Below are 41,766 nucleotides of genomic sequence, written 5' to 3'. Positions count from 1 at the left end.
CGCAGCCTCGCTTGGCCTGACTCCGCTGGCGGTGTTCCGGCGCGTCACCCTGCCGCAACTCAAGCTGGCCATCTGGGGCGGCGGCCTGCTGATCAGCCTTGCGCCGCATGGACCCGGCACTGGAAGACAGCGCAGCCTCGCTTGGCCTGACTCCGCTGGCGGTGTTCCGGCGCGTCACCCTGCCGCAACTCAAGCTGGCCATCTGGGGCGGCGGCCTGCTGATCAGCCTGCACCTGCTGGCCGAATACGGCCTGTACGCCATGTTGCGCTTTGACACCTTCACCACCGCCATCTTCGATCAGTTCCAGTCCAGCTTTAACGGCCCGGCAGCCAATATGCTGGCCGGTGTACTGGCTCTGTGCTGTCTGGGCTTGCTGTGGCTGGAGGCGGGGACACGCGGCAATGCACGCTACGCCCGGCTGGGTTCGGGCTCGGCGCGACAGATCGCCCCGGTTCGTCTGGGTGCATGGACACTGCCGGCCTTGCTGCTGTGCCTGCTATCCGCCGCACTGAGCCTGGGGGTGCCGCTGATCACACTGGGTCACTGGCTATGGAAAGGTGGCATTGAAGCCTGGCAAAACGACAGCCTGTGGCCTGCACTGCAAGAGACGGTGCTGCTGGGTGCGCTTGGTGCCGTACTGACCGTGGTGGCCGCCGTGCCGCTGGCCTGGTTGTCGGTGCGTGCTGTCAGTCGCTTGCAAAGGCTGCAGGAGGGCTGCAACTACATCACCAGCGCCCTGCCCGGCATCGTCACCGCGCTGGCTCTGGTCACCATCACCATCCATTACGCCCGGCCGCTCTACCAGACCATCTTCACCATCCTGCTGGCTTATCTGCTGATGTTTCTGCCCCGCGCGCTGGTCAGCCTGCGGGCCGGCATTGCCCAGGCACCGGCCGAGCTGGAACAGGCAGCGGGCAGTCTGGGCAGCACACCGGGGCAGGCCTTGCGCCGGGTCACCTTGCGTCTGGCTGCGCCGGGTGCGGCGGCAGGCCTTGCCATGGTGTTCCTCGCCATCAGCAACGAGCTGACTGCCACCTTGCTGCTGGCACCCAATGGCACGCGTACGCTGGCCACGGGTTTCTGGGCGATGACCAGTGAAATCGACTACATCATGGCTGCACCTTATGCCTTGCTGATGGTGCTGCTATCGCTGCCACTCACCTGGCTTTTGCATGACCATTCCAAACGGAGTGCCGGACGATGACTTCCCTGCACCTGCAACACCTGAGCAAACACTACGGCGCCACCCAGGCGGTACAGGATGTATCCCTGAGCTGCACGGCAGCCAGTCGCGTCGCCATTGTCGGCCCGTCCGGCTCGGGCAAGACCACCTTGCTGCGCATGCTTGCCGGTTTCGAACACCCGGACCAGGGCAGCATCACCCTGGACGGGCAAACACTGGCAGCCGATGGCCGGGCCCTGCCCGCCCATTTGCGCGGCATCGGTTATGTGGCCCAGGATGGCGCGCTGTTTCCCCACCTGACGGTGGCAGACAATATCGGTTTCGGCCTGACACTCAAAGGCGAAGCACGCAATCGGCGCATTGCCGAGCTGCTGGACATGGTGGCGCTGGACCAGGCCATGCTGCAACGCTGGCCGCATCAGCTATCCGGTGGCCAGCAGCAGCGTATTGCGCTGGCGCGGGCACTGGCCCAGCAACCACGGCTGATGCTGCTGGACGAACCGTTCTCGGCGCTGGACACCGGATTGCGCGCCGCCATGCGCAAGATGGTGGCACAACTGCTGGGTGATGCCGGCATCACGCCATTCTGGTCACCCACGATCAGGCCGAGGCCTTGTCCTTTGCCGACCAGCTGGCGGTAATGCGTCAGGGAAGGCTGATTCAGTCCGGCAGCCCGCAACAGCTGTACAGCCAGCCTGCCGATGAAGCGACGGCGCTGTTTCTGGGCGAGGCGGTCATTTTGCCGGCGCAGATTCACCAGGGCAAGGCCGAGTGTGGACTGGGCGCGATTGCAGTAAATGACAGCCAGTTCAGCGGCCAGGGGCGCATCATGCTGCGGCCGGAACAGCTGGAACTGCAGCTGGCGGGCAGTCAGCAATCCCAGGCACAGGCACGCGTGCTGGAGTGTGATTTCGGTGGCCATGACAGCCTGATCGACCTGCAATTGCCGCACGACAATACCGTGCTGCAATTGCGCACCAGCAGCTGGAATCTGCCCTCTCCGGGCAGCATGGTGGGGATTGCCGTGCAGGGCCGGGCACATTTGCTGCCAGCCTGAGTGCAAAGACCCTGAAGGTGCGACTCAATCGTCGCCGTGGGTCTGGTCCCAGAAACGACGGGTGGCAAATTCATCCGTCGTTTTTTGTTCGCGGCGGGCCTGTACCAGCTGCTCGCGCTCCAGTTCCCGTTCCAGCAGTTTTTCGTAGGCCTTGAGCTTTTTGTGCTCGTTGCGCCAGGCCTGTCGCTCCATGATGAAGCGCTGCTTGGCGAATTCGGTATCGCCCTGCTGGATGCGCACGGCTTCGTCCAGCCGGCCCAGGAATTTCTGAAAGTCCTGCCACTGGGCAATGCTCATGCCCTTCATGCCACCGGTGGTCAGCCGCTCGCGGTATTCATTGCGGAAATTTTCCAGCTGTTCCTGCCGGTTCATCGCGTCCAGCACCTTGGCCTGCGCCTGACGCATGCGCTCGGCTGCCGCAGCCTGTTTGTCCTCGGCCAGCTTGATCAGGAAGGTGTATTTGCTCTGTGCCATGGCCTAAGCGCCTTACGCCAGCACGCTTTCCAGTTGCAACTGCTGGTGGTGTAGTCCTGGGATTCATGCATGGGCTGGGTGAGGAAGCTGGTCATCTGCAACTGGCGACGCATGGCCTCGTCCAGTACCGGATCAGAGCCCGGCACATAAGCCCCCACGCTGATCAGGTCGCGATTGCGCTGGTAGCGTGAGTACAGCTGTTTGAAGTAGCGTGCCTGATCCATCTGCTTGGGCGGCACCACATCCACCATCACCCGGCTGATGGACTGTTCGATGTCGATGGCTGGGTAGTGCCCTGCTTCGGCCAGCTCGCGCGACAGCACGAAGTGACCATCCAGAATGGCCCGTGCCGAGTCGGCAATCGGGTCTTGCTGGTCATCGCCTTCGGACAGCACGGTATAAAAGCCGGTAATCGAACCGCCGCCATTTGCCGCATTACCGGCCCGTTCAATCAACTGTGGCAGACGGGCAAACACCGAGGGCGGATAACCCTTGGTTACCGGCGGCTCACCAATGGCCAGCGCGATTTCACGCTGCGCCATGGCGTAACGGGTGACCGAATCCATCAGCAACAGCACGTCCTTGCCCTGGGCGCGGAAATACTCGGCCAAGGCCGTGGCATAAGCTGCGCCGTGCAGGCGCATCAGCGGCGGCATGTCGGCAGGAGCTGCCACCACCACGGCGCGGGCGATGCCCTCCTCGCCCAGAATGTTCTCGATGAAGTCCTTGACCTCGCGACCCCGCTCGCCAATCAGCCCCACCACCACCACATCGGCGCGGGTGAAGCGGGCCATCATGCCCAGCAGTACCGACTTGCCGACACCGGACCCGGCAAACAGGCCGAGACGCTGGCCGCGCCCTACCGTCAAGAGGCCGTTGATGGCACGCACGCCCACATCCAGCACCTGCTTTACCGGCGAGCGGTCCAGCGGGTTCATTGGCTGGCTGTGCAGCGGGAAATAGGCTTCTGGATGAATGGGGCCCTTGCCATCCAGCGGACGGCCCAGTGAATCGAGAATGCGGCCCAGCAGGCTTTCACCGACCGGCACCTGACGACCGGCCGGGCCGTTGACCCGGGCGGAAACCACTCTTTGCCCGTAGCTGGGCGGATGACACGGCGTCATCGGCCGCACCGGCGTACCGGGCAGCAAACCGTGCACATTGGCCAGCGGCATCAGGAATACCCGGTCACCGGAAAAACCCACTACTTCGGCTTCCACCACATGGTTGTCCGCCAGTTCAACCTGACAGGCGCTACCAACCGGCAGCTTGATGCCGGTGGCTTCCATCACCATGCCGGTGACGCGCAGCAAACGCCCGCACGGCTGCCATAGCGGCGCTTCTTGTGCAGCCTGCATGCAGTCATTCAGAAAGGAACGCTGGCGGTCAATCAGGGTAGTCATTGTGTTCGGCATCCAGACCCATGGCGCTGCGCAGTGCAGCCAGACGCGAAGCCAGACGCAGGTCCAGCTGCAAGGCCGCGGTATCGATGATGCAGCCGCCGCGCTGGATATGCGGGTCTTCAATCCACTGCCACTGGGTTTCCGGGGTTTCCTGTTGCAGGAACTGCCGCACGGCTTCCAGGTCGGCCGGGTTCACCCGCAGCCGGGCCTGGCTCATGGTGGCAGGCAGCTCGCCCAGTACCTGACGCAGCTGGGCGATGATCGCAGTATCACTTTGTGCCAGATGCTCACCGGCAAGGCGCTCGGCCAGCTGCATGGCCAGTGACAGCAAGGTGCCGGACAGCTCCTCTTCCACCCGGTTGATTTCACGGGCAAAACTGGCAGCCAGATCCTGCATCGGCGTCCACAGCTGGGCAAATTGCGCCGCAGCCTGATCATGCCCCTGCTGCAAGCCCATGGACAAACCTTCTGCATGGCCCGCTTGCGCCCCTTCGTCGTAACCGGTCTGCCACGCTTCCTGGTGAATGGCTTCCAGCTCGGAGGCCGTGGGATAGCCGGAAGCAGCCGGCTCTTCGGCTTCGGGGGCATTTTCGCCCGGGGAAGATGGCTCCTCCTCCCCTTCTGCCCGCTGGGCATCGGCTACCGTGGGTGCCTGCTCCAGATGGCGGCGCAAGGCTTCCAGCCCGGCCAGCTGGGTCGGGCTGAAACCGTCGTCGCCCTGGGTCAGCTCGGTTGGCGTCCAGCTTTGCCAGCCTTGCAGTTGCTCACCCGGAATGATGGGATTATTCGACAAGGCCTTCGTCACCACCCTTGCTGCCTAGCACGATCTGACCATCGTCGGCCAGCTTGCGGACAACCTTGAGGATTTCCTTCTGTTCGGCTTCCACCTCGGACAATTTGACCGGTCCCTTGGATTCCAGATCGTCACGCAGCATTTCGGCCGCACGCTGCGACATATTGCGGAAGATCTTGTCCTTGAGTTCGGCACTGGTGCCCTTGAGCGCCACCACCAGCGAATCGGACTGCACTTCGCGCAGGATGGTCTGGATGGAGCGGTCGTCGATGTCGAGAATGTTCTCGAACACGAACATCTTGTCCTGGATGCGTTGCGCCAGTTCCGGGTCGTACTCGCGGATGTAGTTGAGCGCCGAACCTTCCACATTGGAACCCATGAAGTTGAGGATTTCCGCCGTGAGGCTGATGCCGCCGGAGGCGCTCTTCTTGATGCGGTCCGAGCCGGACAACAGCTGGGTCAGCACGTCGTTCAGTTCGCGCAGCGCCTGCGGCTGCACGCCTTCCAGCGTGGCGGTACGGATCAGTACCTCGTTGCGCAGCCGCTCCGGGAAGAAGGACAGGATGGAGCTGGACAGGTCCGGCTCCAGATGCACCAGGATGGTGGCAATGATCTGCGGGTGCTCGTGGCGGATCAGATCGGCCGCCGAGGACGGGTCCATCCACTTCAGGCTTTCGATACCGCTGTGATCGTTGCCCTGCATGATCTTGTCCAGCAGGTTGGCCGCCTTGTCCGGGCCCAGCGCTTCGATCAGCACATTGCGCAGGTATTCGTCCGACGCGCCGATGCTGGCGCGCGCCGCACACTCTTCGCGGAACTTGCCGACAATGTCATCGATCTGGTCGTAGCTCAGATTATTGATGGCCGCCATGGCCAGCGAAATCTTCTGCACTTCCTTGGGGCCCAGATACTTGAACACTTCAACCGCTTCGGCCTGCCCCAGGCTGAACAGCAGAACCGCACTGCGGTGCACACCGTTATCACTCATCGGAGCTTATCCATTCCTTGATGATCTGGGCTGCCATGCGCGGGTCAGATTTCACCAGCTCACGCGCGGCTTCCAGATTCTGGTTGTACTGACGCATCTGGGCATCCTTCGGATTTTCCGGCGTGCCATCCGGGTTGGTGGCCACGGCACCCTTGCCGCCGGCAGCCGCACCCTCGGCACCACCCTCATCGTCACCGGCAACGGCCAGCAAGCGACCACCGGCATCTGCCAGCGGCTTGCCATCCGGGCCTTTCTTGACGGCATCCTGTGGCTTGACCAGGTCCTTGACGATAGGCCGCACCACACCAAACAGCAAATACAGCACGGCAATGGTAAGCAAGGCGTACTTGATCAGGCTGGAGGCATTGTTGGTGAGGTAGTCGGTCACCTTCTCCTGCATGGTCACCGGCACCGCCGCATCGGCAAAGGCGGCATTCACCACGTTCAGCGTGTCACCACGCTGACTGTTGTAGCCCATGGTTTCCTTGACCAGATTGTTGATCTGCTGGATTTCCTGGGCGGTCAGCGGCGTCGGTTTCATCTCGCCGTTCTTGTCCGGCATCTTGCGGTAGTTCACCACCACGGCGGCAGACAGACGCTTCACCACGCCTTGCGGCATCTTGGTGTGCTGAATGGTCTTGTCCACCTCGTAATTGGTGGTGATGTCGCGCTCCAGCGCACCGGACTGGCCCATGGCCTGACCGGACAAGGTGGCCGTACCCGGCGCAGCACCCGGCGGCAAGGTAATCGGAGCGGAAGCACCAGATGGAGGCTGATTGGACAGGGCTCCGGGGACACCACCGGCATTGGCAGCGCCACTACCCAGCCGCTCCACGATTTGCTGGCTGCGGGTGGCGGACGGATTGGGTGACGAGTTGGGACGATAGCTCTCCGAAGTCTGCTCCACTTCGGAGAAATCCACATTGGCCGTTACCTGGGCATGAATGTTTCCCTGGCCGAATATGGGTTCCAGAATGCTTTCGATACGCTTGACGTAGCCATCCTCCACCTGGCGCACATAGCCAAGCTGGGTCTGGTCCATGCCGGCCGTATCCTTGTCGGACAGCTTGGACAGCATGTTGCCGTCCTGATCCACCACCGTGACATTCTTCACCGGCAGATTGGGCACGGCACTGGACACCAGATGCACGATGCCGGCCACCTGGCCCTGATCCAGCGTGCGGCCGCGGAACAGGTTCAGCATCACCGAGGCGGTTGGCTGTTGCTGGTCGCGCACAAATACGCTTTGCTTGGGAATGGCAATGTGGATGCGGGCCGATTCCACCGAACCGATGGCCTCGATGGTGCGGGCCAGCTCGCCCTCAATGGCGCGCTGGTAATTGACTTGTTCGGCAAACTGGCTGATGCCGAACTTCTGGTTGTCCATCAGTTCGAAGCCGACGCCCCCAGCCTTGGGCAGGCCCTGGGCAGCCAGACGCAAACGGGCGTCATATACCTTGTCAGCCGGTACGGATACGGTCCCGCCATCGCCCAGCTGATAAGGAATGTTCATTTGCTGCAGGGCAGCCGTGACCTGACCGCCGTCGCGGTCGGCAATATTGGAAAACAGGATTTTATAGCTGGGCTGCCGGTTCAGGACAACTGCACCGACAATGACAGAGAAAATGGCGGCCAGGGCCACCAGGAAGAGGATCTTTTTATTGTTGGGAAGCGACTTGAAGCGGTCGGTTGCTTCATTGAGCCGGGTTCGCCAAACAGGAGTCGGGTTTTGTTCTGCCAGATCAGCCATACAGTGGTTTTAGTTTCAGGCACAGCCACTGCCGGCAACCACAGCATGGGGTGACGGCCAGGCTATACCTGGGTATTCATGATTTCCTGATAGGCGGACACCAGCTTGTTGCGCGCCTGGACCATGGTCTGGAACGACAGGCTGGCTTTCTGCAAGGAGACCATCACGTCCTGCAGGTTAACCCCCTCATCTCCCAACTCGAACTGCTTCTGCATTTCCTGCGAAGTTTGCTGAGCAGAATTCACCTGCTCAATGGTGGATTTGAGAACATCGGCAAAGTCAACTTGCGACGTTTCCTGCGTCTGCGCGGCCGGCTTGCCACCGGCCAGGGCCGATGCGGCCCGCAGTTCGCTCAACATCTGGTCTACATTATTGATCGACATGGCTACTCCGTACTGCGTACGTCCAGGTCATCCGGATCCTCATCCTGGCCATCTTCTTCGCGGTAGCGCTGCAATTTGTAGCGCAAGGTGCGTTCACTGATGCCCAGTTTTTCAGCAGCGAGCTTCTTGATGCCTCCCACTGCTGCCAGTGTATCCAGAATATGACGTTTTTCCAGCGTTTTCATGTCGGACTCTGCCGTCACGATAGGCTGGACTGTGGTTTCTGTCCGGGTAAGCGGTGTCGAACCGGAAACATCATCCAGCAACAGGTCGGCGGCAATAATTGCCGGCCCGGCGGCAAGAATCACCGCCCGCTGCATGACATTTTCCAATTCGCGGATGTTACCTTCCCAACTATAGGCCGTCAATTGACGTTCCGCCTCTTCGGAGAGGCTTAATCCGGAACGTCCGGCCGCTTCAGCGTATTTGTTAAGCACAAGCCGTGCCAGCGGCAAGATGTCCTCACGCCGCTCGGCGAGCGCCGGAATGCGCAGCGGGAAAACATTCAGCCGGAAATACAGGTCTTCGCGGAAACGACCGGCCTCCACCTCACCGGCAACATCACGGTTGGAAGTAGCCAGCACGCGGATGTCCAGCTTGATGGTACGGGTGCTGCCCACCCGCTCCACTTCGCGCTCCTGCAGCACCCGCAACAGTTTGGCTTGCAGCGACAAGGGCATTTCGGTGACTTCATCCAGCAGGATGGTACCGCCCTGCGCCTGTTCGAACTTGCCCGGCAAGGCTTGTGCCGCGCCGGTAAATGCGCCTTTTTCGTGGCCGAACAGCGTGGATTCCAGCAAATTGTCCGGAATGGCGGCACAGTTCACCGCCACGAAGGGGCCATCGTGGCGCCTGGAATGCCGGTGAATATAACGCGCAAGCACTTCCTTGCCCGCGCCGCTGGGGCCGGTGATCATCACGCTGGCATCGCTGCCGGCCACACGGCTGGCCAGTGCCAGCAGCTGGCGCATTTGCGGCGATTCGGCCACAGCTTCGTCGCGCTCGCCCTCCGGCAGTTTGAGGATGTGCTTTTCCACTTCGGCAATCAGGCTGGCCGGCTCGAATGGCTTGAGCAGATAGTGGGTGGCGCCGGCACGCAACAAGGCAATGGCGCGTTCGATGATGCCGTAGGCAGTCATCAGGATGAAGGGCACGCCGGGATAACGGATTTTTACTTCTTCAAACAGCGTGTAGCCGTCCATTGGCGCCATCTGCGCATCGGAAATGATCAGGCCGACCGGTGCTTTTTTCAGTTGCTGCAAGGCAGCGCTGCCATCACCGGCTTCCAGCGTGGGATAACCGGCCAGGCTGAGGGTATCGACAATCGCTTCACGCAGATCGGCGTCGTCTTCGACAACGAGAATGGGCAACTTCATCATGTTTGCTTGTATGTGCTTATGCAGTTGGCTGACGTTGGGCCACCAGCGCCACCAGGCGGCTGGCAATCGATGTCAGGGGCTGGATTTCGTGCTGGCCTTTCAGGGCGATGGCTTCCTTGGGCATGCCGAACACCACGCAGCTGGCTTCGTCCTGGGCAATGTTGTAGGCCCCGGCCTCCTTGAGTTCCAGCATGCCTTGCGCGCCATCCCGCCCCATGCCGGTGAGGATGACGCCGATACAGTTCTTGCCCACCAGATTGGCCGCCGAACGGAACAGCACATCGACAGAGGGACGGTGCCGGTTGACCGGCGGCCCGTGATGCAGCGAGGTGGAGTAGCCGATGGTGGGAGCAGACTTGACCAGCAGGTGGGAGTGGCCGGGGGCAATGTATACCGTGCCGGCCTGCAGCCGCTCGCCATCTTCGGCTTCTTTCACATGCAGCTGGCACAACGAGTCCAGCCGTGCGGCAAAGGACTTGGTGAACAGCTCCGGCATGTGCTGGGTGACGAGAATGGGCGGCATGTTGGCCGGCAGGGCCGTGAGCAGGACGCGCAATGCTTCGGTGCCCCCGGTGGAGGAGCCCACCACGATGACGGTCTGGCGCGCCAGCGGGGTTCGCCCCGGTTGACGCGGCAGAATGACGTCCGCGCTGTGACTGGGCACCACTTCCATTGGTGCGATTGGTTCCCGAGAAAACTGTCCCATTTATTTCCTTGCAATGATTCCAGCCGTATCGGCCTTGCTGTGGGAGCCTAGCTTAAGCCCAGCCCGGCATTATGCCAATACAATCACCTGGCGGGCGGAAGGATTCCGTCCTGTTGCAACTGGCGTATCCAGCCATCGCTGGCGGCTTCGATCAGGTCCAGCACCCGGTCAAAGCCCTGCTCTCCACCATAGTAGGGATCGGGCACTTCCTGTGCGGATTTCCCGCCCAGCGGGGCCAGGATGTAATCCAGTTTCGCCTCTGCCGTGGCCGGGCAGATGGCGCGCAGTGCGCTCATGTTCTGGCGGTCGGCGGCCAGAATCAGGTCATAGCGGCTGAAGTCGGCTACGGTGACCTGCCGGGCGCGCTGGCTGCTCAGGTCGTAACCGCGCCGACGGGCGGCCTGACAGCTGCGCGGATCGGGCGCTTCGCCCACGTGATAGGCATGCGTACCGGCGGAATCCACCAGCACCCGCTCGGCCAGTCCGGCTTGCTGCAATCTGGCACGCAACACGCCTTCCGCCGTAGGTGAACGGCAGATATTGCCCATGCAGACCATCAGAATCGCGTATGGCTTGTCCATGACTTCCCGTTCTTGCTTGTCGGCCTCCACCACAAAAGCGGAAGGCGCTGTTGTTTCAACATAAACCAATCAGCAGGCGCTGGCATCCCGGCTGTCTTGCTGACTGCGTCCGGTGACCCAGGCTTGCCGGGCGGCCTGATCCAGAAAGCTCCATACCAGCACACGGCTGCGCTTTTGTCCTTGCGCCATGGCAACAAGCTGGCTTTGTTTCACTCCGGCATGACGCAAGGCGGCTTGCAAGGCGGGCAGGCTGTCGGCACTGGAAACCAGGCTGGTAAACCACAGGCATTGACGGGCAAAACGGCGGCTGTCCTCAATCATCCTGCTGACAAAAGCAACTTCACCGCCCGGATAGCACAGCTCACGGTCACGCCCGCCAAAATTCAGCGCTGGTGCACGCGCACTGGCCAGTTGCTTGTCCTTGCCCAGGTTGCGCCATTTGCGCTCGCTGCCTGCTGCGGCGGCAGCACGGCTGGCATGAAACGGCGGGTTGCACAGGGTGAGGTCAAAGCGCTCGCCCTTTTGCCAGATGCCGCTGAACATGGCGTCGTCCCGCGTCTGGTGGCGCAAGGCAATATGGGCGGCAAAGGACGGATTGGCCTCTAAGATGGCCTGGGCATTGTCCAGCGCCGGGAGGTCGATATCGCTACCCACGCAATCCCAGCCGTATTCGGCATGGGCGAGCAAGGGATAGACCAGGTTGGCACCGGTGCCGATATCCAGCAGGCGGATCTGGCTGCCACGTGGCACCGTACCACCCGGCCCGGCCAACAGGTCGGCCAGGGCATGAATGTAATCGGCACGCCCCGGAATGGGTGGGCACAGATAGCCTGACGGAATATCCCACTGCTGCACGCCATACTGCTGGGCCAGCAAGGCCCGGTTGAGCAGCTTCACCGCCTGCGGGTTGGCAAAATCAATGCTGGGCAGGCCGTACGGATTGGCCTTGACATGTGGTTTGAGCGCCGGGCAGGCCGCAATCAGCGCCGCAAAATCATACTGTCCCTGATGGCGATTACGCGGATGCAGCCCGGCAGGGGCGGGTTTGTGCCGGGCAGGCGGCTTGGCGGTCATGCGGCTTCCTTGACGACGGGGAGATCGGCGAAAAGGCGGCATTGTGCCAGCATTCCGGGCGGCTGTCCGGCGCAGTCGCTATGGCACATGGTCGTAACGCGCTTCGATCTCGCGGTATGCGCCAGACTTGCGCAGCATTTCCAGGCCCCGGTCGAAATTGTCACGCTGCCATTTATAACGGAAGGCCATCTGGTAAGGTGTGGCCGGAAACAGCGGATAGACGGTCAAGGCTTGTCTGGCTGACTGTTCCGGCAGTAACTGGCGGTGGAAATACTGGATGATGCGCCAATCGCCGACAATGACATCCACCCGGCCAGCGTACAGCAGCAGGTTGCGGATTTGCTGGTCACCCTCTTCGCGATAACGCGGGTTGCCATTGGCCATGGCTTCAAATTGCGGCCCCAGCAACTGGCGGGAGCGCTGGAATGAGCTGACGGAGTAGCGTGACAGGTCGGCAATATCGTTCAGCACCAGTTTGCGCTGCGCCAGCGCGACCGCCACATTGTGGTATTCCATATAGGGCTGGGAGAAATAAGCCTTGAGCCTGCTGTAGGGATTGGTGGTGGCAATACCGTCCAGACGCCCTTGCTGCAACATGCCTTGCAAGCGCTCCATCGGGGCAAAGAAAGGCTGTACTTCCATACCAGCCCGGCGTGCTGCGGCCACCACGATGTCAAACTCCAGTCCGCGCCGCTCGGCCTCGAACACATAGGGAGGCTTGTTGCTGCCAAAGCCGATCTGCAACACCACGGCGCGACCGCTCCCCGCGCTCACGCCTTGCGGCAACACGCTGCACAACAATGTACACAAGCCAAACACGGCATTTCGTCTTGTTATCATTCTTGCCCTTGCTCAATGCTTCAGATAGCCGGACCCTGATCCATGTGCTGCCAGGCCGCCTGCTGCTGCCACTGCCGCATCCAGTCCGGCAGTGCTTGTGCCGGCATCGGCCGCGCAATGCCATAACCCTGCACCAGGCTGCAGCCCAATTTGCGCAGGGCCATGCCATGCGCCATGGTTTCCACGCCTTCGGCTATCACCTGGCGCTTGAACACGGCAGCCAGTTGAATCACCCCGGCCACGATGCCCAGGTCGTCGGCATCATCCAGCATACCCATGACAAAGCTCTGGTCGATTTTCAGGGTATCCAGCGGCAGCTTGCGCAGATAGGTCAGCGAGGAATAGCCGGTGCCAAAATCGTCCAGTGCAAAATGCACACCCAGAGTGCGGCATTGCTGCATGACCCACAATGCCTGGTCCATGTCATCCAGCGCAGCTGACTCCAGCACCTCCAGTTCCAGCAAGGACGGATCCAGCGCCGGATGGCTGCGCAATACCTGCTGCAAGTCCGGGCAGAAATCCGGGTGCAGCAGATAGTTGGCGCTGACATTCAGGCTGACCGCCAGTGGCATGCCCTGCTGCTGCCAGCTGGCAGCCTGGGCCGCGCCCTGCTCCAGCACCCAGCGGCCAAAGGTGATTTCCAGCGCACTGCCCTGCAACACCGGCAGGAAGTCTGCCGGGGCCAGCAGGCCCCGCTCCGGATGCTGCCAGCGGATGAGTGCCTCCAGACCGATCAGCCGACCGTCTTGCAGATCCACCTTCGGCTGGTAGTAAAGCAGGAATTGCCGTTGCTGCAAAGCCTGCCCCAAGGCCTCCAGCATGCGGCGATGCAGCTGTGCCTTGCGGTCGCCTTCCGGGTCGAACAGCTGGTAGCGGTTCTTGCCTGCTTCCTTGGCCTGATACATGGCCTGATCGGCATGTCGCAACAGGGTGTCGGCATCGGCATCGTCCTGCGGAAACAGGGTGACACCCACGCTGGCACTGGTGCGGATGATGGCGCTGGCCAGCGCTACGTCCTCTGCCACTGCTGCCAGAATGCGATCCAGAATGGGCATGCATTCCTCGTTGTCGGTCAGGTCACAGAGCAAGAGTACAAACTCGTCGCCACCCAGCCGGGCCAGGGTATCGCCAGCACGCAGCACCGACTTGAGCCGCTCGGTCACGGCAATCAGCAGTTGGTCGCCCGCTTCGTGGCCATGCAGGTCGTTGACGGTCTTGAAGCCGTCCAGATCGAGAAAACACACCGCACAGCACTGTCCGGTGCGACGGCTGCGGGTGAGTGCCTGCTCCATGCGGTCTGACAGTAGCCGGCGGTTGGGCACGCCGGTGAGCGGGTCGAAGTTGGCAATGCGATCCAGTTCGGCCTCATGCGCCTTGAGCTGGGTGATGTCGGAAAAAATGCCGATATAGTGCTGGATCTGGCCGGCCTGATCACGCACCACCGAAATGGACAGCAACTCGGCATACAGTTCGCCATTCTTGCGCCGGTTCCATATTTCGCCGCGCCAGAAATCATGCTGGCGCACCATGGCCCACATGTCCTGATAAAAGGCCGGTCCGTGCTGACCGGATGACAGCAGCGCGGGTGAGCTGCCGATGGCTTCGTGTTCGGCATACCCGGTGATGCGGGTAAAGGCGGAATTGACCTTGGTGATGCGCCCTGCCGGCGACACCACCATGATGCCTTCGTAGCTGCTGTCGAACACCACGGCGGCTTCTTTTTGCGCCTGGGCATGAATCTTGTGTTCGGTGATGTCGGTATGGGTGCCGGACATCATCAATGGCCGGCCTTCGGCATCGCGCTCCACCACCCGGCCGCGTGACAGCACCCAGCGCCAGCCACCGCTCAGGCTGTGGCAGCGCATTTCCATTTCATATGTCGGGCTGAGACCATCCAGATGGCGCTGCATGCTGCTTTCCACCTGCGGCAAATCCTCCGGGTGGATGTGGGACAACCACTGCTGCCGGCTGACCGGGCCGCTGTCTGCCGTGTAGCCCAGCATGGCTTTCCAGCGGTGGCTGACCTGGAAATCGTCGGTTTGCACGTTCCAGTCCCAATAGCCCTGGTCGGAGCCTTCAATCACCCGCGCCAGTTGCTGCTCGCGAGACAACAGCCTTTGCTCGGCCGCTTTCTTTTCCGTCAGGTCGCGGCCAAAGGCCATGTAACGGCCATCCTGCATGCGCACGGTGGTCAGCTCGGTCACCACTACGCCGCCATCGGCACGGTTCAGCTCCCATTCGGAGCGGATGAAGCGCTGGTCCTGCAAGGCCAGCAGATGTGCGGGCAGCGTGGCCTGGCTGGAAGGTGCCAGCAAATCGACAATGTGCATTTGCAGTATCTGCGACTGGCTGTGGCCGGTCATGCGGCAGGCAGAAGGATTGGCAAACAGGTAATGGCCGTTTTCATCGGCAATCCAGATGGCATCGCCTGCTTCATTCAGCACCAGATGCAGGTCTTCATCCAGCCGCCGCCGTTCGGTAATGTCGGACAGCGTGCCCACCAGCCGCCACACCTCGCCGCTGGGGCTGCGCTCCACCGCCCTGCCCCGCACGCGTACCCAGAGCAACTCGCCGCTACGGGTCATCAGGCGGATGTCAAACTCCATCTGGCTGGTTTCGCCGCGCAGGTGGGCGTTGAGGGCCTGCTGCCAGACTTCCAGGTCATCGCTGAACAACAGCTTGCGAAAGAAAGACACGTCATGGGTATCGTCTTCCGGCGCATAGCCGGTGAGCGAGAAATAGCGGGCCGAACGATAGACATAACCGGTGCGCAGGTCCCAGTCCCAGAAACCGTCGCTGGTGGCCTCCACCACTTGTTGCAGGCGGCGTTCGCTGCTGCGGATCTGCATGGTCAGGCGCATGCGCTCACTGATGTCCTGCACCGTGCCGTGCAAACGCACCACGCGGCCATCTTCATCGCACACCGCCTCGCCGCGGGCGGTGATCCAGCGGTGCTCGCCATCCGGGCGAATCACCTCGGCATCACACTGGTAGGCATGGCCGTCATGCAGGCACTGTTCCACCAGCGCCGACAGGCTGACCCAGCTCTCCGGGGTAAAGTAGCTGGCCACTTCCGGATACACCGCCGGCGGCAAGTCCGTCGAGCGGCCATAGATGTGGTAGATCTCACTGGACCAGCTGTGCTTGTCCTGCAGCACATCCCAGCTCCAGTTGCCGATACCGGCCTGCCGCTGCGCTGCCCGCAGCTCCGCCTCGCTGTCGCGCAGGCGCTGCTCGGCCTGCTTGTGCCGCGAGATATCACGCGAAATGCCGAACAGGCCCACCACCTGGCCGTCCAGATCGAACACCGGCCCTTTGCTGACCTGGAATACCATGTCCTCACCACTTTGCAGCCGCACATGTTCCTCATGCGCATGCAATGTGCCTGCCTGCATGATGGCGCTGTCACTGCGCATCAGGCTGTCGGCCGATTCGGCATCGAACAAGGCGCGGTCATCCTGCCCGATGATTTCCGCCGCCGTGTGACCGACAAAACGGCAAGCCGCTTCATTCACCAGCAGGTAACGGCCCTGCCTGTCCTTGACGAACACAGCATCGGAAGTGCCGCTGACCACGGCATCCAGCAGGTTGCGATGGGTTTCGTTGCGCTGTGCCAGTCGTCGCAGCATGCCGCTGAACAGGCTGACCGTGATGCCGCACAGGCCGAGAAAACCCCATTGCAAGGTATAAACCGGCGTACTTTCCGGGCTGTGGAAGTGTGGCGTGGCCATCAGGTCTGTACCCAGCATGACCAGCAAGGTAGCCAGCAAGCCCGGCCCCATGCCTCCCAACATGGCAGTCACCAATACCGGGAACATCAGCATGATGAACAAGGGACGTTGATCAATACTGATGGGCACCAGCTGGCGCAGGCCCAATGCCGCCAGCACGGCAACAATGGCAAACACATAGCCCAGCCAGGCAGGGATGCGTTCCTTGCTCATGCGCTCCGACCAGCTTTCTAGCAGGCCGGCAGCGGCATTGTGTTCGGCCGGTGGTACGGCACGCAAAGAGAAATACAGCAGCGCTGCCGTCATCAGCACGAAGACGGCACCTTTCCAGGTGGAGAGCTCCAGCATGGTGGCAGGGTCGGCCAGCAAGGAAAGCAGGCTGTCGGACAGCAATATCCACAGCATGGCCAGCACGCAATAGGCACAGACCACCAGCCGGATGAAACGGGTTCTTGCGGGAGCAACCATGCTGCGATGACCCTAATTCATGCTGTCAGGACAGCAAATACTGTTTTGTTGATATGCCTTGTTGACTGAGCATGATACACAGCCCGGTGCAGTCGAACATAAATGCAGTCACACCACATTGCCATACACCATCGGTAGTAGGGCAGCAGCGTGACCAGACAAGGCTTGATCATGATCAGCGCAGGCGGAAGCGGCTGACAATGCCATGTATCTGTTCGACTTGCCCATCCAGCTTGGCCAGCGCATGGGCCGTGGCATCGGCCTCGCTGCGGGTTTCCGAGGCACCACCGGCAATACCGCTTACATCATCCGCCAGTTCGGCGCAGCTTTGTTGTTGTTCGGCCACGTTCTGGCTGACCCCGCCCACCAGTTGCACCACCTCTGTCGCCTGCTGGCTGATGGTTTGTACCGACTCACCAGCCAGGTTGATGTTGTCCACACTGGTGGCCACGCTGTCTTCCACTTGCTGCATGTCCGCCACGGCAAGCTGCACCTGACTGCCAATGGATTTGACGATGGTCTCGATTTCGCCAGTGGAACGGCTGGTGGAATCCGCCAGCTTGCGCACTTCGTCAGCCACCACGGCAAAACCGCGCCCTGCTTCACCGGCACGCGCAGCCTCGATGGCGGCATTGAGTGCCAGCAGATTGGTTTGCGCGGCCAGGGATTCGATGACGGCGACAATCCTGGTAATGGCGGCGCTGGAGTCCTGCAACTGATGCAGGCAGCTGGCGGTTTGTCCCACCGCAGCAGACACCGAGCGGATGTCATTCAGCGCGGTATGAATGATGGCCTTGTTCTGGTGTGCACGCTCGGCCGAATCGCTACACAGCGTGGCGGCCTTGTCCACCTTGCGCAGGATGTCCAGCATGCCGCCGTTCAATTGCTGCAAGGACTGGTCAATATGCTGCGACGCCCGCTCGCCCGTTTCGGCCACCGTGCTCAAATGCTGTGAGGTGACGCCCATATTGCGGTTGGCTTCCACCACGGCCTGCAGGCAGGTTTCCACTTGCAACATGCCGTCCTGCAGGGCTTGCAACAGGCGATTGAGGGCCTCGCCTGCCCTGGCCGCCTGCTTGCTGCACAAGCCTTCCACCCGCCGGGTGAGGTCGAAGTTCTCCGCCACGGCAATCATGGTGGATTCGATGCGGCGCAGGTCGTAAATCTGCTTGAAGGTTTGATACTGGCGGTACACCACGAACAGCCCGAACAGGAACAGCAGGCCCAGCACCAGTCGCACCACCAGCATGGTATTGCGCTGACTGGCATACAAGGGAGCCAGCTGCCGTTCCAGCTGTGCCGGAGTCAGGTAGTAGTACAGCGTCCACGGCTTGTCGCTATGGATTTTCACGGGCAGGCTGAGCCAGGCACCACCCAGCGCAGCCGCCTGTTGCTTGCCACTGAGCAAGTCGGGCAGCACGGTATTGCGGCGGTCGAAAATACGGATGCCGCGCTCGGCATTCACCAGCGCAAAATTACCGGCCTCCTCCGGCATTTTCAGCCCGGTTTTGGCCGCTTCTTCCTTGTCTTTGGGGGTAAGAACCAGGAAAGGCATGTTGAGCAACGCTGCCTCGAATACATTGGCGCGCACGATGGACGACACCACCCCGATGAACTGGTGCTGCATATCGTAGACCGGCACGGAATACAGGAAGCCGGAAGCGTCGTACACATTGCACTGCGATTTGGAGTAGTACTGGGTATTGTCGCAGGTGCGCATCAGCGGCGAAGTGACCGCCGGGATGTCATCCAGCACCTTGAAATCAAAGCGTGGATGCGCTGCCTTGAGCTCGGCCAACTGGGTGGGGAAATAGCTGTATTCCTCGTCTTCCAGTTGCTCGGGGACGTCCGGGTCCTTGCTTTTGGCCTCGTCCTCGTCTTTTTTCCCGCCTTCCGGCTCCAGTCGCACGGTATCAAACATGAAAAAAGGCACCTGGCCTTTTTTGAAGTCCAGCCCGTCCATGACTGCATAAACTTCTGACACCCGGGTACGGCTGACCAGATTGTTGAACACCTGCTGCACGGTCAGGAAGGCATCGGCGGTAAAGCGGTGATTGGCCACCACATCTTCTTTTTCATCCGCCCGGTTACCCCCGCGGATTTGCCGCACGCTGGGCATCAGGCTGATGGTGCGGGTGTTTTCATACATGGTGTTGAACATGTCCTGCACCAGCTTTTGCTTGTGTTCCAGCTGCGGCATGGCTTCTTGCTGGATCACCTGCTCGCGCGCAGTAGCCAGACGCCCGGCCGACCAGCGCTGCATGGCCCACTCGCTGGCAATCAGCACAATGGCAAAACCAAGCAGCAGATAGCACAAGCGGGCAAACAGGAAAACCTTCCACGGCGACCGGCTTCTGTTCGTCATTTTTGTTCAACTTTAAATTAATGAATGAAGATTACCCGCTCCCAATATCAGGGTTATAGAAAGAAAACAGGCTTTGCGGTAGCTGATTTGATCAGGCTGAGCCGACCTGAGCGATGCACACCCTGTGCACGGAACAATACAGGCAGCAAAACTCATTCAGCATTAAACTGGAAAAGACACCGGTTATTCAGCCACTTAGGATTTAAATCATAGCTTTATCACGATTTAGACCAACAGCAAGCAGGCTACCGTGCAAGGCTGGCCGAAGCCCTCCACATCCCGGAGCCTGCTGCCGGTTTCAGCCGCGGCGGAGTGCCAGAACGGGCAGCTCCGGCAGGCCATGTTTGTGCCGGGCTTTGCGGCATTGGGCATCGCCCGCCTGCACCTCGTGACATGGCGAGGGGCGCTGGGCATACAGGCTGCAGGACACGGACTGCCCTACTTCGCCCTGCAAAGCCATACAGCGTGGTGCAGGCTGATTGGTGCCGCGCAAACAGGCATGCCAGGGGCTGGCTTGCTCCAGCGCGGTATCGGGCAGGCCAAGGCTGACCGCCTCGGACCAGTAGAAGGAAACACGAAAACTGGCGCAACAGGCGCCGCAATCCAGACAGGGATTGAATGTGACAGTGGCAGGAGCGTTCATCATTGAGCGTGTCAGACAAAGTGATGGACCAGGTGCAGGCCGGTAGCGGCCATGACTGTGTGACTGCACCACAGCCAGCGTGCATGCTGGCGCTACGGATGCCGCCGGGCAGCACTATACCTGCCTGTCATCACTCGGAAAAGTCTGACCTATATTGCATCGCAGCAAGGCGTCATCGCACCTGATATGCACATGCTCAAGCTGTCGCCGATAGCATCAAGTCGGCATGGGCAGGGCCATGTTCTGCCGAATCACTTTTCACCGGGGCAGGTCTGCGCCTGATTGTTCAAACCCTGCTTTTCCACCCGGAAGCGGGCGATGGTGCGTCCATCCTGCTGCTGCAAGGTGACGACATACAGGCTGTCGAAATCGCTGTAATGCCAATCCGGCACCTGGGCCGGGTCTGCGCCGTAACGTGCCAGCAGTTGCGCCGCCATTCTGGCCACCAGCCTGTGCTCCCAGGATACGAACACCGTGGCGTCCCGGTTGGCCGGGCTGGTGATGGCTGCCTCCAGCGCGTCCAGTTCATCCAGGCCAAAGTCGGTGTTCACCGGCAAGCCCAGACGGATGGCGGTGGGCTCGATGGTGGCCAGCGGACGGATGTAGTTGTACGGCACGCCGCCGTCTTTCTTGCGGATGCCGGGATTGGGGGCGAACAAGGCGGCCGGTCGGTCAAAGCGGGCGGCCAGTACCGCAGGCAGTGCCAATGCCCGGTTCAGCCCCTGGCAACTGAGCTGCCCGAGACCAGCGGCCGGCTTCTCCGCATGGCGGAACAGCACAATGGTTTCATCGGCCAGACTGGAGCCTGCCAGCAACAGGCCGGCACAGAAGGTCAGGGAAGTCAGTGTGGTTTTCATCAGGATGATCCGGTAAGGCCTGCTGGCAGCAAATGCTGGCAGGCTAGCAGAAAAGCAGCCGTGCTGACCAATCACGTCGGCCTGGGCTCAGGCCACCACTCCGCCCACATGCTGGCTGGCCAGCGTCTGCAATTGCGGCCCCAGTTGCAAGGCCAGCTGCCACAAGCGCTCTGCCACCGGCGACAGCGAACGCTGGCGTCGCGGATCAGCATGATGCTGCGGCGCTGTTCCGGCAGCAGCGGTCGCACGGTCAGGCTGGCTCCGGCAGGCAGCGGAAGTGCCAGACCCGGCGACACGCTGATGCCGATGCCGGCCTGCACCATCTGGAAAACCGAGCTGGAGTGCCCCAGTTGCTGGGCGACCGGGCAGTGCACCCCCTGGCTGGCCAGAATGCGGTCTATCACCGCCCTGCTGCCGGAACTGTAATCCAGCAACACCAGCGGCAGCCCGTCCAGTGCCTGCCACGGCACGGCATCCATGGCGGCCAGCGGATGGTCGTCGCGGCAGATCAGCCAGAAACCGTCATCCAGCAAAGGCTGGCATTCCAGATCATCCACCACACCCGGCTCCACCACGATGCCGAAATCCACCTCGCCGCTGCGCACGCTTTCCACATTCAGGCGCTGTACCTGGTCGTGCAGCACCGGGCGGATGTGTGGAAACTGGCGGGCACATTGCGCCAGCAAGCTGGGCAGCAAGCTGGCGGACAAGGTGGGGCTGCTGGCGATATGCACGGTGCCGTGCGCCTGCTCGCCTTCCTTGCGCGCCTCTTCCAGCAACAGCTGCAATTCATCCAGCAAGCGGGATAGCTGGCCGGCAAAGCGCAGGCCGGCGGCGGTGAGCTCCACCTCGCGCGTGGTGCGGTCCAGCAGGCGCATGCCCAGTTCTGCTTCCAGCTCGCGAATGCAACGGCTGACTGCGGGCTGGGTCAGGCCGATTTCGTCCCCTGCCCGGCTGAAACTGCGCAAGCGTGCCACTGCCCGGAACACCTGTAACTGGCGCAAACTGACATTCATGATTTTTTCTTATCTATTGATCTGATAAATCAATTTGTAGTCTGAATGCTTTCGCGGTTCAATAGCAAGCTGATTTCCCGCCGCAATAGGGCACTCTCATGCTGAAAATGATTGATTCCTTCACCCTGGCGCTGATTGCCACGGTCACCCTGGCCAGCCTGCTGCCCTGTCAGGGCGAGGTGGCTCAGGCCATGAACCTGATCACCACCTTGGCCATCGGCCTGCTGTTTTTCCTGCACGGGGCCAAGCTGTCGCGCGAGGCCGTGATTGCCGGTGCCACCCACTGGAAGCTGCACCTGACGGTAATGGCCTGCACCTTTGTGCTGTTCCCGGTACTGGGGCTGGCGCTCAAGCCGCTGCTGGGCCCGCTGGTGACGCCAGAGCTGTATCTGGGCGTGCTCTACCTGTGCATGCTGCCGTCCACCGTGCAATCGTCGATTGCCTTTACCTCGATGGCGCAGGGCAATATCCCGGCGGCCATTTGCAGCGCCACCGCGTCCAATATCTTCGGCATTTTCATCACGCCTTTGCTGGTGGGCATGCTGGTGATCAGCCATCACGGCAGCGACCAGGGCATGGGTTCCATCACCGACATCGTGTTGCAGCTGCTGCTGCCCTTTATTGCCGGCCAGATTGCCCGCCGCTGGATTGGCGGCTGGGTGGACAAGCACAAGCCGCTGCTGCGCTATGTGGACCAGGGCTCCATCCTGCTGGTGGTGTACACCGCCTTCAGTGCGGCGGTGATTACCGGCCTGTGGCAGCAAACCCCGCCGCAATCCTTGCTGGGCCTGCTGGTCGTGTGTGGCCTGCTGCTGGCCATCCTGCTGGGGCTGACCGCCTACTCCAGCCGCAAGCTGGGTTTTGACCGTGCCGACCAGATCACCATCGTGTTCTGCGGCTCGAAAAAAAGTCTGGCCAGCGGTGTGCCGATGGCCAAGGTGCTGTTTGCCGGCCACCCCATCGGCTCCATCGTGCTGCCCTTGATGCTGTTTCACCAGATCCAGCTGATGACCTGTGCGGTACTGGCGCAACGCTATCGCAAGCAGCAACTGGCAACTGAGGCTGGCTAAAACCGGATAGTCAAAACAAAGCCCCGTCAGCATTACACTGGCGGGGCTTTGCGTTTGCCTGGGTGCGGCACTTACAGATCGCTGATGAACATCCTTTCCTTCAGCGCCTTCAACTCGTCGCGCAGGCGGGCGGCTTTTTCGAACTCCAGATTGCGCGCCGCTTCCATCATTTCCTTCTCCAGACGCTTGATTTCCCTGGCCAGCGTCTTTTCGTCCATCATCGCCACTTGCGCTTCATCCACCAGTTTCTTGCGCTGGTCCTCCACGCTGTACACGCCGTCGATGATGTCCTTGATCTTCTTGTTGATACCCTGCGGCACGATGCCATGCTCGGCATTGAAGGCCAGTTGCTTGGCGCGGCGCCGTTCGGTTTCATCCATCGCGCGACGCATGGAATCGGTAATGCGGTCGGCGTACAGCAGCGCCTTGCCGTTGAGGTTACGCGCGGCGCGGCCTATGGTCTGGATCAGGGAGCGGTCCGAGCGCAGGAAGCCTTCCTTGTCGGCATCCAGAATGGCCACCAGGCTGACTTCGGGGATATCCAGCCCCTCGCGCAGCAGGTTGATGCCGATCAGCACGTCGAACATGCCCAGGCGCAGGTCGCGGATGATTTCCACCCGCTCCACGGTGTCGATATCACTATGCAGGTAACGTACCTTCACGCCGTGCTCGGTGTAATAGTCCGCCAGCTGTTCGGCCATGCGCTTGGTGAGCGTGGTTACCAGCACCCGTTCGCCCAGGTCCATGCGCAGGCGGATTTCCGACAGCAAATCGTCCACCTGGGTGGCTACCGGACGGATTTCAATCACCGGGTCCACCAGACCGGTAGGACGCACCACCTGCTCCACCACCTGCCCGGCATGTTCTTTTTCGTAGGCAGCCGGTGTAGCAGATACAAACACCGTCTGCGGCATCAGCTTTTCGAATTCGTGGAATTTCAGCGGCCGGTTGTCCACGGCGGACGGCAGGCGGAAACCGTAATCCACCAGATTGCTCTTGCGCGCGGCATCGCCCTTGTACATCGCCCCCACCTGCGGCACGGTGACATGGGATTCGTCGATGAACATCAGCGCATTCTTGGGCAGGTAGTCAATCAGCGTCGGTGGCGCATCGCCCGGCGCCCGGCCGGAAAAGTGGCGCGAGTAGTTTTCAATGCCCTTGCAAAAGCCCATCTCGTACAGCATTTCCAGGTCGAAGCGGGTGCGCTGCTCGATGCGCTGCGCCTCCACCAGCTTGCCTTCCTTCTGGTACCACTCGATACGCTCGGCCAGTTCCAGCTTGATTTTCTCGCAGGCCTTGAGCACGGTGTCGCGCGGCGTCACATAGTGGCTGGACGGGAACACGGTATAGCGGCCAACCCGCTGTTTGGTGACGCCTGTCAACGGATCGAACAGGGTAAGCGTTTCCACCTCATCGTCAAACAGGCTGACGCGCAAGGCGGTATCGCTGCTTTCTGCCGGAAAAATGTCGATTACATCGCCACGCACCCGGAAAGTACCACGGCCGAAATCCACATCGTTGCGATCGTACTGCATGGTGGTGAGGCGGCTGATGATGCTGCGCTGCGGTGTGGTTTCCCCTTCCTTCAGATGCAGGATCATCTGGTGGTAGTCGGATGGATCGCCAATACCGTAAATGGCCGACACGGTAGCCACGATGATGCAGTCCGGCCGCTCCAGAATGGATTTGGTGGCGGACAGGCGCATCTGTTCGATGTGTTCATTGATGCTGGAGTCTTTTTCAATGAACAGGTCGCGGCTGGGAACGTAAGCCTCCGGCTGGTAGTAGTCGTAGTAGGAAACAAAATACTCGACTGCATTTTCCGGGAAAAACTCGCGCATTTCGCTGTACAGCTGCGCGGCCAGCGTCTTGTTGTGCGCCATGATGATGGCCGGCCTGCCGGTGTGGGCAATGACATTGGCCATGGTGAAGGTTTTGCCCGAACCGGTGACCCCCAGCAGGGTTTGATAGGACAAGCCGTCTTCCAGGCCCTCCACCAGCTGGGCAATGGCGGTGGGCTGGTCGCCAGCAGGCGGGAAGGGCTGGTGCAAACGGAAGGGACTATCCGGAAAGGTAAGCAGCATGGTCTTTTCGCGCGATTCAAGTGTGACGATTTTACGCCGATAACAGGATGAACTCACTCCCGGCGCATCATTGATTTTTATCTGTGAAATTGCCTGCCACAGAGGCAAAACATTGTTTAAAATGTAGGCAACCCGATCACGAGCCGAGATGAAGAATCCTTGCCCATCAACATGGTGGTGACAGGCGTTTCTGCAAGGCTGTATCTCCACCGACAAGACACGGGAGTGTATCTCTTATGCTGAGAAAATTTGCCGCCCTGCTGGTTTCCGCCGCCCTGGCGATGCCGGCAGTGGCCGCGCCACCTGCTGGCGTCATGGTTGCCAGCCAGATGGCCAACCACGCCGTTCCGCGCCTGAATTCGCATTCGGTGCTGGTTCTTAACGGCAGCACGGGTGAACCGCTGTACGAAAAGAACATCCACCAGCGCATGCCCATTGCCTCCATCACCAAGCTGATGACGGCCATGGTGCTGCTGGATTCCGGGGTTTCGCTGGATCAGGAAGTATCGGTTTCCGATGCGGAAATCGACCGCCTGAAGAACACCACCTCGCGTCTGGCCGTGGGCACCACCCTGCCGCGCAAGGAAATGTTGCTGCTGGCGCTGATGTCCTCGGAAAACCGTGCAGCCGCCACACTGGCACGCACCGCCCTGCCCGGCGGCACCGCGGCCTTTGTCGAGCGCATGAACAAGAAAGCACGCAGCCTGGGCATGAACGAAACGGTGTTCTACGACCCGACCGGCCTGGATCTGCGCAACACGTCCACCGCGAATGACCTGGCGCGCATGGTAAAAGCGGCGCATAACTACCCGCTGATCCGCGCCTTTACCACCACGCCAGAGCACCAGATCGTGTCGGTACACAACCGCGTGCTGCAGTATCGCAACAGCAATGCACTGGTACGTGAAGGCAACTGGGACATCAGCGTCCAGAAAACCGGTTACATCCAGGAAGCCGGCCGCTGCATGGTGATGCAGACTACCGTGGGTTCGCAGCCGCTGATCATCGTGCTGCTGGCTGCAGGCGGCAACTCTGCCCGCGTCAATGATGCGCGCAACATCAAGACCTGGCTGGAGTCGCATCCGGGCAACTGGCTGGCAGGTTGAACCCTGCAGATACAGACACAGGGCCGGGCAACCGGCCTTTTTTCATCATGACAAGGCAGACGGGCTCGCAAGCCCGCATCAGGAGTCACCGTTGACCATTACCATCCGCCCCGCCACCCATGACGATGCCGCACTGATTCTGGCTTATATCCGCGAACTGGCCATTTATGAAAAGGCCGAACACGAAGTGGTGGCCAGTGTGGCCGATATCGAACAGTCCCTGTTCGGCCCGGACAGCACTGCCCATGGCCTGATCTGCCTGCAAGACGAGCAGCCGGTGGGCTATGCGGTGTATTTCTTCAATTATTCCACCTGGCAGGGCAAGTCCGGCCTTTATCTGGAAGACCTGTACATCACCCCGGCGGCGCGTGGCAGTGGTGCCGGCAAAAAGCTGTTGCGTCACCTGGCGCAGCTGGCCGTAGCCCGCGGTTGTGGCCGCTTCGAATGGAGCGTGCTGGACTGGAACCAGCCAGCCATCGATTTTTACGAATCCTTTGGTGCCGCCGCCCAGTCCGAATGGGTGAAATACCGGCTGGCTGGCGACGCGCTGCTGCAGTTTGCCGAGCAGGCCTGAAGAAACCTGCTCCAGCAAAAAGCCCCGCACTTGCGGGGCTTTTTTACAGCGTTTTAACGCCGGGTCATGAAGCGGACGTAATCGCCCTCTTCCACCTTGAGTCTGGCGCTTTGCACCTGGGCAATGGAAAAATTCGGCTGCACCTGGGTCAGGGTAATGGTGCCGGACAGATCCTCCGGCACACCCAGTTCCCGCACGCCGCCGCCACTGCGCACGATCTGCGCCGAACGCGGTTTGTACAGCAGCATCTGGTCGCCAACTTTCATGCCATCAAGGCCACCGGCATTGATGAACACCTGACGGCCGTCTTCCACTTTCACCACCTTGGCCGACAAGGGAATACAGCTGAGCACGTCGCCCAGTTGACGGGTGGCCTGATCCAGCAGCGCATTCACCACACTGCCATAGTCGCCGTCCCAGAATGCGGCAGTGGCAAAATCCACCGGCAGCTGTGCCACCACCTTGCCACGGGCAACCTGGCTGATGCGCTGGTCGGCCAGCACCGCACCGGTCAGGGCATCGTACACCCAGACTTCCAGATCGAACTGCCGTGCCGAGGGCTCATATTTGAACGCCTGCCCGAACATCCCGGCCAGCGGCCCGGTGTAATACGCGCCTTGCTGGCTGGTATTGTTGGACTCGAACATGGTGTGACGCACGCTCTTGGCCACCACGCCGGTGGACAGCACCCGACCGGCCACCACGAACTGCACGTCCTCACGCCGCCCCAGCTCGCGCACGGTTTCCCAGCCGGCCACCGGCTCGTCTGCCGCCATATTGCTCAGCACGGTCAGATGCCCGGCATTGCGCACGTCAAACTGGTTTTGCTGGCGCAGGCGGCGCGCCAGGTCGGCCGGCAGCGCAGTGGCGAGATTGCGCAGGTCGTTGGCTTCGGACGGGTTCACCACATAAAAGTAGGTGGTCAGCAATTTGCGCCGCAGGGTGCGGCCAGCGGGCATGCCGCAGTTGGCGTTCTGCGTCGGGGTTGGTGCACTGGCTACCGGGCCGGCGACACTGGCTTGCGGGTCTATGCTCAGCCGCACGTGATACATGCCGTTCTTGGTGTATTCCAGCAGGATTTTCACCTTGCCTTGCAAGGCTGGTGCGGACAGCACACTGCTTTCGCTGAGCGTGCCGGACTGCATCAGTTGCAGCGATTGCAGCTCGGCACCATTGCTGATTGCCGCCTGCTGCAGGGCATCACGGATGGCCATTTCGCGCGCGGCCGGGCTGCCGGCTTCCATGTCGGCAACCCCTTCCGCCTCGATGGGCGCAGCCAGCAGCGGGGCAGAGAATGCAAAAGCCGCCACAAGGGCGGCCATCAAGCGGTAAACACGCCGTGTCATCATCAGTGGGCTACGTAGTAATTGCTTTCGTAACGGGTGGCACCGCAATTGCCTTCGGCGCACTCCAGACCGGCCACGCCATTTTGCTGGGCAGCCTTCATCACACTACCAGTTTTTTCCAGCGCGTTCTTGTATTGCTTGTAGAAATCCTGATCCAGCGTGATTTCTGCCACGGCTTCGCTGGTGCCATCCGGTTGCATGGTGGTGGAAACCAGATGCACGCCGCGCAGATAGGCATCCACATAGGTGCGGAAGCCGTCGCTGGTGGCCACCATATTGGCGACCGAGCTGTTACCCACCAGTTTCAGGCCTTGCACCTGTTCGGCAATGGAGCGGAAGGCATCCAGCCGGGCGGCTCGCATGGACAGCAACTTGCGCTGGGACGGTGTCAGGGAAGAGGAATACGGTGCAGCCCCGCTACCCGTGGCACGGATCACGATGGGCGCATTGGGGTTGACCTCTTTCACCACCACACGGGGTGCTTCCGGCTCGATACCGGCACCGGCGTAGCCCACACCGGTAAACGCGGTATTGCTGGCAGCAGGTTCGGGCGCAGCGCGCGGTGCTTCGGCAACAGGCTGGCTGGCCGAGGCACAGGCAGTCAGACCCAGCAACAGGGATACGGCGGCCAAATGACGAGTGCAGGTGTTCATGACGGTGACCATTTCTACTTGTTCTTGGGACAAAGGCAGGCGCACGCGGGCGTAGCGTCAGCATTATATCGACAGCAACAAGGTTAACTTTAGTTAATTTTCGTCAGGATGCAGCCACTGCCTGTTGCACACGCTGCCATTGCCGGGCCGAGGAGAAACCGGCGGCCAGCGCGGCCTTTTCCTTGGACAGCCCACTGGCCCGCCATTGCCCGGCCAGCGCGGCGCGCAAGCCCAGGTGGTAATCGTGCACCGACACCCCGGCATGCTCGCGGAACAGGCGGGACAGATGGCGCACGCTGACATGCACCTGATCGGCCAGGGTGGCCAGGCTCCAGTCCTGTTGCGGGCTGGCGGCTATCAGGTCCTGCACCTTGTGCACAGCCGGATGCAGGTGATTGCGGTGCGCCAGCCACGGTGAAAGCTGGGCATCCTGACCGGCACGGCGGAAATACACCACCATCTCGCGTGCCACCTCGCGCGCCGTGGCGGCACCGGCCAGCTGGCTGATCAGCTGCAAGGCCAGATCAATACCAGCCGTGATGCCCGCACTGGTCCACACGCTGCCATCCTGCACGAAAACGCGGTTCTCCAGCACCTGGGAACTGTTGTCGGTCTGGCGCAGCCGTTCAATCAGGCTGTGATGGGTGGTGCACTGACGGTGTGCCAGCAATCCGGCCATGCCGGCCAGCAAGGCAGCCGAGCATATGGTGGCCAGCTGATGATGCTGGGGCTGGAAGCTGCTGGAGAGCCAGCTGACAATCTGCTGCGCTTCCGTCATGGCGTACGCCTCAGCCGAGCAGTCGGCACCGGGAATCAGAATCAGGCTGCCCTCTGGCAAGTGCCGGGGCAAGGGCTGCAGCCCGCCCACAGGCAGGCCGAGCGAACAGTGCGTGGCGGTGTCACAGGCCGCATAGTGCAGGCGGAATGGCGCACCGAACTCGGTGGCAATGCGGAAGGCTTCGGCCGGACCGGCAAAGTCCAGCAGCATGAAGCGCGGTGGCAGTACAAACCAGATATCACGTGCCATGGGCCACCACCCCACGCCGCCAGCGTGCCAGCAACAAGCCGCCAAACACGTTCACTACCAGTCCGGCCAGCAACAGCACACTGCCCGCCGCCTGCAGCAGGCTCAGCCTTTCGCCCAGCAATAGCGCGGAGGTAAGCACCCCCACCACTGGCACCAGCAAGGAAAACGGGGCCACTTTATTGGCCGGATGACGGCTGAGCAAGCGGCTCCACATGCCATAACCCAGCAAGGTGGCCATGAAGGCGAGATAGGCCACCGCCAGGAAGGAACCGAGCGAGAAATGGCGCAAGGCGATTTCCATGCGCTGCGGCCCTTCCAGCCACCAGGACAGGGCCAGGTAGGGCAGCGGTGGCACCAGGCTGGACCACACTACCAGATTGAGCGGTTCCACCTTGTGCCCGGCCTTGCCCATCAGCCGGACGATGATGTTGGACGAGGCCCAGCAGAATGCTGCCGCCAGCGTCAGGCCAAAACCGATGGCGGTCATGCTGCCGCCCTTGGCCAGCCCGATCAGCGCCAGCCCGGCACAGGCACACGACAGGCCCAGGATTTGCGCGGCCTGCCAGCGCTCATGCAGCATCAGCCCGGCCAGGATCAGGGTAAAGAAGGCCTGCGACTGCAAGACCACCGAGGCAAGCCCGGCCGGCATGCCCAGCTTGATGGCGGAAAACAGAAAGGCAAACTGCCCGACGCCCACGCTCAAGCCATATGCCGCCACCCAGCCCCAGGGCAGCGTTGGCCGGCGCACCAGCAGCACCGCCGGAAAAGCCGCCAGCATGAAGCGCAAGGCACCCAGTAACAAGGGGGGCACGTCGGCCACGCCGTACTTGATCACCACGAAATTGACGCCCCAGATCAGCACGATGGCCAGCGCCTGCAATACATCCTTCAAGGGCATGAAACTTGCTCCAAAACAGCAGCAGGCCGCCATGGCCTGCCTGCCGGATAAATGAATCGTCTACAGCCGCGCCAGCGCCTGTTCCACCGTAACGATGTCGGCAAAACGCCCGGCCAGCACCAGCTCGGTTTTTTCCCGGATTTCATCCGCGCTGTACAGCTTGCCGCTGAGCGGGTGGCGCATGGCAAAGGTGAGCGTGGCTTCACTGACAAAATCCACCGCAAAACCCAGATCGGACGCGACCCGGGTGGTGGTTTCGCAGCACTGCTCGGTGCGGATGCCGGACACCAGCAACTTGCCGATGCCACGCTCGGCCAGCCAGGGCTGCAGGCCGGAATCCAGCATGGCATTGTGCACGTGTTTGATGAAGATGGCATCCGGATTGGCCGGTAGCCAGGCCATGGGCCGCACAAGACCACTTGCCGCAGCAAACGGGCCGTCGCCATCCTCGTGCAATACATACAGCACCGGAATACCCGCCGCCCGCGCCCCGGCAATCAGTGCCAGCATGCGCTGGCGAAACGGCGGCAAGGCCGTTTCGTCCCAGTAATCGCGCTGCAAGAAGGAATCCTGCACATCAATCACCAATAAGGCCGCCTTGTTTGCATCCATGTCATCCACTCCCTGTTGCAGTTGATGGACACAGTCTAGGCGCTTGCAAAGTCAGGCGGCATGCTGGTGCCAGACAAGATACTGTCAAATCAGGACATCAGGCATCACAGCATGCCCGGCCAGGCGCGCTGCACTTCGTCCAGCAAGAGGTAGAGTGCGGTTCCCGCCATCAACAGCCCCATGCCCAGATTGAACAGCATCAGACCGCGCGCACCGCTGAGCAGATGGCGCAGCCGCTCCCCCATCCAGGCCCACAGGCTGATACAGGGCAGGTTGACCACGGCAAACACCAGCGCCATCAACAAGGCGGCGCTGAGCCGGGTTTCCGCCGATGCCGGCATGAACAGGATGGAAGCATTGAGCACCATCACCCAGGCTTTGGGGTTGACCCACTGGAACAAGGCCGCCGCCCAGAAACCCATGGGCCGGCCGGTTTCTCCACCCTGCGGCGCGGCAGAGCGGGCAATTTTCCACGACAGGTACAGCAAGTAGATACAACCGGCCACCGCCAGTGGCAAACGGGCCGCCTGTACCCATTGCAAGGCCCAGGCCAGCAAACAGGCGGTGATGAACACCTGCGCCGAACAGCCGATGCTGATACCCAGCATGTGCGGCAAGGTGCGGCGAAAGCCGTAATTGACGCCGGAGGTGGCCAGCATCAGGTTGTTGGGACCGGGCGTGATGGACATCACCCCCACATAAGACATCAGGGCAAACTCCAGCATGTCAGGGCTCCTTGTCACCGTGCATGCGCCGGATGGCGCTGCTACACCTTCATGCTACGGAGCCTGGACCGATGGTGACAGATTCAGCAATTTACTATTGTGATGGTGACAGTGAGCGGTTTACCCCAACTGTCACCACACACTATGATGAGCACTGTCACTGTCGCCAGCCACGCTGCTGCGGCATTGTTGAACCTTGCCTCAGTCTTGCCCGGAACATTCGCCATGCCACCCGAAAACCTACCCCACAGCCCAGCCGGCAATGCCACCTTGTACCAGCAACTGGCCGAAGACCTGTCGCTGGCCATTGCCCGTGGCACCTTGCCGCCCGGCTCGCGCCTGCCTTCGGTACGGCGCACCTCGCAAAGCCGGCAACTGAGCCTGAACACGGTGGTGGCGGCTTACCGGGTGCTGGAAGACCGCGGGCTGATCGAGGCCCGGCCGCAATCCGGCTATTACGTGCGGGCAAGGCTGCCCTCGCCCGCTCGCCCGGCCATGACGCAAAGCAGTGTCGCCAAGCCCACTGAAAGCAAGGTACTGGATTTGATAGGCGCAGTGCTGGATGCACAGCAAACCCCCGGCTTCATCGACCTGGCGCTGGCCTGCCCGCGTGGCAGCGACTTCTACCCCGGCAACAAGCTGGCCAGGCTGATGGGGCAGATATTGCGGCGTCAGCCAGGCATGGTCAGCACTTACGCCCTGCCACCGGGTTCCGAGCGGCTAAGGGTGCAGATTGCCCGCCGCAGTCTGGAACTGGGCATGGCCTTGCAGGCGGAAAACATCATCCTGACCAATGGCTGCATGGAGGCATTGCAACTGGCATTGCGCGCTGTCACCAAACCGGGCGACGCCGTGGGGCTGGAATCGCCCACCTATTTCAACCTCTTGCCGCTGTTTGCCAGCCTGGGTCTGAAAGCCGTGGAGATTCCCACCGACCCGCAGCACGGTATTTCGGTGGATGCAGTGGAACTGCTGCTGTCCGAAGGGCGCATCAGCGCACTAGTGGCCATGCCCAATGTGCACAATCCGCTGGGTTGCAGCATGCCGCTGGAGGCCAAGAAGCGGCTGGCGCGGCTGGTGAATCACTATCAGGTGCCGCTGATCGAGGACGGGCTGTATGCCGAGTTGCAGTTCAGCGACACCCAGGCCCCGGCGGCCAAGGCCTTTGACGAAGACGGCTGGATCATCTTCTGCACCAGCTATACCAAGACACTGGCACCGGATTTTCGCATCGGCTGGATGGAGGGCGGCCGCTTTGGCCCGGCACTGCGCAAGCTGAAATTTGCGTCTTCCGTCGCCCAGCCCATGGTGCTATCGGAAACGCTGGGGGCTTTTCTGGAATCCGGCGGCTACGACCACCACCTGCGCGCACTCAAGCGCCACTACGCCCAGCATGTGGAAAAAGTGCGCGGCCTGATTGCCCGTCACTTCCCGGCCGGCACGCGCGCCACCGACCCGGCCGGCGGCTTTCTGATCTGGCTGGAACTGCCAGAAGGCTGCGACAGCGTGGCGCTGTTCCATGCCGCCATTGCCGAGAACATCAGCATCATGCCGGGGCCCTTGTATTCACCCGGCGGGCGCTACCGCAATGCCATGCGCCTGTCCTGCTGCTATCCGCTGGATGAACGCTATGTCGCCGCCCTCACCCGGGTGGGCATGCTGGCCCAGCAACAGCTCAAGCCGCGTCTAGCCTGAAAGTGCCAAGCGCTGCGGCTGCTGACGGGTCTGGCTGGGGGTTTCGCCAAACAGGCGGCGGTAGTCGTAGGTAAAATGGCTGGGACTGGCAAAGCCCCAATCTTCCGCCAGTTGCTGGATGCTGTCCGCGCTGCCCTGTGGCGAGCGCAGCAGACGGCGCACCTGATTAAGCCTCAGTGCCCGCAGGAAGGGCAGCGGGCTCATGGCGGTGACTTCCTGAAAACCGTTTTGCAAGGTACGGCGCGTCACATGCAGTTCGCGGCACAGTCCTTCCACCGTCAGCCACTGGCTGGCCGGTTGCAATGCACGCTGCCTTGCCTGTTCCACCCATTGCCAATGACGCTGGCTGCTGCCCTCGCGCCGCAGCGAGGCTTCCGCCTGCCCTTCGCTCAAGGCCAGCAACAAGGCATCCACCGAACAATCCAGCAGTAATTGGCGGCCAATGCTGTCCGGCGTTTGCCGTGCCAGCGCCAGCAGCTCGTAAATCTGGCCACACAGCAGCCGGTGGCTGGCTTCGGGCAGGCGTACCGCAGCGCTTTGCAGCCAGTGCGCAGGCAAGTCGCGGCCAAACAGTTGCTGATGACGCGAGGCCAGCACTTCCTGCTCCAGCACGATGCCATAAATGGTGAAATCGTCCGGCGTGCGCAAGGTGAAGTCACTGCCGCCCATGGCCACCAGTACGGCGGAAGGCGGCACGTTGCGGCCATGAAAGCGCAAGCGCTCACCACTGCCTGGCGCCGGTATGCCAAACCAGATGGCTCCACGCCAGGGCTGGCATTGCTGGTAGGTTTCGCGGGCCGAATATTCACGGAACACCTGCAAGCGTCCCAGGCACAGCTCATCCAGCCGCCCGGAAAAACGGCCACAGGAAATCTGCGCGTAATCCTGCTCCCAGCCGCTGATGAAGGCGGCCTGATCCGCCGCGTCATCCGCCAGACGGGTAACAAACTGCAGGGACAATCCTTGGCTTAGCGGGTCCATGTGCGGCTCCCAATACATTGATCTGCAAGGATATAGCAAGAAACACACCAGCTTTGCCTGCGTATTTGCGACTTCTTGCTGTCATAAATCGGAAATTTCACCGTCACGGTGCAAACACGGGGCTTGCATGCCTCATCACGGTGCTGATTCACAGCAAAAATTGCCACACTCTGCACTATCAGGCAGCCCGCAGCTGGCATGCCGCTTGCAAAACTGTCGCTCACAGACACGCGCGGCGGCAGTTGGCTGTCACGGACGGCTTTGCTGTTTTCCGATTTTCGATAACGGCCACCGCCACACCCTGCCTAGCATGCTTGTCAGGCCCCGGAGCCACCGCACCGGGCAGGGAGAAGTGAGTCAAAAAAGAGGAAATGTCATGAGCAACAGCAATCACGGCCTGGCGCGCAAGCTGGGCGGCTGGCAACTATGGGGGATCGCCGTCGGGCTGGTGATCTCGGGAGAATACTTCGGCTGGAGCTATGGCTGGGCCCAGGCCGGTACGCTGGGCTTTCTGCTCAGCTCGGTGTTTGTCGCCATCATGTATACCGCCTTCATTTTCAGCTTTACCGAGCTGACCACCGCCATTCCGCATGCGGGCGGACCGTTTGCCTATGCCCGCCGCGCCTTTGGCCCGGTTGGCGGCTTTCTGGCCGGTTATGCCACCTTGTGCGAATTCGTGTTTGCTCCGCCGGCCATTGCGCTGGCCATTGGCGCCTACCTGAACGTGCAGTTTCCCGAGCTGAGCGCCAAGTGGATTGCCTGTGGCGCCTACATCGTGTTCATGGCGCTGAATATCGTGGGTGTCAGCGTGGCCGCAGCCTTCGAGCTGGTGGTCACCCTGCTGGCCATCTTTGAACTGCTGCTGTTCATGGGCGTGGTATCGCCGGGCTTCAGTTGGGACAACTTCACCCACCACGGCTGGGCTGGTAGCGACAGCTTCAGCCTGAGCGCCATCGGTGGCATGTTTGCCGCCATTCCGTTTGCCATCTGGTTCTTCCTGGCCATTGAAGGCGCCGCCATGGCCGCCGAAGAAGCCAAGGACCCCAGCCGCACCATTCCGCGCGCCTATGTAGCCGGCATCCTCACCCTGGTGGCGCTGGCCATGGGCGTGATGATCATGGCAGGCGGTGCCGGTGACTGGAGCAAGCTGGCCAACATCAACGACCCGCTGCCGCAGGCAATGAAGCTGATCGTGGGCAGCAACAGCGGCTGGCTGCACATGCTGGTATGGCTGGGCCTCCTGGGCCTGATTGCCAGCTTCCACGGCATCATCATGGGCTATTCGCGCCAGATCTTCGCGCTGGCCCGTGCCGGTTACCTGCCGCCGATGCTGGCGGTAATCCACCCGCGTTTCAAGACACCGCATCGCGCCATCATCGTGGGCGGGATTGTCGGCATTGCCGCCATCTTCAGTGACGACCTGATCCAGATTGCCGGTCAGCCGCTGACCGCCAACATCGTCACCCTGTCGGTGTTCGGTGCCATCGTGATGTACATCGTGTCCATGCTGGCCCTGTTCAAACTGCGCCGCAGTGAACCCACCCTGACCCGTCCGTTCAGCGCACCGGCCTACCCGCTGCTGCCCGGCCTGGCACTGGCCTGCGCGGTGGTATGCCTGGTGGCCATGATCTGGTACAACCAGTTGCTGGCGCTGATTTTTGCCGGCAGCCTGGCCGTGGCCTATGCCTACTACCTGCTGACCCATCGCCAGCGTGCTGCTGCCGCCAGCGATCATCTGCTGGAAGGTGGCGATGCCACCACGCTGAAACCTGCTGTTGCCCGTAGCGAATAAGAGAGAGGCGGGGTGTGCCCGGCACACCCCGGTAAACCATGTCCTACGCCATCACCATCGGCCCGCACCGTTACCAGTTTGACGACCTGAAAACCCTGCTGGCCCGCGCCACGCCCTTGCGTTCGGGCGACCAGCTGGCCGGGATAGCCGCCAGCAGCGCCGAAGAGCGTGTGGCGGCACAAATGTGTCTGGCCGACGTGCCACTCACTACTTTCTTGCAAGAGCTGCTGATTCCCTACGAAGAAGACGAAGTCAGCCGCCTGATCATCGACAGCCACGACGCCCACGCCTTTGCCCCCATCCGCCACCTGACCGTGGGTGGCCTGCGCGACTGGCTGCTGTCCGATGCCGCCAACAGCAACACCCTGGCCGCCGTGGCGCCCGGCCTGACGCCGGAAATGGTGTCCGCCGTCAGCAAGCTGATGCGCAACCAGGACCTGATATGGGTGGCCAGCAAATGCCGGGTGATCACCCGTTTTCGCAACACGCAGGGCCTGCCCGGTCACATGGGCGTACGCCTGCAGCCCAACCACCCCACTGACGACGCACGCGGCATTGCCGCCGCCATGCTGGACGGCCTGCTGTACGGCGCTGGCGATGCGGTAATCGGCATCAATCCGGCCAGCGACAGCCCGGAAGCCATCCACACCATGCTGGCGATGATGGATGAAGTACGCCAGCGCTATGCCATTCCCACCCAGAGCTGCGTGCTCACCCACGTCACCAGCACGCTGGAACTCATCCGGCGCGGCGCACCGGTGGATCTGGTGTTCCAGTCGATTGCCGGTACGGAAAAAGCCAATAGCGGCTTCGGCATCAATCTGGCGGTGCTGGGCGAAGCACAGCAGGCCGCACTGGAGCTGCGCCGCGGCACGGTGGGCGACAATGTGATGTACTTCGAAACAGGCCAGGGCAGCGCGCTGTCGGCCAACGCCCACTGGGGCGTGGACCAGCAAACCTGCGAAGTGCGCGCCTATGCAGTGGCGCGGCATTTCTCGCCGCTGCTGGTGAATACCGTGGTGGGCTTCATCGGCCCGGAATACCTGTACAACGGCAAGCAGATCATCCGCGCCGGGCTGGAAGACCATTTCTGCGGCAAGCTGCTGGGCCTGCCCATGGGCTGCGACATCTGCTATACCAACCATGCCGAAGCCGACCAGGACGATATGGACAGCCTGCTCACCCTGTTGGGCACGGCGGGCATCCACTTCATCATTGGCGTGCCCGGTGCCGACGACATCATGCTGGGTTATCAGAGCACCTCGTTTCACGATGCACTCTACCTGCGTCAGTTGCTGGGCCTGAAGCGGGCTCCGGAGTTTGAAGACTGGCTGGAAAGCATGGCCATTACCCGCGCCGGCAAGCTACAGGCACAAGACCGCCAGCAAGCCTTGCTGCAATTGATGGAGACCTTCCGATGAATGCCCCGTTCAGCCCGGCCACCACCGGCAACAGTGCCATCACCGAAGACAGCTGGCAGGAGCTGGCCAGCCATACCGTGGCGCGCATTGCGCTGGGACGGGTGGGCTCTAGCCTGCCCACGCGCGAAACCCTGCGCTTTGCCCTGGCCCATGCCCAGGCCCGCGATGCCGTGCACACGCCGCTGGAGCTGTCCGCACTGAGCGCATCCCTGCAAGACCTGCAATTGGCCAGCCTGCAAGTGCGCAGTGCCGCACCCAGCCGCGCAGCCTATCTGCAACGGCCGGACCAGGGCCGTCGCCTGCACCCGGACAGCCGCGCCAGCCTGCTGGCTGCCGGAGTGGAACCCTGTGATGTGCTGTTCGTGGTGGGAGATGGTTTGTCAGCCCGCGCAGTGGCCAGCCATGCCGTGCCACTGATCGCTGCCACCCTGCCGCTGTTGCAGGAGCAGGGCTTGCGGGTGGGGCCGGTGGTATTGGCCACCGAAGCGCGGGTGGCCCTGGCCGATGAAGTGGGTGAATGCCTGCAGGCGGCCATGGTGGTGATGCTGATTGGCGAGCGCCCCGGCCTGAGCTCACCGGACAGCCTGGGGGTATATCTCACCAGCGCACCACGGGTGGGCTGCATGGATTCGGCGCGCAACTGCATTTCCAATGTGCGCCCGCAAGGCCTGCCCTACCCTCTGGCAGCTTATAAACTGGCCTGGCTGATCCGCGCAGGTCGTACCAGCGGCACCGGCGTGGCACTCAAGGACGGCAGTGCTGCCGAGGCCGGCTGGCTGCAGCTGCAACAACAACTGGCGCTGGCCGCACAGCAGGACTGAGGACTTCAGCCACAGCAGGCCGCCTCTTGTTGCAGGCGGCCGTGCAAGGCCGCCTCGCTCAGCGGCACCGACAGGCCAAAGCCCTGGTACTGGCAACATTCCATCTCGCGCAGCAGCTGCAATTGCTCTGCCGTTTCCACGCCTTCGGCCACCACCGTCTTGCCCAGATTGCGCCCCAGCGTCACCACGGCGCTCACCACCATGCGTTGCTGTTCATTGCTTTCAATGCCTGCCACCAGGCTGCGGTCTATCTTGATGATGCCAAGCGGAAAGCGCACCAGATAAGCCAGCGAGGAATAACCGGTACCAAAATCGTCCATCGCCAGTTGCGCGCCCCAGCCCTGCAATTCCTGCATCTGGCTGATGATGTGTTCGGTATCGCCCAGCAGCAGGGATTCGGTGATTTCCAGCTCCAGCAAATCAGGTGACAAGCCGCTGTCGGCCAGTGCGCTGGCCAGCTCGCGGCACAGGTGGTCACGCTCGAACAGGCGTGGCGACAGATTGACCGCCAGACTGATGCTGCTGGCCGCCATGCGGTTATAGCGGGCAATGGCCATGCTGGCCTTGCGCAGGATGGACATGGTCAGCGGCAGGATCAAGCCGCACTCCTCTGCCACCGGAATGAAGCGGTCCGGCCCGATATCGCCCAGCTGGGCGTGGTGCCAGCGTGCCAGCGCCTCCACGCCAACCATCTTGCCGTGCCGGTCAAACTTGGGCTGATAGGCCACGCTGAAACCATCCTGCTCCAGCGCCAGCCGCATTTCGCGCTCCAGCGTGAAGCGCTCGTCCGACTGCTGGTCCAGCTTGCCGGTAAAGAAATGCAGATTATCCTTGCCTGCCGCCTTGGCGGCATACATGGCCACATCGGCGTGACGCAGCAAGGTCTGCTCGTCCACACCGTCGCGCGGGTACAGTGCCACCCCCATGCTGGCGCTGACATTGCAACTGTGCTCTTGCAGCAGCACCGGCTGGCTGGTCTTGAGCCGGATGCGTTCGAGCAAGGTCCACAGGCCCTCCTCGCTATCCAGATCATTCAGGATCAGCACAAACTCGTCCCCGCCCAGCCTGGCCACGGTATCGAGCTTGCGGATGCTGCCGGCAATACGCCCGGCCACGGTCTTGAGCAACTGGTCGCCCGCGTCATGCCCCAGGTTGTCGTTGATGAACTTGAAGTTGTCCAGATCGATGAACACCACCGCCAGCCTGCTTTGCGCCCGCGCGGCCCTGGCCACACTCTGCTTCAGCCTGTCGTACAGCAAGGCGCGGTTGGCAGCCCGGTGAGAGCGTCAAAATTGGCCTGCATTTCCAGCTGTTGCTGGTAATGCTTGCGTTCGGAAATATCCTGCACCGTGCCCTCGTAATACAGGAAACGGCCGTGTTCCGATGACACCACATGCGCATTCTCGGATATCCAGATGCGCTGGCCATCCTTGCGGTAGACCTCGGACTCGAAATTCACCACCTCGCCCGCCGTTTCCATCAGCCGCAGGAATTCCTCGCGCCGACCGGCTTCCACATACAGCTGGCAGCTGATGTCGGACAGATTCAGGATCAGCTCCTCCGGCGAAGCATAACCATACAGCCGCGCCAGGGCCGGATTGGCCGCCAGGTAACGGCCGGTCTTGCTGCTCTGGAAAATGCCCTCCTGCGCATGCTCGAAAATGGTGCGATATCGCATCTCGGCCTGCGCCAATGCACGAATAGTGCGCTGCTGGCTGGTGACATCCATCACGAAACCTTCCAGTACCATGCCATCGCCGTCCGGCGACGCCACCCCGCTTTCCCGTACATGACGCAGCTGGCCACCCGCAGTCCGTATCCGGTACTGCAAGGCAAAACGGCCATTGCCACGCAGGCTGCTGGCCAGCGCCTCGGCCACCGCCTGGCGGTCATCCTTGTGAATCACCCCCATCCAGCCGCCACTGCTGGCGGTCAGCTGGGCCGCGCTGTAACCGCACAAGGCCAGGCAACCACGGCTGACAAACTGCATGTGACGCTCCGGGTCATGCCGACCGCGATAGGCCATGCCATCAAGATGATGAATCAGGTTTTCCAGTGCCGCCGGCTGGAAACCGTTTACGGCATGGGCATGCAGGGAAACAGGACGCAAGGATTGTGTGCTGGGCATCGGGCTGTACATGCGTTGTCGGTGACAGGATGGGATAAAACGCAGCAATAAACATGCCCGCACCAGAAAAGGGGCCATCCCCCTGCACCTAGGATTTACATGGGCAGGCATTCCGCAGAGCGGCAAATTTACGGTAGCATGCGCCAACCATGACGTGACACATGGCAATGCCATCCTGTTGCCAGGTTGCGTTGAGACACCGCTACATGGCGGCATTGTTGAATATCCGGAGTCCCATGCGGGCCATACTCATTTTGTGTACCTTGCTGCTGGCTGGCTGCAGCAGCTGGCTGCAAAGCGGCAAGGACTTGCTGCAATCCTGGTCGGCTCCGGCCAAACCCCATGCGCCATCCGAGGCGTCCGGGCTTTGCCAGGTCCGCCATTTCCTGATTGGCTGGGGGCGGGAATATCCGGAAGCCAGAGGCAGTGCCTTTGTCACCAGTTACAGCATCACTACCGATCAGGGGCAGCTGCATGTGGATGACCTCACGGTTTACCGTGACATCATGCAAGGCAAGGGACAGCGTGTGGCCTTGCTGATGTCCAATGCCCCCGGCGGCTGGATTGTCGACCTGGCAGCAGACAGCCAGCGCAAGCAACTGCGCAGCAGCGTGATGTGCCGCCTGCCTTCGCAAAATGAGGGCATGTCCAACCCACCATGAAGACATATTGTTTTTCCATGCGTACAGACAAATCATGTCATGCGGAAATGTTTATACTGACCCGCCGTATCCGTTCATTTGACCTGCCGCATAAATAATCTGGCAGTGCTTGGCTGTTTTCAATGACAGTGGCTATAGTGTGGTTTATTGGGGCAATACTGAACAATCAATAAAAACCAGAATAAATTTAAATGAATTCTAAAAAATCCAGTTCAAGCACCGGCACATGCAAAGCCAGCAGCCAACTGGAACCGTTTCCGCTATACCGTGAATATCTGAATGCTGCACAGCGCCAGCCGGGCCCGCAAGGCAAACCGGTCTGTTTGTGTGCCGTATTTCTTCCACTTATTGCCTAGGGTGCTTTCGTGTCAGATCTGCTAAAAAAAATCGATGCCAGAACAAAACTGGCAGGGACCAACAAGCTGGAAATCCTGCTGTTCTCCCTGGGTCACGACCAGCGTACCGGGAGGAAGGAAGTC

The 41,766-nt window shown here is 61.4% G+C and carries 37 protein-coding genes and 1 pseudogene; 12 read left to right on the top strand and 26 right to left on the bottom strand.

The genetic code is table 11. From position 1 onward, the window contains the following. The first annotated feature begins 107 nt into the window (after positions 1-107). Genes AWT75_RS14730 through AWT75_RS23045 form a run of 3 tightly spaced genes read left to right on the top strand, consistent with a single transcriptional unit; the run spans position 108 to position 2,241 of the window. Positions 108-1,205 (top strand): ABC transporter permease, encoded by a 1,098-nt coding sequence (locus AWT75_RS14730; RefSeq protein ID WP_239689615.1) that lies wholly within the window; start codon positions 108-110, stop codon positions 1,203-1,205. Beyond that, positions 1,202-1,825 (top strand): ABC transporter ATP-binding protein, encoded by a 624-nt coding sequence (locus AWT75_RS23050; protein ID WP_239689613.1) that lies wholly within the window; start codon positions 1,202-1,204, stop codon positions 1,823-1,825. Before AWT75_RS14730 ends, AWT75_RS23050 begins: the two co-directional genes overlap by 4 nt. Then, entirely contained in the window at positions 1,798-2,241 is a 444-nt protein-coding gene (locus tag AWT75_RS23045; protein WP_239689612.1) for a TOBE domain-containing protein, read from the top strand. Before AWT75_RS23050 ends, AWT75_RS23045 begins: the two co-directional genes overlap by 28 nt. Before the next feature lie 24 nt (positions 2,242-2,265). Here AWT75_RS23045 and fliJ read toward each other — a convergent pair whose 3' ends face one another. The 16 genes from fliJ to AWT75_RS14645 all read right to left on the bottom strand — a co-directional run bounded on the left by fliJ (position 2,266) and on the right by AWT75_RS14645 (position 21,692). Further along, positions 2,266-2,715: a flagellar export protein FliJ gene (gene fliJ / locus AWT75_RS14720; RefSeq protein WP_045848351.1), complete on the bottom strand. Its 450-nt coding sequence runs from the start codon at positions 2,713-2,715 to the stop codon at positions 2,266-2,268. Then, entirely contained in the window at positions 2,688-4,118 is a 1,431-nt protein-coding gene (gene fliI, locus AWT75_RS14715; RefSeq protein ID WP_082696127.1) for a flagellar protein export ATPase FliI, read from the bottom strand. Before fliI ends, fliJ begins: the two co-directional genes overlap by 28 nt. After that, positions 4,102-4,911: a FliH/SctL family protein gene (locus AWT75_RS14710; protein WP_239689611.1), complete on the bottom strand. Its 810-nt coding sequence runs from the start codon at positions 4,909-4,911 to the stop codon at positions 4,102-4,104. Before AWT75_RS14710 ends, fliI begins: the two co-directional genes overlap by 17 nt. After that, a complete protein-coding gene (gene fliG / locus AWT75_RS14705) occupies positions 4,901-5,899 on the bottom strand; it encodes a flagellar motor switch protein FliG (protein ID WP_045848354.1) in 999 nt (332 codons plus the stop codon). The genes AWT75_RS14710 and fliG overlap by 11 nt, the downstream gene beginning before the upstream one ends. Beyond that, positions 5,892-7,649 (bottom strand): flagellar basal-body MS-ring/collar protein FliF, encoded by a 1,758-nt coding sequence (gene fliF, locus AWT75_RS14700; RefSeq protein ID WP_062789927.1) that lies wholly within the window; start codon positions 7,647-7,649, stop codon positions 5,892-5,894. Before fliF ends, fliG begins: the two co-directional genes overlap by 8 nt. A gap of 62 nt (positions 7,650-7,711) precedes the next feature. Further along, positions 7,712-8,032 carry a flagellar hook-basal body complex protein FliE gene (gene fliE, locus AWT75_RS14695; RefSeq protein WP_045848356.1) on the bottom strand — a complete coding sequence of 107 codons (321 nt, stop codon included), beginning with the start codon at positions 8,030-8,032 and terminating at the stop codon, positions 7,712-7,714. A gap of 2 nt (positions 8,033-8,034) precedes the next feature. Continuing rightward, the gene (locus AWT75_RS14690) at positions 8,035-9,411 is read right to left on the bottom strand and encodes a sigma-54-dependent transcriptional regulator (RefSeq protein WP_062789924.1); all 1,377 of its coding nucleotides are present in this window, start codon (positions 9,409-9,411) and stop codon (positions 8,035-8,037) included. A gap of 16 nt (positions 9,412-9,427) precedes the next feature. Continuing rightward, positions 9,428-10,117 (bottom strand): chemotaxis protein CheB, encoded by a 690-nt coding sequence (locus AWT75_RS14685; RefSeq protein ID WP_045848358.1) that lies wholly within the window; start codon positions 10,115-10,117, stop codon positions 9,428-9,430. 83 nt (positions 10,118-10,200) lie between these two features. After that, positions 10,201-10,698: a low molecular weight protein-tyrosine-phosphatase gene (locus tag AWT75_RS14680; RefSeq protein ID WP_239689610.1), complete on the bottom strand. Its 498-nt coding sequence runs from the start codon at positions 10,696-10,698 to the stop codon at positions 10,201-10,203. Between the two features lie 69 nt (positions 10,699-10,767). Continuing rightward, a complete protein-coding gene (rlmF, locus tag AWT75_RS14675; protein ID WP_062789921.1) occupies positions 10,768-11,772 on the bottom strand; it encodes a 23S rRNA (adenine(1618)-N(6))-methyltransferase RlmF in 1,005 nt (334 codons plus the stop codon). Positions 11,773-11,850: 78 nt separating this feature from the next. Next, on the bottom strand, positions 11,851-12,612 hold the full coding sequence (locus AWT75_RS14670) for a substrate-binding periplasmic protein (RefSeq protein ID WP_045848360.1): 762 nt from the start codon (positions 12,610-12,612) through the stop codon (positions 11,851-11,853). A 20-nt stretch (positions 12,613-12,632) separates the two neighbouring features. After that, positions 12,633-16,811: a PAS domain S-box protein gene (locus AWT75_RS14665; protein ID WP_062789918.1), complete on the bottom strand. Its 4,179-nt coding sequence runs from the start codon at positions 16,809-16,811 to the stop codon at positions 12,633-12,635. Positions 16,812-16,986: 175 nt separating this feature from the next. After that, complete coding sequence (locus AWT75_RS14660) at positions 16,987-19,176, bottom strand: methyl-accepting chemotaxis protein (RefSeq protein WP_082696125.1); 2,190 nt, start codon at positions 19,174-19,176, stop codon at positions 16,987-16,989. A 298-nt stretch (positions 19,177-19,474) separates the two neighbouring features. After that, positions 19,475-19,822 carry a YkgJ family cysteine cluster protein gene (locus tag AWT75_RS14655; protein WP_239689609.1) on the bottom strand — a complete coding sequence of 116 codons (348 nt, stop codon included), beginning with the start codon at positions 19,820-19,822 and terminating at the stop codon, positions 19,475-19,477. 248 nt (positions 19,823-20,070) lie between these two features. After that, positions 20,071-20,676 (bottom strand): hypothetical protein, encoded by a 606-nt coding sequence (locus AWT75_RS14650; RefSeq protein ID WP_153013344.1) that lies wholly within the window; start codon positions 20,674-20,676, stop codon positions 20,071-20,073. A gap of 71 nt (positions 20,677-20,747) precedes the next feature. After that, positions 20,748-21,692, bottom strand: coding sequence for a LysR family transcriptional regulator (locus tag AWT75_RS14645; RefSeq protein WP_239689608.1), 945 nt, complete (start codon positions 21,690-21,692; stop codon positions 20,748-20,750). Between the two features lie 98 nt (positions 21,693-21,790). On the opposite strand from AWT75_RS14645, the gene AWT75_RS14640 reads away from it, so the two are divergent. Beyond that, the gene (locus AWT75_RS14640) at positions 21,791-22,762 is read left to right on the top strand and encodes a bile acid:sodium symporter family protein (RefSeq protein WP_062789899.1); all 972 of its coding nucleotides are present in this window, start codon (positions 21,791-21,793) and stop codon (positions 22,760-22,762) included. 71 nt (positions 22,763-22,833) lie between these two features. On the opposite strand, the gene uvrB is transcribed toward AWT75_RS14640, so the two are convergent. After that, positions 22,834-24,846: an excinuclease ABC subunit UvrB gene (gene uvrB / locus AWT75_RS14635; protein ID WP_062789896.1), complete on the bottom strand. Its 2,013-nt coding sequence runs from the start codon at positions 24,844-24,846 to the stop codon at positions 22,834-22,836. A gap of 236 nt (positions 24,847-25,082) precedes the next feature. On the opposite strand from uvrB, the gene AWT75_RS14630 reads away from it, so the two are divergent. Beyond that, entirely contained in the window at positions 25,083-25,952 is an 870-nt protein-coding gene (locus tag AWT75_RS14630; protein WP_045848365.1) for a serine hydrolase, read from the top strand. 91 nt (positions 25,953-26,043) lie between these two features. Then, on the top strand, positions 26,044-26,526 hold the full coding sequence (locus tag AWT75_RS14625; RefSeq protein ID WP_045848366.1) for a GNAT family N-acetyltransferase: 483 nt from the start codon (positions 26,044-26,046) through the stop codon (positions 26,524-26,526). Between the two features lie 53 nt (positions 26,527-26,579). Here AWT75_RS14625 and AWT75_RS14620 read toward each other — a convergent pair whose 3' ends face one another. The 6 genes from AWT75_RS14620 to AWT75_RS14595 all read right to left on the bottom strand — a co-directional run bounded on the left by AWT75_RS14620 (position 26,580) and on the right by AWT75_RS14595 (position 31,787). Then, the gene (locus AWT75_RS14620; RefSeq protein ID WP_082696124.1) at positions 26,580-27,875 is read right to left on the bottom strand and encodes a flagellar assembly protein T N-terminal domain-containing protein; all 1,296 of its coding nucleotides are present in this window, start codon (positions 27,873-27,875) and stop codon (positions 26,580-26,582) included. Then, positions 27,875-28,525, bottom strand: a complete 651-nt coding sequence (locus AWT75_RS14615; protein ID WP_045848385.1) for an LPP20 family lipoprotein — start codon at positions 28,523-28,525, stop codon at positions 27,875-27,877. The genes AWT75_RS14620 and AWT75_RS14615 overlap by 1 nt, the downstream gene beginning before the upstream one ends. 103 nt (positions 28,526-28,628) lie before the next feature. Next, positions 28,629-29,552 (bottom strand): GlxA family transcriptional regulator, encoded by a 924-nt coding sequence (locus AWT75_RS14610; protein ID WP_062789889.1) that lies wholly within the window; start codon positions 29,550-29,552, stop codon positions 28,629-28,631. Then, complete coding sequence (locus AWT75_RS14605; protein WP_062789886.1) at positions 29,542-30,450, bottom strand: EamA family transporter; 909 nt, start codon at positions 30,448-30,450, stop codon at positions 29,542-29,544. The genes AWT75_RS14610 and AWT75_RS14605 overlap by 11 nt, the downstream gene beginning before the upstream one ends. Positions 30,451-30,510: 60 nt before the next feature. Beyond that, positions 30,511-31,062 carry an isochorismatase family protein gene (locus AWT75_RS14600; protein ID WP_062789937.1) on the bottom strand — a complete coding sequence of 184 codons (552 nt, stop codon included), beginning with the start codon at positions 31,060-31,062 and terminating at the stop codon, positions 30,511-30,513. A gap of 104 nt (positions 31,063-31,166) precedes the next feature. Further along, positions 31,167-31,787 (bottom strand): LysE family translocator, encoded by a 621-nt coding sequence (locus AWT75_RS14595; RefSeq protein ID WP_045848370.1) that lies wholly within the window; start codon positions 31,785-31,787, stop codon positions 31,167-31,169. Between the two features lie 225 nt (positions 31,788-32,012). On the opposite strand from AWT75_RS14595, the gene AWT75_RS14590 reads away from it, so the two are divergent. Then, positions 32,013-33,482 (top strand): aminotransferase-like domain-containing protein, encoded by a 1,470-nt coding sequence (locus AWT75_RS14590; RefSeq protein WP_062789883.1) that lies wholly within the window; start codon positions 32,013-32,015, stop codon positions 33,480-33,482. Here AWT75_RS14590 and AWT75_RS14585 read toward each other — a convergent pair. Beyond that, positions 33,474-34,463 carry a helix-turn-helix domain-containing protein gene (locus tag AWT75_RS14585; protein ID WP_161937759.1) on the bottom strand — a complete coding sequence of 330 codons (990 nt, stop codon included), beginning with the start codon at positions 34,461-34,463 and terminating at the stop codon, positions 33,474-33,476. The two genes, AWT75_RS14590 and AWT75_RS14585, sit on opposite strands and share 9 nt — an antisense overlap. A 376-nt stretch (positions 34,464-34,839) precedes the next feature. Between AWT75_RS14585 and eat the strand changes: the two genes are divergently transcribed. Genes eat through eutC form a run of 3 tightly spaced genes read left to right on the top strand, consistent with a single transcriptional unit; the run spans position 34,840 to position 38,497 of the window. Beyond that, a complete protein-coding gene (gene eat, locus AWT75_RS14580) occupies positions 34,840-36,255 on the top strand; it encodes an ethanolamine permease (protein WP_045848372.1) in 1,416 nt (471 codons plus the stop codon). A gap of 38 nt (positions 36,256-36,293) precedes the next feature. Beyond that, entirely contained in the window at positions 36,294-37,676 is a 1,383-nt protein-coding gene (locus AWT75_RS14575) for an ethanolamine ammonia-lyase subunit EutB (protein ID WP_062789871.1), read from the top strand. Continuing rightward, entirely contained in the window at positions 37,673-38,497 is an 825-nt protein-coding gene (eutC, locus tag AWT75_RS14570) for an ethanolamine ammonia-lyase subunit EutC (RefSeq protein WP_062789868.1), read from the top strand. Before AWT75_RS14575 ends, eutC begins: the two co-directional genes overlap by 4 nt. A 5-nt stretch (positions 38,498-38,502) precedes the next feature. On the opposite strand, the gene AWT75_RS14565 is transcribed toward eutC, so the two are convergent. Both AWT75_RS14565 and AWT75_RS14560 read right to left on the bottom strand, forming a co-directional pair. Then, positions 38,503-39,729: a putative bifunctional diguanylate cyclase/phosphodiesterase gene (locus tag AWT75_RS14565; protein ID WP_161937758.1), complete on the bottom strand. Its 1,227-nt coding sequence runs from the start codon at positions 39,727-39,729 to the stop codon at positions 38,503-38,505. Between the two features lie 8 nt (positions 39,730-39,737). Further along, positions 39,738-40,625 carry a PAS domain-containing protein gene (locus AWT75_RS14560; RefSeq protein ID WP_161937757.1) on the bottom strand — a complete coding sequence of 296 codons (888 nt, stop codon included), beginning with the start codon at positions 40,623-40,625 and terminating at the stop codon, positions 39,738-39,740. Positions 40,626-40,861: 236 nt separating this feature from the next. Here AWT75_RS14560 and AWT75_RS14555 point away from each other — a divergent pair, with 236 nt between their 5' ends. Together AWT75_RS14555 and AWT75_RS23040 are read left to right on the top strand one after the other, a co-directional pair. After that, on the top strand, positions 40,862-41,287 hold the full coding sequence (locus tag AWT75_RS14555) for a hypothetical protein (protein WP_062789859.1): 426 nt from the start codon (positions 40,862-40,864) through the stop codon (positions 41,285-41,287). 365 nt (positions 41,288-41,652) lie between these two features. Continuing rightward, a pseudogene (locus tag AWT75_RS23040) lies at positions 41,653-41,766 on the top strand (chemotaxis protein CheV); the annotation flags it as partial.

The sequence above is a fragment of the Aquitalea pelogenes genome (genome assembly GCF_001515305.1).
Taxonomy (GTDB): domain Bacteria; phylum Pseudomonadota; class Gammaproteobacteria; order Burkholderiales; family Chromobacteriaceae; genus Aquitalea; species Aquitalea pelogenes.
This window is presented reverse-complemented; position numbering and strand designations above follow the sequence as displayed.

Bases quoted from the DNA above. Each gene is read 5' to 3' on its own strand.
- AWT75_RS14730 (WP_239689615.1), top strand. From the start codon at position 108: ATGGACCCGGCACTGGAAGACAGCGCAGCCTCGCTTGGCCTGACTCCG.
- AWT75_RS14600 (WP_062789937.1), bottom strand. From the start codon at position 31,062: ATGGATGCAAACAAGGCGGCCTTATTGGTGATTGATGTGCAGGATTCC.
- rlmF (WP_062789921.1), bottom strand. From the start codon at position 11,772: ATGACCGCCAAGCCGCCTGCCCGGCACAAACCCGCCCCTGCCGGGCTG.
- AWT75_RS14630 (WP_045848365.1), top strand. From the start codon at position 25,083: ATGCTGAGAAAATTTGCCGCCCTGCTGGTTTCCGCCGCCCTGGCGATG.
- AWT75_RS14585 (WP_161937759.1), bottom strand. From the start codon at position 34,463: ATGGACCCGCTAAGCCAAGGATTGTCCCTGCAGTTTGTTACCCGTCTG.
- AWT75_RS14595 (WP_045848370.1), bottom strand. From the start codon at position 31,787: ATGCTGGAGTTTGCCCTGATGTCTTATGTGGGGGTGATGTCCATCACG.
- eat (WP_045848372.1), top strand. From the start codon at position 34,840: ATGAGCAACAGCAATCACGGCCTGGCGCGCAAGCTGGGCGGCTGGCAA.
- fliF (WP_062789927.1), bottom strand. From the start codon at position 7,649: ATGGCTGATCTGGCAGAACAAAACCCGACTCCTGTTTGGCGAACCCGG.
- AWT75_RS14660 (WP_082696125.1), bottom strand. From the start codon at position 19,176: ATGACGAACAGAAGCCGGTCGCCGTGGAAGGTTTTCCTGTTTGCCCGC.
- eutC (WP_062789868.1), top strand. From the start codon at position 37,673: ATGAATGCCCCGTTCAGCCCGGCCACCACCGGCAACAGTGCCATCACC.
- fliE (WP_045848356.1), bottom strand. From the start codon at position 8,032: ATGTCGATCAATAATGTAGACCAGATGTTGAGCGAACTGCGGGCCGCA.
- uvrB (WP_062789896.1), bottom strand. From the start codon at position 24,846: ATGCTGCTTACCTTTCCGGATAGTCCCTTCCGTTTGCACCAGCCCTTC.
- AWT75_RS14685 (WP_045848358.1), bottom strand. From the start codon at position 10,117: ATGGGACAGTTTTCTCGGGAACCAATCGCACCAATGGAAGTGGTGCCC.
- AWT75_RS14650 (WP_153013344.1), bottom strand. From the start codon at position 20,676: ATGAAAACCACACTGACTTCCCTGACCTTCTGTGCCGGCCTGTTGCTG.
- AWT75_RS14620 (WP_082696124.1), bottom strand. From the start codon at position 27,875: ATGATGACACGGCGTGTTTACCGCTTGATGGCCGCCCTTGTGGCGGCT.
- fliJ (WP_045848351.1), bottom strand. From the start codon at position 2,715: ATGGCACAGAGCAAATACACCTTCCTGATCAAGCTGGCCGAGGACAAA.
- fliG (WP_045848354.1), bottom strand. From the start codon at position 5,899: ATGAGTGATAACGGTGTGCACCGCAGTGCGGTTCTGCTGTTCAGCCTG.
- AWT75_RS14665 (WP_062789918.1), bottom strand. From the start codon at position 16,811: ATGGTTGCTCCCGCAAGAACCCGTTTCATCCGGCTGGTGGTCTGTGCC.
- AWT75_RS23050 (WP_239689613.1), top strand. From the start codon at position 1,202: ATGACTTCCCTGCACCTGCAACACCTGAGCAAACACTACGGCGCCACC.
- AWT75_RS14605 (WP_062789886.1), bottom strand. From the start codon at position 30,450: ATGCCCTTGAAGGATGTATTGCAGGCGCTGGCCATCGTGCTGATCTGG.
- AWT75_RS14680 (WP_239689610.1), bottom strand. From the start codon at position 10,698: ATGGACAAGCCATACGCGATTCTGATGGTCTGCATGGGCAATATCTGC.
- AWT75_RS14610 (WP_062789889.1), bottom strand. From the start codon at position 29,552: ATGGCACGTGATATCTGGTTTGTACTGCCACCGCGCTTCATGCTGCTG.
- AWT75_RS14560 (WP_161937757.1), bottom strand. From the start codon at position 40,625: ATGCCCAGCACACAATCCTTGCGTCCTGTTTCCCTGCATGCCCATGCC.
- AWT75_RS14640 (WP_062789899.1), top strand. From the start codon at position 21,791: ATGCTGAAAATGATTGATTCCTTCACCCTGGCGCTGATTGCCACGGTC.
- AWT75_RS14670 (WP_045848360.1), bottom strand. From the start codon at position 12,612: ATGATAACAAGACGAAATGCCGTGTTTGGCTTGTGTACATTGTTGTGC.
- AWT75_RS14615 (WP_045848385.1), bottom strand. From the start codon at position 28,525: ATGAACACCTGCACTCGTCATTTGGCCGCCGTATCCCTGTTGCTGGGT.
- AWT75_RS14655 (WP_239689609.1), bottom strand. From the start codon at position 19,822: ATGATGAACGCTCCTGCCACTGTCACATTCAATCCCTGTCTGGATTGC.
- AWT75_RS14645 (WP_239689608.1), bottom strand. From the start codon at position 21,692: ATGAATGTCAGTTTGCGCCAGTTACAGGTGTTCCGGGCAGTGGCACGC.
- fliI (WP_082696127.1), bottom strand. From the start codon at position 4,118: ATGACTACCCTGATTGACCGCCAGCGTTCCTTTCTGAATGACTGCATG.
- AWT75_RS14690 (WP_062789924.1), bottom strand. From the start codon at position 9,411: ATGATGAAGTTGCCCATTCTCGTTGTCGAAGACGACGCCGATCTGCGT.
- AWT75_RS14590 (WP_062789883.1), top strand. From the start codon at position 32,013: ATGCCACCCGAAAACCTACCCCACAGCCCAGCCGGCAATGCCACCTTG.
- AWT75_RS14555 (WP_062789859.1), top strand. From the start codon at position 40,862: ATGCGGGCCATACTCATTTTGTGTACCTTGCTGCTGGCTGGCTGCAGC.
- AWT75_RS14575 (WP_062789871.1), top strand. From the start codon at position 36,294: ATGTCCTACGCCATCACCATCGGCCCGCACCGTTACCAGTTTGACGAC.